The 56,416-nt window shown below is 48.4% G+C and carries 35 protein-coding genes and 2 pseudogenes (1 of these 37 running past the window's edge); 6 read left to right on the top strand and 31 right to left on the bottom strand.

Annotation, left to right across the window (positions count from 1 at the left end; translation table 11 throughout):
* Positions 1-194, top strand: a pseudogene (locus tag ACE6ED_RS20725) (carboxylesterase family protein); the annotation flags it as partial.
* 35 nt (positions 195-229) lie between these two features.
* Here the strand turns inward: ACE6ED_RS20725 and ACE6ED_RS20720 are convergent.
* From ACE6ED_RS20720 to ACE6ED_RS20695, 6 genes are all read right to left on the bottom strand, one after another.
* Complete coding sequence (locus tag ACE6ED_RS20720) at positions 230-1,156, bottom strand: serine hydrolase domain-containing protein (RefSeq protein ID WP_410829308.1); 927 nt, start codon at positions 1,154-1,156, stop codon at positions 230-232.
* A gap of 566 nt (positions 1,157-1,722) precedes the next feature.
* Positions 1,723-2,442 carry a type 1 glutamine amidotransferase gene (locus ACE6ED_RS20715; protein WP_410829307.1) on the bottom strand — a complete coding sequence of 240 codons (720 nt, stop codon included), beginning with the start codon at positions 2,440-2,442 and terminating at the stop codon, positions 1,723-1,725.
* A 1-nt stretch (position 2,443) separates the two neighbouring features.
* On the bottom strand, positions 2,444-3,667 hold the full coding sequence (locus tag ACE6ED_RS20710) for a cysteine desulfurase (protein ID WP_410829317.1): 1,224 nt from the start codon (positions 3,665-3,667) through the stop codon (positions 2,444-2,446).
* A gap of 5 nt (positions 3,668-3,672) precedes the next feature.
* Entirely contained in the window at positions 3,673-4,986 is a 1,314-nt protein-coding gene (gene hemL / locus ACE6ED_RS20705; RefSeq protein WP_410829306.1) for a glutamate-1-semialdehyde 2,1-aminomutase, read from the bottom strand.
* Positions 4,987-5,173: 187 nt separating this feature from the next.
* Entirely contained in the window at positions 5,174-6,259 is a 1,086-nt protein-coding gene (gene serC, locus ACE6ED_RS20700) for a 3-phosphoserine/phosphohydroxythreonine transaminase (protein ID WP_410829305.1), read from the bottom strand.
* Positions 6,260-6,262: 3 nt separating this feature from the next.
* On the bottom strand, positions 6,263-7,513 hold the full coding sequence (locus tag ACE6ED_RS20695; protein ID WP_410829304.1) for a serine hydroxymethyltransferase: 1,251 nt from the start codon (positions 7,511-7,513) through the stop codon (positions 6,263-6,265).
* Positions 7,514-7,654: 141 nt separating this feature from the next.
* On the opposite strand from ACE6ED_RS20695, the gene pdxR (ACE6ED_RS20690) reads away from it, so the two are divergent.
* Positions 7,655-9,091, top strand: a complete 1,437-nt coding sequence (gene pdxR / locus ACE6ED_RS20690; RefSeq protein WP_410829303.1) for a MocR-like pyridoxine biosynthesis transcription factor PdxR — start codon at positions 7,655-7,657, stop codon at positions 9,089-9,091.
* 12 nt (positions 9,092-9,103) lie between these two features.
* On the opposite strand, the gene pdxS is transcribed toward pdxR (ACE6ED_RS20690), so the two are convergent.
* The 3 genes from pdxS to ACE6ED_RS20675 form a co-directional block, all read right to left on the bottom strand.
* Positions 9,104-9,985, bottom strand: a complete 882-nt coding sequence (gene pdxS / locus ACE6ED_RS20685) for a pyridoxal 5'-phosphate synthase lyase subunit PdxS (RefSeq protein ID WP_410829316.1) — start codon at positions 9,983-9,985, stop codon at positions 9,104-9,106.
* Between the two features lie 538 nt (positions 9,986-10,523).
* On the bottom strand, positions 10,524-11,228 hold the full coding sequence (locus ACE6ED_RS20680; protein WP_410829302.1) for a YggS family pyridoxal phosphate-dependent enzyme: 705 nt from the start codon (positions 11,226-11,228) through the stop codon (positions 10,524-10,526).
* A 291-nt stretch (positions 11,229-11,519) separates the two neighbouring features.
* Complete coding sequence (locus ACE6ED_RS20675) at positions 11,520-12,203, bottom strand: MOSC domain-containing protein (RefSeq protein ID WP_410829301.1); 684 nt, start codon at positions 12,201-12,203, stop codon at positions 11,520-11,522.
* 246 nt (positions 12,204-12,449) lie between these two features.
* On the opposite strand from ACE6ED_RS20675, the gene pdxR (ACE6ED_RS20670) reads away from it, so the two are divergent.
* Complete coding sequence (gene pdxR, locus ACE6ED_RS20670) at positions 12,450-13,868, top strand: MocR-like pyridoxine biosynthesis transcription factor PdxR (protein WP_410829300.1); 1,419 nt, start codon at positions 12,450-12,452, stop codon at positions 13,866-13,868.
* 410 nt (positions 13,869-14,278) lie between these two features.
* On the opposite strand, the gene ACE6ED_RS20665 is transcribed toward pdxR (ACE6ED_RS20670), so the two are convergent.
* The 4 genes from ACE6ED_RS20665 to ACE6ED_RS20650 form a co-directional block, all read right to left on the bottom strand.
* Positions 14,279-14,446 (bottom strand): hypothetical protein, encoded by a 168-nt coding sequence (locus ACE6ED_RS20665; protein ID WP_410829299.1) that lies wholly within the window; start codon positions 14,444-14,446, stop codon positions 14,279-14,281.
* A 30-nt stretch (positions 14,447-14,476) separates the two neighbouring features.
* Positions 14,477-14,884 (bottom strand): hypothetical protein, encoded by a 408-nt coding sequence (locus tag ACE6ED_RS20660; protein ID WP_410829298.1) that lies wholly within the window; start codon positions 14,882-14,884, stop codon positions 14,477-14,479.
* Between the two features lie 727 nt (positions 14,885-15,611).
* Positions 15,612-16,832: a leucine-rich repeat domain-containing protein gene (locus ACE6ED_RS20655; RefSeq protein WP_410829297.1), complete on the bottom strand. Its 1,221-nt coding sequence runs from the start codon at positions 16,830-16,832 to the stop codon at positions 15,612-15,614.
* A 340-nt stretch (positions 16,833-17,172) separates the two neighbouring features.
* Positions 17,173-17,616 carry an ASCH domain-containing protein gene (locus tag ACE6ED_RS20650; RefSeq protein ID WP_410829296.1) on the bottom strand — a complete coding sequence of 148 codons (444 nt, stop codon included), beginning with the start codon at positions 17,614-17,616 and terminating at the stop codon, positions 17,173-17,175.
* A gap of 392 nt (positions 17,617-18,008) precedes the next feature.
* On the opposite strand from ACE6ED_RS20650, the gene ACE6ED_RS20645 reads away from it, so the two are divergent.
* Complete coding sequence (locus tag ACE6ED_RS20645; RefSeq protein ID WP_410829295.1) at positions 18,009-18,146, top strand: antibiotic biosynthesis monooxygenase family protein; 138 nt, start codon at positions 18,009-18,011, stop codon at positions 18,144-18,146.
* A 298-nt stretch (positions 18,147-18,444) separates the two neighbouring features.
* Here ACE6ED_RS20645 and ACE6ED_RS20640 read toward each other — a convergent pair whose 3' ends face one another.
* The 11 genes and pseudogenes from ACE6ED_RS20640 to ACE6ED_RS20590 all read right to left on the bottom strand — a co-directional run bounded on the left by ACE6ED_RS20640 (position 18,445) and on the right by ACE6ED_RS20590 (position 36,467).
* Entirely contained in the window at positions 18,445-19,215 is a 771-nt protein-coding gene (locus tag ACE6ED_RS20640) for a nucleotidyltransferase domain-containing protein (RefSeq protein ID WP_410829294.1), read from the bottom strand.
* Between the two features lie 536 nt (positions 19,216-19,751).
* Positions 19,752-19,911: pseudogene (locus ACE6ED_RS20635) on the bottom strand (cyclic nucleotide-binding domain-containing protein); the annotation flags it as partial.
* A 321-nt stretch (positions 19,912-20,232) separates the two neighbouring features.
* Positions 20,233-21,873, bottom strand: coding sequence for a glycoside hydrolase family protein (locus ACE6ED_RS20630; RefSeq protein ID WP_410829293.1), 1,641 nt, complete (start codon positions 21,871-21,873; stop codon positions 20,233-20,235).
* A gap of 179 nt (positions 21,874-22,052) precedes the next feature.
* The gene (locus tag ACE6ED_RS20625) at positions 22,053-26,678 is read right to left on the bottom strand and encodes a family 43 glycosylhydrolase (RefSeq protein ID WP_410829292.1); all 4,626 of its coding nucleotides are present in this window, start codon (positions 26,676-26,678) and stop codon (positions 22,053-22,055) included.
* 314 nt (positions 26,679-26,992) lie between these two features.
* Positions 26,993-28,756, bottom strand: a complete 1,764-nt coding sequence (locus tag ACE6ED_RS20620) for a glycoside hydrolase family 2 protein (protein ID WP_410829291.1) — start codon at positions 28,754-28,756, stop codon at positions 26,993-26,995.
* A 34-nt stretch (positions 28,757-28,790) separates the two neighbouring features.
* Positions 28,791-30,644 (bottom strand): sensor histidine kinase, encoded by a 1,854-nt coding sequence (locus ACE6ED_RS20615; protein WP_410829290.1) that lies wholly within the window; start codon positions 30,642-30,644, stop codon positions 28,791-28,793.
* 19 nt (positions 30,645-30,663) lie between these two features.
* Positions 30,664-32,109, bottom strand: coding sequence for a response regulator (locus ACE6ED_RS20610; protein ID WP_410829289.1), 1,446 nt, complete (start codon positions 32,107-32,109; stop codon positions 30,664-30,666).
* Positions 32,110-32,226: 117 nt separating this feature from the next.
* Positions 32,227-33,819, bottom strand: a complete 1,593-nt coding sequence (locus ACE6ED_RS20605) for an extracellular solute-binding protein (RefSeq protein WP_410829288.1) — start codon at positions 33,817-33,819, stop codon at positions 32,227-32,229.
* Between the two features lie 125 nt (positions 33,820-33,944).
* On the bottom strand, positions 33,945-34,841 hold the full coding sequence (locus ACE6ED_RS20600) for a carbohydrate ABC transporter permease (protein WP_410829287.1): 897 nt from the start codon (positions 34,839-34,841) through the stop codon (positions 33,945-33,947).
* Complete coding sequence (locus tag ACE6ED_RS20595; RefSeq protein ID WP_410829286.1) at positions 34,835-35,785, bottom strand: ABC transporter permease; 951 nt, start codon at positions 35,783-35,785, stop codon at positions 34,835-34,837. The genes ACE6ED_RS20600 and ACE6ED_RS20595 overlap by 7 nt, the downstream gene beginning before the upstream one ends.
* A gap of 151 nt (positions 35,786-35,936) precedes the next feature.
* A complete protein-coding gene (locus ACE6ED_RS20590) occupies positions 35,937-36,467 on the bottom strand; it encodes a PadR family transcriptional regulator (RefSeq protein WP_410829285.1) in 531 nt (176 codons plus the stop codon).
* A gap of 144 nt (positions 36,468-36,611) precedes the next feature.
* Here ACE6ED_RS20590 and ACE6ED_RS20585 point away from each other — a divergent pair, with 144 nt between their 5' ends.
* Positions 36,612-37,832: a cytochrome P450 gene (locus ACE6ED_RS20585; RefSeq protein WP_410829284.1), complete on the top strand. Its 1,221-nt coding sequence runs from the start codon at positions 36,612-36,614 to the stop codon at positions 37,830-37,832.
* Between the two features lie 73 nt (positions 37,833-37,905).
* Here the strand turns inward: ACE6ED_RS20585 and ACE6ED_RS20580 are convergent, their stop codons facing one another.
* Positions 37,906-38,757, bottom strand: coding sequence for a helix-turn-helix domain-containing protein (locus tag ACE6ED_RS20580; RefSeq protein ID WP_410829283.1), 852 nt, complete (start codon positions 38,755-38,757; stop codon positions 37,906-37,908).
* Between the two features lie 118 nt (positions 38,758-38,875).
* On the opposite strand from ACE6ED_RS20580, the gene ACE6ED_RS20575 reads away from it, so the two are divergent.
* Positions 38,876-40,045 (top strand): epoxide hydrolase family protein, encoded by a 1,170-nt coding sequence (locus tag ACE6ED_RS20575; protein ID WP_410829282.1) that lies wholly within the window; start codon positions 38,876-38,878, stop codon positions 40,043-40,045.
* Between the two features lie 408 nt (positions 40,046-40,453).
* Here ACE6ED_RS20575 and ACE6ED_RS20570 read toward each other — a convergent pair whose 3' ends face one another.
* The 6 genes from ACE6ED_RS20570 to ACE6ED_RS20545 all read right to left on the bottom strand — a co-directional run.
* Positions 40,454-45,271, bottom strand: a complete 4,818-nt coding sequence (locus tag ACE6ED_RS20570) for a hypothetical protein (protein WP_410829281.1) — start codon at positions 45,269-45,271, stop codon at positions 40,454-40,456.
* Positions 45,252-49,937, bottom strand: coding sequence for a hypothetical protein (locus tag ACE6ED_RS20565; protein WP_410829280.1), 4,686 nt, complete (start codon positions 49,935-49,937; stop codon positions 45,252-45,254). Before ACE6ED_RS20565 ends, ACE6ED_RS20570 begins: the two co-directional genes overlap by 20 nt.
* A gap of 21 nt (positions 49,938-49,958) precedes the next feature.
* Positions 49,959-53,321 carry a hypothetical protein gene (locus tag ACE6ED_RS20560; RefSeq protein WP_410829279.1) on the bottom strand — a complete coding sequence of 1,121 codons (3,363 nt, stop codon included), beginning with the start codon at positions 53,319-53,321 and terminating at the stop codon, positions 49,959-49,961.
* Positions 53,305-54,309: a hypothetical protein gene (locus tag ACE6ED_RS20555; RefSeq protein WP_410829278.1), complete on the bottom strand. Its 1,005-nt coding sequence runs from the start codon at positions 54,307-54,309 to the stop codon at positions 53,305-53,307. Before ACE6ED_RS20555 ends, ACE6ED_RS20560 begins: the two co-directional genes overlap by 17 nt.
* A gap of 30 nt (positions 54,310-54,339) precedes the next feature.
* Positions 54,340-55,320 (bottom strand): patatin-like phospholipase family protein, encoded by a 981-nt coding sequence (locus tag ACE6ED_RS20550; protein WP_410829315.1) that lies wholly within the window; start codon positions 55,318-55,320, stop codon positions 54,340-54,342.
* 448 nt (positions 55,321-55,768) lie between these two features.
* Positions 55,769-56,416: the 3' portion of a hypothetical protein gene (locus ACE6ED_RS20545; RefSeq protein ID WP_410829277.1), read on the bottom strand. Its footprint extends 93 nt past the window's final position; the window shows 648 of its 741 coding nt (coding positions 94-741); its start codon lies beyond the right edge, outside the window — the gene reads right to left on this strand; it ends in the stop codon at positions 55,769-55,771.

Below are 56,416 nucleotides of genomic sequence, written 5' to 3'. Positions count from 1 at the left end.
CTCAGACCGGTAGCGTTCTCGCCGACACGCCGCTGCGAGTACTCGAATCCGGGCGTCACCGCAACGTCGATATTCTCTTTAGCACGGCGACGAAAGAGGTAGACTGGTGGGTTATCAACGCGACCGAGCAGTTCGACCCGGGCAGCATCGACAACCTTGTTGACGAGCTGGTAACGATGAGCTGTTTTGCTTGAATCTGTATCATGGGTAAACCTAGTTCTCAATAATATTATAGTTTCTCTATTAAAACATCCCATGTAAGTTCAAGAACCCCTGTCATATTTTGTGGTTCATCTGAAATATATGTTATAACTGCATTCTTCTCTGGTAGCAATACAACATATTGACCATATAAACCATCCATACGATATGAATTAGAATATGAGTTCATCCATATTTGATAACCGTAACCTTGATGATGGTCTGCCGTAGCAAAATACGGGGTAAAATCATTGGTTTTTATTTGGACAGATGTTGCTTGTTCAATATAACTTGAAGGAATAAGTTGCTTACCCTTCCAAATTCCTTTATCAAGAATCAATTGACCAAATCTTGATAATTGCTCCGCTGTTAAATATAGCCCTGAAAATCCTTGAGAAATTCCTTTTGGACATGTATCCCATTTAGGTTTCGGTATATCTAAATGTCTGAATATTTTTTCATTCAAATATTCATTTAGGTTGCTCCCCGTAGTACTGCTTATGATTTTTGAAAGCATATATGTTGAAGCATTGTTATATGTAAAGTGAGTACCTGGTTTGAATATAATCGGTTCAGAAAAGAACAATTGAGAAATATCCCATTCTTTACCGTTACTCCAATCGGCCTTCATAACTGGGCATTCTGCATGTCCAGTTCCCATACAGAGCAAATCATGAATAGTCATCTCTTTTAGATATTCATTTATTGGTACATGTTGAATATCTGGGAAAAAGTCTATAACGAGGTCACTAATTTTAAAATAACCTTCACTAATAGCAATACCGACTGCCATTGATGTAAACGTCTTACTTACTGAATACAAGAGAGTAGGCTTTTCTTCTTTAAAATCATGTTTAGCAATTATATTACCATCTTGTCTAACAATTACATTCAGCACATGAAGATTCTGACTTTTTACGGACAACACTAAATCATTCAATAATTCATTATTCATATTGTAACCTCTCCATCATTTATATCTTTTTCTCTTCCCAGTCCTCAGGTTGTACTGCACGCAATCTAGTTACTCCATCTTGCCAGAAATAATTGCTACAGTTAATATCTTTCATAGAGATCCCTCCAGTAATATGTTTGTTTTGTTTAAATGATTTTCGTTGGTTTCGCATAACGTCTTATTTACGAACTTCGCAAATAATTCTTTTCATAGAGTATTCGCAAAATTATTGAAATATCCTATCAGTCAGAGATCTCCAAATTAGGTTAGTGACAAGAACTTGATCCCATTCCCTACATTTGAAATAAAACCAAAACAAAAAGTCCGCTTACGCGGACAATATTTTCAGCACTGGTCGACATATTGCCGAAGTCGTTTATTTTCTTCGGTCTTGTTAGAATAATATATCATCGCAGCACGTAAAGGGCTGTACGATTTCATCGAGTTTAATCTAGTACGATCAGATACCTTTTCGTATGGGCATTGACCGTACGATCGTTTAGCCTATACTCTCAATATCACGTCTGTAATAAAACTCCACAGGTTGATTACTAGTCATGTCAGGATCAAATATGTAAGCAATTTCTGGCCCGATAGTTCTTATCCAATGTATCGAGTAAATGTACCAAAATGGTATTCGAATGTGCCAGGAAAGACGACTGATCTATCATTTGATCCGGAAGTTGGACATAAGTGCCTGGTTCAATTTCATCACCGCAGTGTTCAATCAGCTTTTTGATGCTGTCATTGCTGCTCTCCAGGTGAAATTGCAGCCCAATCACGTGGCCGTTGTATTCGAACGCCTGATTAGCGCAGCCAAGACTGATTGCAGCTGTCTTAACTTCATCAGGTAATTCAAACGTATCTCCATGCCAGTGAAAAGGAACATACTCCTGCGGAAACTGCTTAAAAACTGCAGAGTTCTGAGACTCTTCCGTCATTTTTACAGGATGCCAGCCAATTTCCTTGTACCGATTGCTATATACTTTCCCGCCAAGCGCTTCTGCAATCAATTGTGCGCCCAAGCATATGCCAAGTACCATCTTCCGCTGCCGGATCGTTTCTTTAATAAACGCCTTCTCGCTGACAAGCCATGGAAACTTCTCCTCATCGTACACCCCCATCGGACCGCCCAAAATGACGAGCATATCGAACTCCGGCTGAAGCGGGAAATTAGTGCTTTCGTATAATAAAGTGCCCGTTAACTCATAGCCTTTGTCCTTAACCCAATCCGATATTCGTTCAGGCGTTTCGAATGGAACATGCTGCAAGTAATGAATTCTCATCTTATTCCACTTCCCTAAAGTATTTTTTCGTTTTGTTCAGTGCAAAAAGAAGTTGCTCTACATCCTCTTCCGTATTATATAAATAAAAGCTGGCACGGGCCGTAGCACTGGCTCCAAAATGTTTCATCAACGGATGGCAGCAATGATGCCCGGCACGAATCGCTACGCCATACGTGTCCAGCACCGTAGCCAGATCATGCGGATGGATCGTGTCCAAATTAAACGTCACCAAGCCAAACCGACCTTCCTCCGGACCATACATCGTTAAATGATCGATTTGTTTCATTCGTTCTACCGCATAGCTGGTCAATTGCTTGTCATGCGCTTCGATGACATCCAAGCCGATTTGCTCAAGAAAATCGATGGCCGCACCCAAGCCAACTGCGCCTGCGATCATTGGCGTTCCCCCTTCGAATTTCCACGGCAGCTCCTTCCAGGATGAGTCGTATAGACCCACATAATCGATCATTTCTCCGCCAAATTCGATCGGCTCCATTTGCTCGAGATAAGCTCTTTTTCCGTATAACACTCCGATGCCGGTTGGCCCGCACATTTTATGCCCCGAAAAGGCATAAAAATCGCAGTCCAGCTCTTGCACATCCACCTTGATATGGGGAATGCTCTGCGCTCCATCTACCATGACGACCGCCCCATGCTTATGGGCGATTGCCGCGATTTGCTTCACTGGATTGGCAACACCCAATACATTAGAAATATGTGAAACAGATACGACTTTCGTGTGGTCTGTGATCGTTTTTTCCGCCGCTTCGATTGAAAATGTCCCGTCGGCTTGCAGCGGTATATATTTCAAAACTGCGCCTGTCGCCTTTGCTGCTTGCTGCCAAGGAAGAAGATTGCTGTGGTGCTCCATAGCGGAGACAACAATCTCATCGCCTTCTGTGCATACCGTTCGTGCATAACTGCTTGCCACAAGGTTAATGGATGAAGTTGTTCCGCGCGTAAAAATAATTTCCTCCACCCGTTCCGCATGGATAAAACGAGCTGCCTTCGCCCGCGCTCCTTCATAAGCATCTGTTGCGCGTGAACCTAACGTGTGAACCCCTCGATGAACGTTCGCGTTAATTCGTTCATAATAGTGTTTCAATGCCTCAATGACCTGTATCGGTTTTTGCGCCGATGCTGCGCTATCCAGGTAAGCGAGCGGATGACCGTTAACTTTTTGGCCCAATATGGGGAACAGTTTTCTTATGCTAGAAGTATCCAGAATGATCACCCCTTATTGCTGATTCTAATCAATGCTTGATAATAAGCGCTGATCGACCTTTCGATATCCTCGTCTGAATGGGCTGTTGATACGAAATTCACCTCGTATGGTGTAGGAGCGGTTAAAATACCAAGCTCTAGCATAGCTGCATAATACGCCTTAAATAACTGCATATTCGAACGTTTGGCGGTATCGTAGTCAACAACCTCCTGCTCAGCAAAAAAAGCTGAAAACATAGAGCCCACCCTGTTTATTTTGAGCGGTATGCCTGCAAGTTTGGCCATTTGTAAGAAACCTTCTGTCAAATTGGCCGCTTTTCTCTCCAACTCCTCATACACTCCCGGCTCTTCCAGCAATCGTAAGGTTCGATATCCGGCAGCCATAGCGAGCGGATTGCCTGATAATGTGCCCGCCTGATAGATTGACCCGACAGGAGCAACCTGCTCCATAATCTCGCGTTTACCGCCGTAAGCGCCGACGGGCAACCCGCCTCCGATGATCTTACCAAGACAGGTGAGATCCGGATCGATTCCATACAGCCCTTGCGCCCCATGAAAACCTACGCGATATCCCGTCATCACTTCATCAAAAATAAGCAAGCTGCCGTACTGCTTCGTAATCTCGCGCAACCCGCGGAGAAATCCGGGAGCTGGCGGGATCACCCCCATGTTGCCCGCAACAGGCTCGACGATAACGGCAGCAATTTGTTCTCCATATTGTTCAAATAGGAAGCGGACGCTGTCCAAGCTATTATAGGGCGCTGTAAGTGTATGGGCAGCAACACTATCGGGTACTCCCGGACTATCCGGCAATCCCAGGGTAGCGGCGCCCGAGCCTGACTTGATTAATAGCGCATCGGCATGTCCGTGGTATCCGCCTTGAAACTTTACGATTTTTTGCCGCTTTGTATAACCTCTAGCCAAACGCAATGCGCTCATCGAAGCTTCCGTACCGGAGTTCACCATACGCACCATTTCAATAGACGGCATACTTCTGCATATCCATTCAGCCATTTTGATTTCAATTTCCGTAGACAAGCCAAAGCTGGTTCCGTAAAACGCTGCTTCCCTGATCGCCTCTACCACTTCAGGATGAGCATGACCAAGGATCAAAGGCCCCCACGATCCGATATAATCGATAAATTCGTTGCCGTCGATATCGAACACGCGCGCCCCTTGACCTCTCGCCGCAAAAACAGGCGGTAAGTCTACCGTTGAAAATGCACGAACAGGGCTATTTACCCCACCAGGTATCACTTTTTTGGCTTGCTCGAATGCCGCTATGGAACAGGAATCCTTTCTTTTTGCGCTGAGATTCATATAATAGATGCCCCCCCCATTAACTAAATCGCCTTGGCCTGCGCCCAGCAGATTGCCCAAAGGGAATGAGTCCGACCTCCCCATAAAGGCATCTCTTGGCGTCAAAGCAAGCAGCGGAATTTCTGGTAATTTGACATCAATGGCTCCAGCTTCCGCTTTCTTCCGCAGCCTATCCGGTAATGGTTATTCAGCCGTTCCTCTTTTGGAAATCAGACAAAAAATCCGCTAAAGCTTTGCAATGCTCATAAGGAACTGCATTATAAATAGAAGCACGCAAATGTCCTGCATCCCGATGGCCTTTTAATCCCATGAATCCTTCCTGCTCTAGTTCAACAAGTAACTTGTTTTCAATTTCTGGACTGGATGCACGAAAGGTAACGTTCATCATCGATCTGCTGTCCTTATAAGCCAATCCTTTATAAAATCCGCCGCTGTTGTCGAGCACATGATAAAGAAGCTCCGCTTTCTGCTGGTTGCGGACAGCCATCCCTTGTACGCCGCCTTGATTCATAATCCACCTGAGCACAAGGTTCACCATATATACAGAAAAAACTGGCGGTGTATTGTAGAGCGAATGATGGTTGACATGTGTGCGATAACTTAATACATCGGGAATCGCTTCCGGAATGCGCTCCAGCAAAGAGCGGCGGACAATGACAATCGTGACGCCTGCAGGTCCCAAATTTTTCTGAGCGCCTGCGTATATCAATGAAAATCGAGATGCTTCAATGGGACGGGAAAAAATATCGCTAGACATATCCGCCACTAAAGAGACATGTCCGGTATCAGGGAAGCTTCGGCATTGTATGCCGTCAATCGTTTCGTTGGATGTGAGATGGACATACGCCATCTCCTTCGGAATATTCATGTTGCTTAGATCGGGCATCTGTTTGAAATTTTGTTTCTCCCCGCTTGCCAACACGAGGGTCTGCCCTATTTTCTGCGCTTCCTGCCTTGCTTTTCCCGACCATGTCCCACAGTGTATATATCCCGCAACTTTTCCTTCTGTCAAAAAGTTGATCGGCACCATCGAAAATTGCAGGCTTGCCCCTCCGGGAAGAAATAAAACCTCATAATCTGAAGAGAGGCCCATCAACTCTTTAATTAACTGTTGTGCTTCATGATGAATAGCTTCGTATGCTTTGCTTCGATGGGAGATTTCCAGAATGGATGCGCCAATCCCTCGATAATTTCGCAATTCTTCTTGCGCTTCCTGTAATACTTCCGCCGGCAACGCCCCCGGACCGGCATTGAAATTATAGGTATAGACCATAGCTCATCCCTCCTGTAGACCTTCATATAAAGGGAATTGCGATGTGATTTCCTGTACACTTCTTCGTATTTGCTCCTTGGCAACTGAACTCTCAGATTTTTTAAGTGCAAGTCCAATAAGCCGAGCAATTTCTTTCATTTCTTGGGGTCCCAATCCTCTTGTTGTCATAGCTGGAGTCCCGAAGCGAATGCCGCTCGTTATGAGCGGGCTTGCCGTATCATGAGGAATCGCATTTTTATTCGCCGTAATCCCCACCTCATCAAGTATGCTTTCAGCTTCTTTCCCGGTTAATCCGATCGGGCGCAGGTCAAGCAAAATAATATGATTGTCGGTACCTCCCGACACAACGGTTAACCCTTCATTTAATAAGGCCTCCGCCAATACTTGGGCGTTAACCAGCACTTTTTCGATATAAGATTTGAATTCCGGTTGCAACGCTTCGCCGAACGCAACCGCTTTTGCCGCGATAGCATGCATAAGAGGACCACCTTGGACTCCAGGGAAAATCGCTTTATCCACCGCTTGCGCCCATGGCTTGCGGCACATGATGATACCGCCTCTTGGACCTCGCAGCGTTTTATGCGTTGTCGTCGTAACAAAGTGCGCGTGAGGAATGGGGCTAGGATGGAATCCTGCCGCGACAATTCCTGCAATATGCGCCATATCTACAAAGAATAGCGCTCCTACTTCGGCTGCGATTTGAGCAAACGGCTCAAAATCGATCGTCCGCGGATAAGCGCTGGCACCCGCAACGATCATACGCGGGCGGTGCTTAAGCGCAAGTTTTCGCACAAGTTCAATGTCAATACGGGCCGATTCTTCATCAACACCATAAGGCAGAAAATTGTAGAATCTTCCGGAAAAATTAACCGGGCTCCCATGTGTCAGATGGCCGCCATGAGATAGATTCATGCCTAAAATCGTATCCCCCGGTTCAACGGAAGCAAAATAAACCGCCATATTTGCCTGAGCACCGGAGTGAGGCTGCACATTGACATGTTCTGCACCAAAAAGGGTTTTCGCACGTTCTATAGCCAGTTCCTCGACCCGATCCACATATTCACAACCGCCATAGTACCTTCTTCCCGGGTATCCTTCGGCATACTTATTGGTCAGTACCGTACCCGTTGCTTCCATAACCGCTTGGCTCACAAAATTTTCCGAAGCAATCAGCTCTATTTTATTCCGCTGTCGTGCTGTTTCTTGCCAAATGGCGTTCACAATTGCTTTGTCCTGTTGTTCCAATAATTTCACAGTCATCTTCCTTTCCGCCAACGCGTTGCCACAGCAATGATTTTCATGATAGTATAGCAATCAATGGATTATAAATAACTATCCATAAACCATTCATCTGAACAATCCATAATTCCATAATAAATGTTGGAAGTGAATCCGATGCTCAAAGTGAACCGAGATGATGAACGTCCCATTTGGCAGCAGTTGCTTGACCAAGCGATCCATAATATTACGACCGGAAAATGGCCGCCTGGCGAATTGCTGCTCCCGTCCCGCGAGCTCGCGCAACGGATTGGGGTTTCCCGTTCAACCATCCAAAGTGTGTATGAGGAGCTATTCAGTCGCGGATACACCGTAACCTCTCGCCGCGGCGGAACAAGAGTTAGTGAATGGACGTATAAGCCCCACTCTGCAGACGAAGTTCCAGCCCTGGGGCCTGTTCCGCCTGAATTGCCGCTATTAAACACCGCCATCGGCCATTTGCATAGCTGGTTCGGAAACAAAGAAAAGGGTAGAGATGTGATCGATTTCAGTCCTCATGAACCGTATTTAGATGAGCACTTTCTAGCTAATTGGCGGCAATCTTTTTTGCAAGCTTCATCAGAAACAGACCTGGACAGTTGGGCCTACGGCGACGCCTATGGCTATCTGCCGCTGCGAGAACAGATTCAGCGTTATTTGTCGCTTGAACGAGGCGTTCATGTGGAGGTCGATCAAATTCTGCTGACCTCAGGCGCACAACATAGCCTCGATTTAATCGCCCAAGCCCTGTTGCATGAAGGAGCAACCGTATCGGTTGAAGATCCCGGCTTCCCTGCTGCCTGGATGGCGATGAAGTACCGGCGTATGCAAGTTGTACCCGTCCCGGTCGACGAGCACGGGCTATGCGTAGACGGTATTCACCCTGAATCCAGACTTGTGTATGTTACGCCATCGCATCAGTGCGCGGTTGGCGTTATTATGTCGGAGCCTCGCAGGCAACAATTGCTGCATTTGGCTGCGGATCAGCGATTTTGGATCGTTGAGGATGATTACGACAGTGAATTTCGCTATCGCGGCGACCCGCTTCCCACTTTGTTCAGTCAGAGGCCTCAGAACACGTTATATATGTTGAGTTTTTCCAAAATGATCGCTCCCGGTATCCGGATGTCGGCCCTCGTTGGCCCCAAAGAAGCCATTCGTCAGCTCGCTCGCGTCCATGAATTAACTTATCGTCATCTTCCAATTATGGAGCAATTAACGCTCACCCATTTTATTGAACGCGGTCACTTCATGCGCCATATGAGAAAAGTGCGGAATATATACCGGCGTAGACACGCAGCCATGACAAAAGCCATCGTCGCGACAGGTTTGAGCGAACGCTTCATGTTAAGCGGCGCAGAAACAGGGCTGCATATGCTGCTTGAAGCTGAGCCATCGTTTGACGAGGTAACCGCGACGAGCCTGGCGTTGGAAAAAGGAATTCGCATCTATCCGCTCAGCCAGTATGGTTTGGAAAGCAAGCGAAAAGGCTGGATACTCGGTTTCGCTAAAGTTGACGAAGCCGCCATTGAAGAAGGGATTGAGCGTCTGGCAGAGCTCCTTTTGCACAAGTAGCCCTGCCAGAGGTTACTGACCGCGTTCCTGCATCCGTTCATGCTCCCGCAAACTGGATATTTCAATTCCTTTCATCGGCGTCCCCAAATTTCTCGATACGCTTGCGATCATTGCATAATCTTCGTAGTGTGTCGTCGCTTCAACAATCGCACGCGCAAACTTTTCAGGGCTATCCGACTTGAAAATACCAGATCCTACAAAGACGCCGTCTGCGCCCAGATGCATCATTAGTGCTGCATCGGCAGGCGTAGCCACCCCGCCTGCGGCAAAGTTGACCACCGGCAGCTTGCCGGATTCGTGAACCTGCAACAGCAGATCATACGATACGCCGTGCAACTTCGCTTCGTGATACAATTCGTCCTTAGACAGCCCCGTCACTTTGCGAATCTGACCATTGATCAAGCGCAGATGACGTACCGCTTCCACAATGTTGCCCGTTCCCGGCTCTCCCTTCGTGCGAAGCATAGCAGCTCCTTCCTGAATACGGCGTAGCGCTTCGCCAAGGTCTTTAGCGCCGCAGACAAACGGAATGGTGAATTCGCTTTTGCTAATATGGAACACCTCGTCAGCAGGGGTCAACACTTCGCTCTCGTCGATATAATCTACGCCTAGCGATTCGAGCACTTTGGCTTCTACATAATGTCCGATGCGAGCTTTGGCCATCACCGGTATCGATACAACCTTCATGACCTCTTCCACAATGGTCGGATCAGCCATGCGGGCCACTCCACCAGCTGCGCGAATATCGGAAGGCACACGCTCCAGCGCCATAACGGCTGTTGCTCCGGCCGCTTCCGCAATTTTGGCCTGCTCGGCATTCATCACGTCCATAATGACGCCGCCTTTTTGCATTTCTGCCATCCCTCTTTTTACCCGCTCTGTACCTGTATTCATGTTCGTGTTCATATTCAAGCCTCCTGTTATTCTTGTATATGGGCAGCTAACCTTGCGACAAGTCTCCAAAAAGTGCCGCGACACCAAGCAAGGTCATATTAGCGGCTGATCTGACACCAGAACTTTAATCTGACCTTCCCTGCCTTTCAATGCGAAGACAGTACGATCGGAAATGCGGGCTTGTGTCTGTATACCCAAGTATATTAGTGAAACACAACGTCAGTTTATCAAAGTATGGTTTGTATCTATATATCCAAAAATAGTGTATTTGAGCAATCCATAAATCAAAGTCGATTCTCAAGTCCCATTATTCCGTAAATTCTAATGTTGATCATTGACCAAAATAAAACCGCCTTGGTGAAAAGGCGGTTTTGATGAGCTATCTCGTCAGCAATACCCTTTAGATCAATCGATTTAGATTGTTAGTCTATTTCAAATCCATAATCTCGATCCACTTTGCAAACTCTCGTTTTAAATATGTCGCGCAATATTCATCTCGTATCGGCCGTCCCGAAGGTTTAGCGATTGTTCACGACCGTCAAGCATCCTTCCCCTGAATCGATTCCTCTCCAACTAATACCGATCCAAGCCTCAACCAGGTAGCCCCTTCTTCGATTGCAACTTCGAAATCATTGGACATCCCCATAGAAAGATGTTGCACGGGATAGGAAAAAATATCTTTTGCATTAAGTTCATCGCGTAATCGTCTCAATTCTCTAAAAACCGGTCTAGTCGCTTCGGCATCGAGCTCGTAGGGGGCCATCGTCATCAGCCCCACGACTCGAATCTGTTTCATCCGCGAAACTTCCTGCGCAAATGAAAATAAAGCTTCCGGAGAAAGTCCTTGTTTGCTCTTCTCCCCCGAAACGTTAACCTGAATAAAACAATTTACGACGGTATTCAAATCAGCAGCCTTCTTCTCTATTTCTTTCATTAAAGATAAGCGGTCTAATGAATGTATATACTCAAATTTACCGATAATATCTTTTACTTTATTGGTTTGCAAATGACCGATAAAATGCCACGTTCCTCGTGGATGGAAGGTCTCATATTTAGACCGAGCTTCTTGCGTACGGCTTTCCCCGACATGGCCTATACCGGACAACAATACTTGCTCCACGGTTTTCATCGTCGTATATTTCGTCACTGCTATGATCTGGATCTCCTCTTCGCTTCTACCGCATCGCCCGCAAGCTTCGCGGATGCGATGTTTAACCGTGGACAGACGATTTTTCAGATTCATTAGATCCCTCCTCGCTACTTACGGGTTGCTTGTCAAGCATGCCGTCGATATCCTGTTCTGTATGGGCCGTCGTCAGAAACCAAGCTTAGTATTTCGAAGATGAACCTCCAGACAAGTTATGCCGGCTACGGTTGAAGCTGGGTAGCCGGCCATCGTACCGCTTGGACAGTCGGATTTACGCCACCAGCGATGTGCTGAAGTGCTTCCTGGTAAAGCTGTTCAGAACGAGAACGATTCATTATAGATTCAATTCCTTTCTGCATGGACAGACGGCATTCCAGATTCATTGCCCTACGTGTTGCCTGTCAGTCTTTCCCGAGAATCCGTCTCGGTCCCCGCCAATCGTTTTAGAAATGTATTTCTCCAATTCAAGGACAATTCTTCCACTTCGAGGATTTGTTTGATGCCCTCGATATTATCCTTCTCCCGGTGCATAATCCGATTGGCAAATGAAACCGTAATCTCCTTGGGATGACGATGAAGAAGCGATAGTCCGTCGTCTTTAGAGACAACCCCCTCTGCTAGAACGCGGAAGTAAAATCCCGTGTAGCCCGTTTGTTGTACCTTCAAGAGCATATCCGGTACACCGTGCCTGATCGTCAACTTGTAACAAGGCTGTCTCGGCTGACTAACTTGAACGATTGCTTTACCAAGCTCAAAAACGTCCCCAATGCAGACATCGGTTTCCAACAAACCTCTTATCGTCAAATTTTCCCCTAATGCCCCGTACTCTAACGGTCTTTTCAATTCATTCTCCCAAAATGGATAATGTTCGTAGGGATAGACGCATACAGCCTTCTCCTTGCCTCCATGATGAACAAGATCGCCCTGCCCATCCCCTTTAAAGTTTAGATAAGATAGATATAAAGCTTTGTCTGTAGCCGTTTTGAATATCCCTGTGGAAACGTCTTTCTGCTTAAACTGGACCTCCCTTGGCATGCCCACATTTAATGAAAGAATTTCGATAGATGCCATTTAAATCACCTCGCTCAAGATTTTGATCAACAAGTTATCCCAATCATCCTCCACTCCTGCGGGAGACGAATCAAGATATAAAACTGCATCGACCATTCACTATGCGAAAACTGTATAGCATTGCAAAGAAGAAAAACACTATGCTAGTATATCAATAAGTGGATTGGTTACAAACGTCCAATACATATGTATCTGAGCAATCCAAAAGAGACTTAATCTCACTTCATTCTAAACGGGGGAATCAAATTGCTGGAAGTAAACCGGGACGATAAAAGACCCCTATGGCAGCAATTGCTCGATCAGGCCATCGATCATATTACCAATGGTGTCTGGAAGCCAGGACAGCTATTAACGCCCACTCGAGAGCTCGCTCAGCAGTTGGGAGTGTCCCGCTCCACCATCCAAATTGTGTATGATGAACTGCTAACCCGTGGTTATACGGTAACATCGAGACGCGGGGGGACACGCGTTAATGATTGGTTTCAGATCATTGACAAATGCGCTCTCTCGCTTGATCCGCCACAGCTTCCTGAACTGCCGTTGCTAGTCGAACAGTCCCAACACTGGTTTAGAAGTAAGGATAAGCAGGAATCGGTCATTGATTTTAGTCCCTATCAACCTTTTGTTGATACGCAGTTGTTAAAAGCGTGGCGCAAATCGTATTTGAATGCCTCTTCCCAATCCAATGTTTCTTCCTGGTTTTACGGGGATGCTTATGGCTTTGAGCCGTTACGCCGACAAATCCAACGATATTTATCGCTAGAACGCGGGATTCATGTGCAAACGGATCAAATCTTGCTAACATCCGGAGCCCAGCACAGTATTGATCTCATTGCACAAACACTTTTGAACAAAGGAGATACCGTAACCGTCGAGGACCCAGGCTATCCCGTTGCTTGGATGACGATGAAATACCGGAAAATGAAGGTTACTCCAGTTCCGGTTGATGAGCACGGCCTTGTCATAGAGAAGGTGCCCGCTGACGCGAAGCTCATACTTGTGACCCCGGCTCATCAGTGTGCCGTTGGTGTAATGTTATCAGAACCACGCAGGCAACAGCTTTTACATAGAGCCGCTCAGCAACGTGCATGGATAGTCGAGGATGATTATGACAGTGAATTCCGGTACCGTGGAGATCCGATGCTCACTTTATTTAGCCAACTTCCACAAAATTGTCTCTTTTTAATGAGTTTCTCGAAATTGACCATGCCAGGCATTCGCATATCCGCTATTGTTGGCCCTGCCGAAGCCATTGCACAGCTGGCTCGCGTGCAAGCATTCACCTATCGCCACCTCCCGATCATGGAACAAGTGGCACTTGCACACTTCATCGAGCATGGGTATTTTATGCGCCATATGCGACGAGCCAGAAATATTTATAGACGTCGTCATGAAGTCATGCAAAAGGCGATTACAGCCAGTGGTCTCGGAGATAAGTTCACCTTGCGGGGGATTGAAACCGGCTTGCATGTACTATTGGAAGCAGATGAATCGTTTAACGAGGATACGATGACCCTTCGGGCACTTCAGGGCGGAGTTCGGGTACACCAGCTTCATTCCTATTGTTTGGAGAGTAGACGCAAAGGGTGGGTATTGGGCTTTGCCAAGGTAGACGAAAGGCTTATCGAGGAAGGCATGTATCGACTTGCTGAAACGGTCTTGTAGCATGCTCTAGATATAACACATCATCCTGTGATGTAAGGGTCTGTCAATAATTTTGTGTAAACCCACCAATGATAATCGGCCCTCACCCACCGGATAGGCGTAACGAAGGAATAAAAGGACATAGACCCGTCGAGAAATGGGAGTGAAAGCCTCCGGCGGTACGTGGAGCAGCATGCAGCAGAACAACAACAAAAAAGGAGCGAAACCTCGCCCCTTCTGTTCCCGCATGCCTTTCGGTTTCCCTACTAGACAGTACACAAGCCTTATCTGTCCTGAGAATGAATTATTCGTTGGTGAGTCTCTGTTGAGAGCAGCCTGAAAACTTGTGGCGGGAAAACTTGCCGTTACTTATGGTACGGTTCCCCGTGCTGTGCAACGGCAAGTTTTAAGGCTATGCTTTGGGGTATGCCCTATTCCTCAGCAGAATGAAGCAATCCGGTTTGTGCTTCTACCGTGCCTTTGGCGTCATATCCACCCAAATGACTTGTCATTTTCGGGAAACCGTATACCTCTTCAATGATAATTTTTACAAATCCACCTTCTTTACCTCCCACAACAAACTCATGCACCTTAATCATCTCACTTCTTATAGAGTGGTGAGGTATCATTTAGCTTAATTTCTCCGCGTTCGTATTCAAGCCAAGAATCTCAATCACCTCGACTTGTCCCAACCTTCTTGAACCCGCCATGAAATAGCCAATGACTCCAACGTTAATTCGATTTATGTGAACTTCTCGTCTCATCTCGGGGAAAAGTATCCACATTGTTGCAGTGCCTTGTTTGGGCACCGGGAGATTTCTGTCTAAAATAATGTTTCCGCATTCATCTTCAAATTCAGGATGAATTGCAAATATGCCCGTCTCTTTGATGTCATCTCCGTCATATGCAAAATCACAACGCAACCCCTGAAACACAGGAAGCTTCCGTCCGCCCTCGTCTTCGGAATAAATACGATATTTTATTTTAAAATCAGGAGGGTGATTTCGGACTTTCTCATACGGAACCCATACTTCCATGAAACAACACCCTCCTCATCTTCCAATTAGTTGCACAAGTAAAATGTACCATAAAATGCGGCGTCTTATAAACTGTCTGTCAGTTCATTGATTTGAAGTAACCTTGCATCATTGACCTGGAGCCTCTGCTGGACACTGTAAGTCAGCCCAGCCGCCATCCCCCTTGGAACGTTGCGCTAAGTGGCTGACAGCAGGACAGCATACAATGTCCGTTCCTCCACTTCAATGAACCGCCCCGCTTGCAAAACTCTATCTAATAAATTCATCGTAATTATTGACTTTCAAAAAATTTAAGTTATTTTGTCTTCGACGAAGGAGGTGAAAAGCCAATGTTTTATACCAATGATTTAGTGGTGCGAAAAATTCGTAGTCTTCAGTTAACGATTAACCTGAAGATGACAGTTGATTAGGATGATCAACTGCCTTCCTTAACTATATGGGTGATTATACATCAATTGGAGTGAGATAACTTACTCAATGTATTTTACGCCTCACCGGATACGGGCTCTGACCAATCGGTTTGACCTGGTGTCAGTGCCAAGTGCACCAACAGGCTGTCCCATTACATGAAGAAAGCAACCAATCTTGAAGATCGGTTGCCTTCTAGGTTTTAATAAGGTATCGTTTGTTCGTTAGTTTAATGACGGTCTGCCTATTTTGCTCTTGTTTCGAAGCCTGGTCACAGCGTCCTTATCTTCGAATATTATTCTGTAATTCATTATGCAACTTAATTTTTGAAAATCACGACCATATGCTTGCTTCCCATATATTCAACGGAAGTATTTAACTGCACCGCCACAAAACGAACAGGAACGAATGCACTACCGTTCTTCAGAAGTAAAGGAGCATCTTGCATTACCGTTTGCTGGTTTACTTTTACCTGCCTGTTCCCTACAGTCCAACGAATCGTTTTACCATCCTTCTGAATCGTTACTTCTTTGGTGCTCTGGTTCCAATTCACGGTTGCCCCAAGCTTCTCAGAGATGAAACGGATCGGCACATAGGTACGTCCCGACTGAATGAATGGCGCTGAGGTAATACGATAAGCACTTTCTCCCACATAAGCTGTCGTGCTGCCGATCACCAGGCGTTGTGTCTTACGCTGACCGCCAGGCAACTCATTTCCTGCCAGTTTCACGAATAATTTATATGTTTTCGATCCCTTGCTTAAATCTAAATAGTTATTTTGCAGCGCAAGTGGTTCAATGAATGCCCCCGTATCATAATACGGAAAAAAATTACGTTGCTGGATCGGCTCTAAATCCCACACTCGATTGTTTTTTAAATAGAGGTAACTCAAACTTTGAAGATTTCTCAACGGCTCCAAATCATAGATCTCGTTAGATGTTAAATTCAGAGTAACCAAGCCAGTTGATTTAGACAAAGGAGCAAGATCTTTGATGTTATTATTCGCAGCTTCGAGTCTTCTAAGCTTAACCAATCCTGCTAGCGGCTTTAGATCTGTGATCTTGTTGGAACTTATGAATAATGTACTCAGATTGACTAGTCCCGCTAGCGGTGAAAGATCATTGATTTGGTTGCTAGCCAGAGATAAATCGGTCATCTTCGTTAACTTTCTGAGGGGTTTAATATCCTCAATTTGATTGCCACTCAAATCCAAAGTCGTCAAATTTACAGCATCGGATAGAGGTGAAATGTCAGTAATTTGATTTCTACTTAAAGAGAGCTTCGTCACATTGACTGCATACTCCAAACCCTGCAAGCTTTTAATTCCTTTACCCGATAAAGGAACGTCGGTCAGTGATTCTAAATCCTCTTTTGTTATAGATTCTTCGTCGTTTTTATTCAATAATGACTTAATCGCTTGTTCTAGGTTGATATCCTCAAAAGCCAAAGGCTGTTGGTTAAATGCCTCCATGTAAGCCTGGCCTGGTAAGCTCAAACATAGGACTAAAATAACTAATAATCCAGCAAGGTATTTCTTCATTCTGACCATTCCTCTCTAATCACTGTATAAACTAGTCAATAGTTGCTTAGATTAAGACGTAATTTACAAAGAAAAGTTGTATGAATGAAGAGTGTTGTAATTTATTGTAAATTTTTGCCCATTAGATGAATAAAAACAGCCAATCCAATGATTAGCTGCTTTCTTGTTGTTATTGAGCTAACGTTTCCCGTTAGCCAATATCCAGATATGGTGATAGACGGTTTATCCCCCATATACCACGTACCTTGACCGATTCTGGACAAAGAAGTCCCAGCAGGAAGGGTTATCACGCGCCGGCCCCCTTATTTTTTATATTTGATTTTTCCCGCAGAGCCCCGTGTCATATCATCAACTCTTCCTCTATCGGATATTCCCATAGTCCCAGTTTACCCTTCGCTGGAATATAGGGCTTCAGCAGACGGAAACCCGCTATTTCCCACGCAAAATAACCTGGACTGTAATCGCCTAACAGGAAGTCCTCACCCGTCACAACCTTCCCGCAATCCAGAATGGCTGACGTATCATTAGCGCCAATGACCTGATAACAATTTGTAAGCTTGCAAGTTGCAAGGATCACCCCCGTAGGGACGCTTTGTTCCGTATAGCCATTCTTGGCGAGTAAAGAACGCATGGGTTCATATTTGCAGGCCTGCTTATCGACTTTCTGGCTGGCATGAATGGCCAGCGGTCCGCGATACTTGGTTTTCCAGGATCTGGTTTCATATAGAGTCTCGCCTTGGACAAGCAGAGTCGCCCAAGGTTGAATCATGGATAGTACTTTCATTCCTCTACGCTCCATTATTGTCATAATGAATTACTATTCCCCAAACATTCTCGAGACTTTCCATTCCCGGATAAAAGGATGCCATCCCTCCGTTCGCAATAGACCTTTGGGAACAACCTCTGTTTAGCACGCTCAATTAAACCTGAATTTCGTTTGCGATTTGACGTAGACCCTATTCGATTGACGTGGCCGGACGTCCGTCCAAGCAGCTTCTGAAGATCATTGCTTTCGATTTCCAATCGCCATCGCGGAATGCACTCTGAATTCCAACCAGTCGGAACGATCAGTTCAGGTATAACTACGCTGCGCATTATTCTGGCATAGATTTCGTCATCCGTTCCAATTGAAACAGTTATAAAGTCAAATCTATTCAGGAGTCTTGGGGGAGTAAGATGTATGAGCATATGGTGCTGTTGAAATTCAAGCCTGATGTTTCTATTGAAGAGCAAGAAGACGCTGTCAAGCGCGCACATAACTTTAAGGGGGAAATTCCAGGTATCGTCGTAGATTTTAGCGCGGGGATTACGTAACGGAGGAAATCGAGCGCTGCAGGGTTTTACACTGGGGATCCGAGTTACTTTTGAGAATCAGCAGGCTTGCCGGCAAAGTCGCCATGGAAAATTAGATATTGTGGTGAATAACGCGGGGATCTTCTTTACCAAAACTATTGATGATGTGATTTTTGTATTGACGACGTCCTGACCCCTTAGAGTCGCTGCTAATAATTGTGTGGCTTGCCGAACACCTAATGCAGTGACGTCCCGACGGGCTTAGGGAGCTGGATGAGGTCACTCGCTTCTCAGAGTGACCCGAAGCGTCGATATGGTGTTAGTCAAAGGAAGTTCTGGAAGCAGCCATTGCACTTAAGGCCTTCTCAAAATAGCTATATACTTCATCCGCAATTCGCAGAAAATCCTCAATAAGCACATTATTACTATCCAAGTAACAAGCATACAGATAATCAACTAAAGCGGAGTCAATCTCACAATAGTTTAATATGGCATTCTTCATCTCAATAATGTCATCTTGCCATACACCTGTATCTTCTAAAACCAAAGAGTATAAAGCACGAATTAATCTCTTAGAGTAACCTTTAATATATCTAGTTTTCATTGTGTTATCACTAGCATTAGAAAGTAAACTACGTCTACGATCTACTTCCTTCTTGGTCTCTGTATTTAAGTCTAAAATGAACTCTGGAGAAATAATTATCGGTGGTACTTTATCACCAACGTCATCACCATATATGCAAACACAAATTATTTTTACCCAAAAACCCCAATCATTTGGTTTACTTAATACATCGTCAATCGAGCAAACTGTCGTATCAATCGTAGTTAATACTGGATATTCTTTCAAAAGACTGTCATTAATATTTGACAATCTTTCGTAATTAATATCTTTAGGATTTACACATACAATAGTAAAGTCTGCATCTGACTTAAAAGGCTTAGCAGTTCCTTTTGGAATCGAGCCACACATATAAATGCTATGAATCTTACCTTTAAATTCGGTAAGTAGATTATCTATATACTTATCAACAAATTCCTTATATTCACTTTGTATTACCATTCTATTTATAACTTTTTCTAATATCATATAGACTCCTCCTAAACTAATAACTTCTCTAACCAAATCCTCATTTTCGACTTGATCATTTCCCCTCACACTTAAAACTAATTACAGAAAATACCGCCACTTACATAACACAGAAACCTGCGTTGGACACGGGTTCTTATTCTAGAAGATAGTCAAAAGGAAGTGCCTCTTAAATTTGTGCTGTATTCTAATGTAGATTCATACTGAATTAACTTAAAAAATGCCCTTGAGGATGCACGGAGCTGATCCTCCAGTTCTTGTGCTCGATCCGCTGAGAATCCAACCACATTATACCTTTGGTTAGTACGTGATCTAATATCATTCGTAGTGAGGATTGAAGTTCATCTTTATTACTATACGCATAGACCTGCTGATATCCATTCTGCTGCATCCAGACTTGTACATCCCAAATATAGTAAGGAGGATAATACAATAATCTTATCTTTTTGCTAATTATATCTTCATCCTTATCACCCCTGATCATATAACGGTAGGAATCTATAGTTTTGTAAAAGGTAATATCCTTATCCCGAGCTTTCTTCGATCGTTTCAATAAACAGTCCCCGCGTACCCAATGAAATCCCCCCCATCTCACCAAAGATGTTTCCCTCACTCAAGATATCCAAAGTGAACTGCTTTTCCCTCGTGATTTAGTTGATAGAGGTGCACTCTTCCTTCCTTCACAAAGTATAGCCCTGTTCGCGCAGAGACTAACATCTTGGTGACCATCGTCTAGATCCATATTACTACGAATATCTAAATCGGCATAAAGATGATTTATTACCGCCCTTTAAAAATTGAACGCATTTCAAGTGTTTGTTAGATTTTTATAGGATTATCCTGCCCGCAGCGCAATGAAGCTGCCGATCCGCATCAGCAGCTTCAAAATTAAATTAACTTTTAATCATTCTATTTGCGTTAAATTCCTGTGCACAATCGTTTACAATGAACTGGAGTTAAAAAGCCACAGCCTGCACCATTGTTTTTGCAGGCTGCGGCTTCTGCATGGGGCTGCCGTTACTTTTTCCCCTGCGCTTGCTGCGTAGGACCATAATTGGCGGCCCCGGTAAAATGAACATCTTCCGCGGACGGATAGTATTTCGGTATGCGTAAGTCTCGCTGGTACAGTCTCAGGTGATCTCCGCGCGGGAAAATATCAACGACATCACAGCCTCTCCATGACACTGAATATTCCTCGCCGCGCACTGTCTCTTTCACCATCGCCGTCTCCAAAGGATGCACCAATTCCACAACGTCCCCTGCTGCTGCGTTGCGGAAAATAGCCAGATCGCCTTCTCTTAAAGGTTCGCAGGCTTTACCGTTGAGCTTGCCGCCGAGTTCCTGGCCCATCCAGTCGTAAACCCGCACTGCAACATCACATTCCCGCTTGGCCGTAACGGAAATGCAGCCTTTTTCAGGATAACTCATGTTCACCATGGCTTCCTCAGTTTCCTTATCAACGGGAATATTGACGATAACTATTCCATCGCGGAATTCCACCGACCGGTTCCATACCATCTCCAGGGCCACCGGAGCCATACCAACACAGCAGCCAGCAATAGAACGGAACTTGGACAACGAAATAGAATTGACTAGGGAGCCTCCAGTGAAGCCGCCAATCATCCTCTTGTCAATTTCCCTGTAGGTAATCCCCTCTCCGTCAGGTCGGGTATGATCTGTAACTACATAGGATGACACCTTTAGCTGATTTTCCACCAGCTGGTTCCGCGCAAACAAGGTCATGTCCTTCCAATATTCCTCATACCCTGACAAAATCAGTTCATTGGCGCATTCGATCATGTCCTTAATGCAGCAGGTTTCACAGTGCTCCTCATGCAGTGGATGCCACTGGGCATATTCGGGCACCCATCCGAAGGAGGAGGACAAGGAACGGATATAATCATATATCCCTTTACCTGCGGCAACGTACCGATGACTACCGGTGATCCGGCCAAGCCGGACTAGCCCGGATGCAACCCAGCCTGCCGAGTGGACATGGCCGAAAAACTCCATTTTGTAATTAAAATAACGTGATGGTCCTAAGAGGTGGTTGGCAATGCCAACAGCCAAATCAAGCGCAACCTCATCCCCGGAAATTTCATATCTGCGTACCAGTGAGTGAAGCACAATGGCATTGCGGATTCCCTGTTCTCCCCGCCCGGTGTGCCTTGTCAGATCGAACCCGCCGTCTTTCAAATACACGTCATTGGGAAATTCGTAAACGGGCTCCTTTTCCTCAAAATCGCCAGACCAGAAGGTTCGGATCTTCCTTTCAATCACAAGGGAGCGGAGCCCTCTTACAAGCTCAGATGCCCGCTTCTCCGCCTCCTGATCTCCGGGATCGTTCTCCAGCATCCTGTTCAGTGCCGGAAGAATATAACCCATTTCGTGAAAGGAGCTGTGGTTCGTATGGCTCCAGGGATACGGCTCATGAAAACGCAGCCCGTGTTCTCCCCAAGATTTCATAAGATGGCGGTAGAAGGATTGCTGAACCGCGGCGCCTTCTTCCGTCTTTAGCATTTTCCGGGCGGCATCAATGGCTTCATACCAGGAGCCAACCAACTCCGCGTCGTCGACCCGGCAGTGAGCTGCTTCAGCAGGCTTTTTATGGGGCAGTACAAGCCAATACGGCAGGTTGTCTGCCTTTTCGTCCACCATGGATGTCAGATACCCCAGAACAAGCTTCGCATTTTCTAAAGGCTCAAATTTTTCGTATATTGAATTAGAAATTTCTATCCCTCCAAGATTCCCCGCAGGTTTTTCATACCGATCATAATGTGGACTGTCCTTGGAATGTAACTCTGCTTTTGGGGGAGGTTTATATGCTTTTTTTGTCTTTACTCATTCAGCGTATATAGACGGATAAAGCGCTCAAGTATGGCGGACACTTCAGCCCGGGTGACAACATGGTGAGGCTCCAAAAGGTTTCCTGGCCTGCCGTTCAGGATTCCCGCAGCTGCAGCCCAGCTTATGGCATCTCTTGCCCAGGCGGAGACCTCACCGCTGTCTGCAAAGTTCTTCCTGTTACTGGTCGCTGCAGGCTGTCCGGCGTACCGGTGCAGGAGCGTGATCAGCTGCTCCCGGGAAATGGCAGCCTCCGGGGCGGTCCCGTCGCTGATCCCCGCGGCCACTGCCCAGTCTTGCGCCTTGGGGCCGCCTTCGGTCTGGGCGCCGTCCAGCCGGGCAAGCACGGTGAAAAGCATGGCCCGGTTCATGGACGCCTCGGGGGCAAATTTCCTTTGCCCCGTTCCAAGGAACAGTTCGCGGCTGGTGGTAAAGGCAATCGCCTCGGCAGCCCAATAACTGTCCGGCACATCGCTAAAGGTGATCTTATTGTCGAACAGTTTTATCCTCATGTCGCCTTTGACCAGGATCCTCAATCCATCTTTCGTTAGAACGGAAAATCCAATAATTTTCCTGGACCCGTCTTCTCTAACCGAATAGGCTGCAGTCGAAGCGGAGGCATTTTTGACGGGAATGGTCACCCGCGCTTGCGCCACGCCTTCGGGCAGCTGGACGTCGGCCGTTACTTCCCCCAGAGAATTCATGGTGGTCTCCACCTTGACTCCCTGTGTATCGGTGACAATGGAACGGCTGCTTCCATCAGGCTTGTGCACGGTTTCGCGTTTGCTTCCGTTCTGCTTTGTGACAACCTCGCTGAGAGTACCATTGCTCTCTTCCGTTATGACTTTTGTATCGCCATTCGGCCAGATGGTGGTCTCCGTAACCGTTCCGGTTACCTGGTCGATGACTCTGGTAGTTGTGCTGCCGTCTCCATTCTTTATTGTTGTGGCAGCCGGCGCAGCCGGGACAGCAGGTCCGGTGCTGCCGCTGCCGCCGCTGGTCTCTTCGCCGCTTTCCATGCTGTCGGTATATACACTTACGGTCACTGTGCAGGTAGCGGTGTAACCGCCGTCCGCAGTGGTTGCCGTTATCACAGCTGTACCGGCGGCATGAACCGTCACAAGACCGCGTTCATCCACCGTAGCAACAGCCGGGTTAGACGTGCTCCACGCCACGCTCCGATCGGCTTCAGCGGGTTTTACATTTGCTTTGAGCTGGATCGTGGAGCTTCTGTGGTTGGTATACAGCTGGGCGCTTGTATGGTTTAGGCTTACGCCTGTGACACGAATCGGTTGTTGATAAGCCGTAATGGTTAACTCCACGTGAGGACTGGCTTTATGGGTTTCCGTCTCATGATATCGAACCCAATACGTCCCAGGTGCCAAGTTTGCGATGACGGTCTCATTCTCCCCTACGCGTGACCAGGTGGCCCCAGCGTCCAATGACCATTCCATGGAGGCATTTACACCCGTGATCCGCCCGTCCTTGGCTTTTATCGCTGTTTCGTCGGTTTTTTCAAGCCCTTCGGGCGCAGTCTTCGCTCCTCCTGTAATCACTGCTTTGAAATCATCGAAGTCGATGGATGCATTGGCGTAGCCGTCGATGCCGAACAGCTGTCCAATCAGCTTGTCGCCGCCTGTGTGGCGGAAGGTGTAATCATTGGCCACCGCGATATCGTTGATATAGACGGAATACGTCTTAGCCTCCCAGTTTGCCACCATCTTGATTTTGTACCAGGTATGGTTTACGACGTTTTGGACGGCTTTCTTGGTCCCCCCATCCTGCACGATAAATTTATCCCTATCAAAGGCCGTGACCATAGAATAGTTATTGGTACCGCTGTCATTTCTAATCATGGCCCCATTGGCGTACGGGAAATTGCTGTTTACTCTGGCGCGATATTCGATAACGATGCGCTGACCTGCTTCAGCCTTTACCTCGCCTACATAAGGCAGGAGCAGGTTGGCCTTACCCGAAGCTGCCGTTGTGGCCAGCCGCAGGAATTTATTCCCGTTTTCTTCTTGTATGGTTGCGGTTGCGCCATTGGTCAAACCTTCGGCGGTGAAACCGTAAGGGTACTTGCCTACCGTATCGCCAGAGAAATCCCGGTAAGCGTTATAAACTATCCCATCTTGTATATTGTGGAGCGAACCTAACAGAGCGGCTTCTGCTTCAGCAAGATTATCCAGCTCCTTCTCAAATTGTGTTTTGCTTAGCTCCGGATCTCCGGCCCTCTCCTCCGCTTTATCAACCGCGGCAACGAAGGCGTCATATTTGGATGGATTGTAGTTGCCCAACCCCTCGCCTAAAGGATAGGAGAAATTGGCCAGCTTATTGCGGAATTGGTTTACAATTTCGTCAAGGCCCCATCCAGGAACAACTTCTACGGGAACTGTGGAAGGAAACACCCGGTCACCCGCTTTTAGAAGGACAAGCACCTGAACTGTGCCAAGGGAACTGAAGTCAATCTCTTCCGGCTCCCAGGCTACAACCTCCGCCTGCATCGGCTCGCTATTGTAGACAACATCCACAACGCGGGGCGGCTTAGGGGCCACTCCGGAAGGCGTCTTCACTATTGAAACTACACGAACCGCATCAGCAGCAGCAGTTACCGTCACTTTAAATGCCGCTTTTTTGCTGTTATATTCGGCAGTAATCAAGGCTGTCCCCGGGTTAACCGCATATACCGTTTGGGTGACCGTATCAGACTGAATCCGGGCCACCTCGGGATCGCTGCTGGAATACTGAGCATCTGCTGTCACATTCTGCACTTCATAGTTGTTATAGCGTGCTGTCACCTGCAGGGGGCGGCTTTTCTGTCCGCTGGCCAGAATGTTGTCCACCCCCCCCAGGCTAACAGACTGTACGGATTTAGGTTCAGCAGCAACTGTAACGTTGGCCGTGGCTGTTTTCCCGTTATAGCTTGCAGTGATGGTGGTGCTGCCTGCACCGACAGCCTTAACTTGAACTCCTCCGTCAATAACAGCAACCTTTGTGTTGGAAGAACTGAAGACAGCGCCGTTATCAACTGGGGTATAGGTAGCGCCTGTTACCGTATAGAGGGGTAAACTGCGGGTTTCCCCCATCCCCAGCGTAAATCCTGGAGTCTCAAATAAAATTTCCGCAGTATCCAGCTTGAACAGATCCAGACTGTCGATCTCGGCAAAATGGTTACCCTTTGAGAACCGGATAACGTTGTCGCCTTCCTTAAGATAGATCTTTGCTGTGGAAGCTCCCCAACGATTCGCCCCGGAATAGACGATGTTCAAATTGGCGCCGGAGCTGCCGTTGACCGACAAGATGTGGGAGGCTTCCGCCGCATTGGATGAGCCGTTGGCATTGCGTACAGACATCAGATAAAATCCGGTCTCCGGCACGTTTACCGTAAACTGGGCATAGTCATTGGCATTGTTGAGGTTAGCGATCTTCATCCTGCCCGAAGCGGTGTTTTCCCGCCGGACCGCCGGAGAAGTTTCGCCGCCCGGGTCTTTTATTAGCAGTGCATCTTCTGCCTCATAACGCTGCCGCGCCGGCTCACCGGAAGGCACAGCAATCGGTGTGTTTGGATCGGCGGGTTCCCCAAGGTTCGGCGTGTTATCGCCGTTCCAGCTAAGTTTCTGTGTATGGACTTTGCGGGTCCAACCTGACCCCGGCCAGCGGGCGGCATGATAAATAATCCAGTCCTCGGTGCCGTCGGGCGAGGGGACGATGCTGTGGTGGCCCGGCCCGTAAACCCCATTGGCGCTGGAGAAAATCGGCTTATCCTGCTTGACCCAAGAACCGGGATTCAGCAAATCGCCGCCAATTTTTGCCGTGATCAACCCAAGGCAATAACTGTCCGTCCAGCTTCCGTTGGCGGAATAAACCAGATTGATGGTGCCGCCTTTTATCGTGACTTGGGGGCCTTCATTGATCCTGCCCGGTGATGTTTCCCAATCATGCTCAGGCGTCGAAATCAGTACCCGTTCCGAGCTGATGGTCCGTGGATCATTCATTTTTGCGATATATAAGTTTTGGAAGCTTCCGTCCGTTTCTTCCCAGCCTGACCAAATAAAATAGTGCTCCTCATTTACAGTCAGCACCGTGCCGTCAATCGCCCAGCGGTCGGTGGAATCAGTGATCTTCCCTTTGAACTCCCAGTTCCCTGTCAGCGGATTATCACTGGCGTTCTCCAGCACGTACATGCGATGGTTGGCGTTGGTTCCGTTGTCTGCTGCAAAATAAATGTACCATTTGAATTGGCCATCCGTATCTTTGAGATAATGCATTTCAGGCGCCCAGACATTGGAACTGTACATGGTGTCCTTAACCGGTGACCAGGCTAGTCTTCTTTCGCCCGCATCTATGCCGGTGATGGTCTTCGCTCTGCGGATATTGATACCGCTGCCATTGACAAAAACGTTGTAGTAATAGCCGTCCTTGTGTTTGTAAACCCATGGGTCGGCTCCTGTCTGCATGATGACATTGTAGAAATCCGGCACATTTCCCCCCCTCCGTACGGATGCCAAATCTTGCGTTTCCAGCGCCGATTCTGCAGCAACTGACCCTCCGCTCCATTGCGGAAGCAGCAGCAACACCGCGAGACAACATAGCAGATACCTGAACCTTTTTTTGACCATTCGCATTCCTCCCCGGGATCATAGATCGTCAAGCACGGTTCCTGAACTTGGCCTTATTGATTTATCCAGCCAATAGCCTCAGTCTACCTTCCGGACAATATCTTAAAAAATGTACTATCTTAAATTGTTTTTGTAACCGTTTTAGAAAAGACGTGCCGGCTGCTGGAGGAGCCTCGATATTCATCCTAGCCGCTTCGGAGTTTAGCCTCCATTCAGCTGCAAAAGCTTGCTGACAGCAAAAAAGGACACCATCCCTATTTAAGGTATGTGTCCTGTGACTGTCTCTAAAGCTGCAGATATGCTGCCTGCTTCCCCTATTTTGCCTTCCCGGCAACGATTTCTTTTATTTTTTCCAGCGGAACTTTGGGAACCCGGTCATAAGTCAGCAGACCGTTGATCTCCTGTTCCACATCGGTCAGCTGGGTATAACACATGCCTTGGACATGAGGCGATTGCAGCAGCGGCTCGATTACGTCGGCCAGCTTAACCAGGAAATCCTCGTCGTTGTCCGCACCGGAATAGCCCCAGCCCTCCCAATCACTTTTTTTATAGGCGATCCCCCCGAACTCTGTCACCAGGACAGGCTGACCCGCATATTCAGTTCCGCCTACAAACAGTTCCCGGCGGGACGGCTTGAACTCCAATGCGCGATCCAGGTTGCTGTAGCGTTCTGTCAGGTCCTGGCGCTTCCATTCATAGTCATGAATGGTGACCAGGTCCGTGGTCACCTGCTCCCAACCGTCATTGGAGATAACCGGCCTGCTGTCATCCAGGGATTGGGTCAGATAATACATCGCCATGGCATGGCGCTGCTGCCGCTGATCGATTAGGATGTTAGGGACCCCCCAGCTTTCGTTAAGGGGAACCCACACCACCAGAGACGGATGGTTGTAGTCCCGCTCCAGCGCTTCCTGCCATTCCGCCGTCACTTTGCGCACATATTCCTCCGAATACGCATAGGCATTGGCCATTTCTCCCCACACCAGATAACCCAGCTGGTCCGCCCAATAGAGGAAACGGGGATCCTCTATTTTCTGGTGCTTGCGTGCGCCGTTAAAGCCCATTTGTTTAGCCAGTTCAATGTCATGCTTTAAATCTTCGTCGCTGGGGGCCGTCAAAATCCCCTCCGGAAAATACCCTTGATCCAGCACCAGCCGCATAAAATAAGCCCGGTTGTTCAGCATTAGCCTGCCCGCTTCCACTGCGATCTTGCGCATGCCGAAGTAGCTCTCCACTTTGTCTGTCTCCATGCCGTCCACAAAAAGTGTAACGGTTACATCATACAGATTGGGACGTTCCGGAGACCACCAGCGGCCCAGGCCATGATCATTGAAATCATGGAGTCCGATGGAGCGAGACTCCTCCGCATGGTCAATGGATAAGGTTGTGACCGTCCGGTATTCGTCCTTGAAGCGGATTTCAATACGGACTTCCGCCCTGCAGCCTGCAGGAGCCTGATTCAAAAAGGTACGGATTTGGATTTCATTACGGTCAATATCCGGCTTGAACTTCAGCTTCTTGATGTAATGCTCCGACACAGGCTCCAGCCAGACCGGCTGCCAGATTCCAGTTGTCCGGGTGTAGAAGATGGAAGCCGATTCTTCCTTCCAATACTGCTTCCCCCGCGGCAAGGTCACGTCTTTGCTGAAGTCCTCCACGCGCACAACCACTGAATTCTCTCCAGCTTGCAGAGCCAGCGTAATATCCGTCTGAAACGGCGTATGTCCGCCTTCATGATAGGCCACCTGCCTCCCGTTAACCCAGACCGTAGCCTGGTAATCTACCGCGCCGAAATGCAGGATGATCCGCCGGCCTGCCCATTCCGCCGGGACGGTAAAGCTGCGCTTGTACCACACCAGATCGTGGAAGCCTGTTTCCCCAATACCGCTTAACTTGCTCTGATAAGTGAAGGGAACCTGAATCTGGCGGCTGAAGGCTTGATTCCCGCTGCTCCAATTCCCGGCGTCACCCCTCCGTTTATCGTCAAATTCAAACTCCCAGGTTCCATTCAGATGCTGCCAATCCGCTCTGACCAATTGAGGCCGTGGATAATCCGTCCGCAAGGTGGTTTGTGTCATCGTTGTCATCCCTTTCAATTGAGTATTTTAAAGTTTAATTTAAGCCAGCCTCTCTTCTGCTGTTCTTCTGGTGGTTTGCGTTAATGTTGACAGCTGGAATCTTTACAGTTACGGTTGTTCCTTCGCCAAAACGGCTTTCTATGGTTATTCCGTAACTTTCTCCGAACAGCAGCCGGAGCCTGTTATGGATATTGGATAATCCGATGCTTTTAGCCGGCTCTCCGTCTGTCGCATGCTCCGGATACGCCAGACTAAGCTTAGTCTGTAGGCCAGCCAGTATTTCCGGTTCCATCCCTCTCCCGGTATCCGCAATTTGGAAGCACACATCCCCATTCGCATCTAGGTTTCCGGTAACAAGGAGCTGTCCTCCTTGATCTATCCGCTCCAGCCCATGATAGACTGCATTTTCCACAATGGGCTGGAGAATCATCTTGGGAGTTTTTAGCTCCAATAGTCCCTCTTCCACATCAAGATCCATGAAAAATTTATTTTCGTACCGGATGGAGATAATGTTCATATAAGCCTGTATACAGTCCACTTCTTCCCTGATCCGCACAAACTCGTCTTGCTTTATGCTGTATCTGAATATTTTGGACATGCAGGACGTAATTTGCGCGATCTCCCTGCTTCCGTATTCCAATCCGATGCTGCTGATGCAGTTCAGCGTATTATAGAGAAAATGGGGGTTGATCTGGCTCTGCAGAGCAGCAAACTCCGCCTGTTTCTGGTTCAGCTCGGCTTCATATAACTTGGCCTGGGTATTAAACATGTCCCTTGCCATATCCTCCATATCATTCATCATCCGGTTGATGTCATCGGCCAGCAAGCCTACTTCATTGGTTGAACGGACTTTTATGCGGAAACCCCTGTCCCGCATCCCTACCCTTTTCATATCCATAACAAGTCCCATCACAGGGCGCATCAAATTGTTCATAAAAAAACTGCCCATTAAGATCATGCTTAAAATAATTCCAATCCCCGCGATGATGCTGACATTCCGCATGGAGTTCATATCCGAAGTCAGTTCATGCACCGGTATCATACTCACAACCCGCCAGCCATCCGCCTGCTCCAAGCCATTGACCTGGACAAGGACATCTTCTCCGCCAATGGTGGTTTTGACTCCGCTAAGTAAGATGTCCTTATCCATGGACAGAACATCCCTGAACAATACGCCTTGGGCTTTGGAATTGGTGGAAGCAATGATCTCATCCCGGTTATTTAGTATGTACAAGGTGGAGTTGGGCGTTAGTTCCGTATTAGCCACAAGTCCCTGCAGCTTTTTCATATTGATCATTACGGTGCAATAACCTGTAATTTGGGAGTAATAGACTCCCCCGATGGCCTCCACAATCGGTGCTATATAAAAGAACTGCTCCGTTCCTGTACTGTCGTCTCTTAAAATGGTGGTGAACATTCCCTTATCCCGCAGCGAAGGATCATCCTTATATTTCTGGATAAAGGCAGCATAACGATTATGAAAAAACACATCACCGCTTTCGGATGCCAGACTGTAAAGCGGCCTTCCCTCAATATCATTAATTACGATTCCGTCCACATATGAATTAAACGATCGCATATATTCCAAAAGGTCCAGCGCATAGGGCCCGATATCAAACGCTCTTTTGTAATCATCTTCGACTACGGTAAATTCCTGAATCCGTCTGCTGTCGACCGCAATGCCGGTGCTGACCCTGATATCACTGAACACCGAATCAATCTTGCGGCGGGTTTGCTCAATCATCTGGTTGCCGTATTTGGCTGCCCTCTTCTGGGTTAAGTCTGAGAAGCTGTAAAAAAAATAAAACTCCATGACGGTGAATATAACGATCGAGAAAAAAAAGATAAGCCATATTTGATGTTTCAATTTCAGCTTACTGATCTTCATGGCCCGCCGCTCCGTTCTCTTAGCTTTTCCTGAATTTGGTGGGCGTCACTCCGCAATGCTTTTTGAACACTTTATTGAAATAATAATAATCCACATACCCGGCCTTAATGGCGATTTCCTCAATGGACAAATCCGTTAGCTTCAGAAGCTCCCGGGCTTTTTTGATTCGGAGCTCCGATATATATTCTGAGAAGGTTTTGCCCAGATTTTTTTTGAATAATTGACAGCAATACACCTGATTGATAAAAAATTGAGCGGATAAGTCCTTCAAATACAATTTCTGCTCAAAGTGCCGATTGATATAGGCGATCATCCGGTTGAAACAGGACAAAACGTCCCCTTCCTGTAAAGGGCGGTTATTCCCTTCTTCAATGGATGCGAGGACCTCATGCAAAAAACTGCACAGCGATTCAAAACGCTCAAATCGTTCCTTGATTTCAGAATAATTGAGGAACTCCAGTTCCATATCCTTTAATTCCTCGGAATAGGTGTTTATAAGGATCCCGACTGCCTGATTCCAGAAGTAGACAACCTCAGACATGCCTAGCTGGTGATCCCGGAAATATTCCTGCAGCCCATTAATGTACACATTAATGTCTTCCACTTGTTTTCCCTGGATGATACGGTAGATCTCATCAATACATGGCTTCACCAGATTAGGTTTGGGCTCGTAGTAAACAACACTTCCGGTGGTTTCCTCCAGAAAAAACTGGGACGCGGACAAATCGGCTTCTTTAATCAGCTTCCCCATCTGCCTGATCTGGTTGGAGATGCTGCTGATACCCGCTGCATGGAAGCCCTTCTTGTTTAGGAACCCTCCATGCCACTGGCCTTCCAGACAAGCTCGATGCTCCGCTATCAGAATAACCAGCATTTTATTGGTTCCGGCCTCCACCTCTACAGCCTTAACCGACTCTTCATTCCAATGCACCAGCTTTCTGAATGCCTTGTGTTCGCCTTCAAAATAAATGGAAAGCACCCGGAAATAACATACAGCTGCGCTGCCTGAAAATGGCAGGATGCGTCGGATCACATCCTGATCCACAGAGGTCAACGCATCCAAAAGGAGTTGATTTCGTGCTGCGCTTCTCCGGGAGAAGTGGGCAGCCAACTTCGCAATGAACGGATCCGCCAAATCCACATCCAAAGGCTTCAGGAGATAATCGAGTGCGCCGTAACGCAGCGCCTCTTGGGCATATTCAAATTCCGCATATCCGCTTACGATGACAAATTCAGTATCCAGCCCTGCTGCTCGGGCTTTCTTCATCAAATCCAGTCCGGAAATTTCCGGCATACGGATATCGGTAAATACCAAATCCGGTGCATCGGCAAGGATGGCATCCCATGCGTCATAAGCGCTTGTATATTGTCCTATGATTTCAAAATCATGTTTATCCCAATCAAAGGCGTTGCGAACTCCTCTAAGTGCCCACGACTCATCATCCACAATCATGACCTTGTACATGGGTATCCTCCTGAATATTGAATTCCTCCGAATAGTAGCAGGGCTATTCGGAGTTGACGAATGAATAACGGATAAACCATAGTAAAGAACAATCTATGGCTTATCCGTACATAGGGATTACTTGCTCTGGGCTTTGATTTCTCTGTAGTTCTTCACATTCTCATCCTGAACAGCCTGACCGCCGGCGTCCATGTACTCTTTCACCAGTTTGTCATAAAGGGCGTCAAACTCTGCCGGCTTGGCAACGATCAGCCTGTCAATCATTTGCTTGTTCATATCGCCCAACGTTTTGCCGTACTTGATATTAGCTTCGTTCGGGACGCCGTAAAAGAAGGCACTATAGCCGTCTGTCGTATTAATCCTGTATGAATCGATCGCCAGTTTCTCATAACTCGGTTCTCCGGCTGCCAAAGCCGCCGCGTACGTTTTGACATTCTTTTCGGTGTCGCCCAGCTCTGCACCGTTAACAATCAGCGTATAATCCATATTCAAATTGCTCGTTTGCATATTTTCTCCGGATTGCTGTATCCCCTGGGGAATGTCGTTTACCAGGGTATGGTTGACGCCTTCTTTTCCAAACTGCAGGAAGAACAGCACTTCGGGGTCAGCCATCCAGTTCAGATACTTCATAGCCAGCTCTGCATTTTTGCTGGTTTTCGGAATGAAGGAGAACAGCCCGTTCTCATTGTATACCTCTTTCAGGTACTTGCCCTCATGGTTCTTGAAAGTATCCACAGGAACATAGTTGGCATCCGGGGCATTTTGTTTTAGGGGTTCACGAATTTTTTGTGACAAAGGATAATCCCAGTTCGCAGCGTAGAAACCTACCTTGCCATTGGTCACATCGGCATCCGCTTGTTTGGTTGTTTTGTCCAGTGCAAAGTCTGGGCTGATCAGTTTTTCATTGTACAGTTTATTAAGCCATCTATACGCATCTTTGTGCCCAGGCTTTAGCCAGTTGGTGGTGGTCACAAACTCCTCTTCCGACATCGGCCCCCAGAAAGATTGAACCAAGTTGCCGAAGGTGTAGTTCATCCCAGCAGCCGCTGTTGCCCACGGAATGACACCGTTTACATTGCCTGGGTTTTTGTCGCGGAAGGCAACCAATGTTTCATACAATTCATCCCGATTTGTCGGGAGGGGCATTCCTAACTTATCCAGCCAATCCTTGCGGATAAACATGCCGTTCCAGGCAAGCAGAGTCCGTTTGGCTGGAATGGAGACTTGTTTGCCTTTATATTTCCCGTAGGAAAGCACCTTCTCGCCCAGGTAAGATTTTAGCTGCTGGCCATGCTCCTCCAGCAATTCATCCAAGGTATACAGTCCACCGCTTTTTGCGAAGCGGGTTACTGTAGTCCCGTCGTAGGTGAAGGAAACATCGGGAGCTTCGCCGGCAGCCATTAACACATTCAGCTTGTCGATTTCCTGGGAACGGGGCACAGGGACAAATTTTACAATGGCGTTATTGGGCTTGCCGAATTTTTCATTAACATATTTGGTCCACGTGTTGTTGTTAAGGTCAGGCTGTCCCTGAATCCCTCTGTCGAACACTTCCACGGTCAATGTTACAGGAGGAGCGGAACCGTCTGACCCTGCTGATGATGCCGTCTCTGGGGTGTTTGTGTCACTGTTTCCACAGCCTGCCATAACCATAGTCAGCAGCGCTGTGCTCATTAACAATGCTATTTTCTTTTTTATGCCAGTTTTCACTCTAAACCACCCTTTCCTATTGAATGTATTGAAAATCATCCGTTCTGTAAATCCCTAGCCTCCTTGCATTCATTATCCGCGAGCCCGGGAAGCTTTCACCCCCTTTCTCTTGGTCTGATTTCCCGTTAGCCTTTGATCGCTCCGGTCATCACACCATCCACGAAATACTTCTGCAATTTGGGATAGATCAACAAAATGGGGATGGTTGTAAACATAACGCTTGCCGCTTTCAGAGACTCAGGTACGATGAAAGAGCCGATGCTTCCTTCCCCTCCTTGCTGGCTATCCAGCTGCTGATTAGCCGATATGATTTGGTACAGCTTCATCTGCATAGGATACAGTTCCTTTTTTGTAATGTAGAATAGCGCATCCTGGAATCCGTTCCATCTGTCCACCGCATAGAAAAGGCTTAATGTGGCAATCGAAGGCATTGAAAGAGGAAGCACAATCTTGACAAGTATCCCCAGATCCGAACATCCGTCAATGGCAGCTGATTCCTCCAGGCTCTCCGGAAGATTCGTGAAGAAGGTCTTCAGGATGATCATGTTAAACACGCTCATGGCACCCGGTAAGATTAAACTCCACACCGTATTCATCATTCCCAGGTTTTTCACCAGCAGATAGGAGGGAATCAAACCGCCGCTGAAATACATGGTGAAGACCAGTGCCGATAAAATAAAGTTTCTCCCCATCAGGCGTTTTTTCGTTAACGGATAAGCTGCGCAAATGGTCAGGAACATACATACCAGGGTGTAGAAGATCGTAAGGACAATACTGTATCCAAGCGTATACAGCATATCCACATCGCTCAGGATCGTTTTATACGTTTCCGTTGTGAAGCCGACCGGCCACAGCCCCACTTTTTGGGAGATAATCGCTTCATTGGAGCTGAGGGAAAGCGCTATCATATACAGGAACGGAACAATACATGTGAAGGACAACGCTACAATAAATACGATAATCGCAATATCCGCAACCGACATCTTTTTCTTTTTGCCCACACGGTCAGCCATCCTCACCATATCCCATCCTCACCTAATTTTTTCGCGATAAAGTTTGCGGATACCAGCAGGATCAGGCCAACCACGGATTGGAATAATCCTACCGCTGTTGCCTGGGAGAAATCTCCCGAGCTAATGCCAACTCTGTACACAAAGGTACTGATCACATCGGAGTAATCGCTAACCAGTGAATTCCCCATTATAAAAGGACGATCGAACCCAATGGACACCATTCTGCCTATCTGGAGAATCAGCAAAATGTTGATGGTTGACTTAATGCCGGGCAGGGTGATATGCCACATTTTGCGAAGCCTGCTGCAGCCGTCCATGTCGGAGGCCTCATACAACTCTTTATTGATCCCGGTAATGGCCGCCAGGTAGATGATCGTGCCCCAGCCGATATTTTGCCAGACGCCAACGGAAATGTAAGTAATCAACCAAGGCGTTTTCTGTGATAAAAACTCGATTTTCTCTAGTCCCAAGCTGGCCAATAAATTGTTGACCATACCGCTGTTGGAGAACATCAGATAGACCATCCCGCCAATAATAATCCAGGACAAAAAGTGGGGCAGGTACAGGACGGTCTGGGTCATTTTTTTAAATCTTGCCTGCCTCACTTCATTGAGCAAAATAGCCAGAAGAATAGGCGCCGGGAAACCCGCGATCAGGTCCAGAACGTTCAAAACCAGCGTATTCGTCAATGCGCGGTAGAAGCTGTCTTGCTCGAAAATAAACCGGAACACATCCAGTCCTACCCACTCGCTCCCCTTAATCCCTTCAAAAATGTTGTATTCCTGGAACGCCATAACCAGGCCATAAATGGGAGCGTACTTAAATATCAGGATATACGCCATAGGCAGCAGCAACAGAAAATATAACAGACTGTCTCGTTTGAGGTTGTGCAGGAATTTATTTTTCCTTTTTGTTGCGGCGTACTCTCGGGAGCTGTTTAAAACCGCTTTCATTTATCTCACCCCTCCAACCGATTTAAGGAGCTCTCATGTCTCTCATCGTACCTTCGAAAGCATGAGAAAAAAATGTACTCCCTTAAATCAATTTTGTAATAACTTAAAAAAAGTGGAAGGATACTTGGACCGTTTTCTGTTTTTGCAAGTTCTACCGATTTTCCGATCTAGAGGTTTGGGCTTGTTGCAATAACTGCTTCACCCATGTCCTTTCGTTCTCCGTTTGCGCTTTTTTGAAACGAATAACTTCTGCTGTGAACCAATTTTCCAGGTGGGCATTATCGATCCTGTGATAGTGTTCCAGTTCCTCCTCCAACACGCTCAACCGTTTATTCAATATGTCGATCTGCAGATCGAACTCAAGCCGGTCAAACAATGCAACGCGAACGAGAAATTCCAGCTGATTGACAGCCGCTCTCTGCGGAAAATCGCGGATGAGTTCCTTGAAAATTTCTTTTCCCGTCTCCGTTAGCAGATAGATGTGCCGGTCGGGCTTTCCCTCCGCTTTCTCAACCTCTTTTGTCATAGCCCCCATGTCTTGAAACCGCCTCAACGCGGGGTAAAGTAAATTGTTGTTGATTTCAAATGACTCTCCGAGAGCTTCCTGAACGTTTTTTTTGATTTCATACCCGTGCTTAGGACCGCTCAAAAGTTGGCCTAAAATCAATATATCTGCATACATAAAAATCACCCTTTCATGATTATTTCGTGAAAAATTTTCGGTGATATTTCCTATAATTGTATTTTGTGTGTTAAAATCTCTTATAGGTTAAATTAACATAGGTTATATTAACCTACAATTTGTTTCGCTATAGGAGGGAACAGGATGAAGACTTATCGCCAAGTGATCGTACTGGAGGAAATTTCCAAGCTTGCGACAAAACAAGCGCAATGGGAACCGTTTCCCTGGTACAAGGACATGAGAGACAACAATCCAGTCCACTACAATGCCGAGCAGGATGTTTGGAACGTGTTTTCCTATGACCATGTGAAGCGTGTGCTATTTGACCATGAACTGTTCTCCAACAAAAAAGAACGAAGTATGATCCCGGTACCCCACCAATTGGATAACCGGAGCAACGTCAACTTGGTTGATCCCCCGGATCACCGAAAACGTCGAGCCCTTCTCTCCCAAGCGTTTACTCCCCGAAGCCTCAAGGATTGGGAGCCTAGGATCCAGGAGATCGTTGACGAACTAATCACGGATATGGAAGGCGCTCCTGTCGTCGATATCGTGCAAAATCTAGCGATTCCGTTACCAGTTACCGTCATAGCGGATCTACTTGGGGTCCCTTCCCGGGATCGCCACCAGATTAAGAGATGGTCCGATATCCTTTTTCTCCCCTATAATTTGGAGGCTTATGCCGACATCGAACAGCAAAAGGGCAGCGCCATGAAGGAGTTCAGTGAATACTTGTATCCCCTCGTTTTAGAGAAACGGAAGCATCCGGTAGACGACATTCTCTCCGACCTGGTCAAGGCAGAATTGGAGGGTGAGCAGCTGACGGATGAAGAAGTGGTCATGTCCGCTATCGGGCTGCTTGGAGCGGGCAACGAAACGACGACTACGCTGATCTCCAATATTTTCTTCTGTATGATGTTCGATCAACCGGGCATTTATCAAGAGCTGAGGGCCGATTTCTCTTTGGTCCCTAAGCTGGTTGAAGAAGTATTGCGCTTCCGTTTTGGAGCGACAATCGATCGGAAGGTAGCGAAGGATACCGATGTTTTCGGCCCACAGATGAAGGCGGGGCAAGTTATCGTGGCATGGATCGGCTCCGCGAACCGGGATGAATCGCATTTCGCTCGTGCTGATCAATTCGATATTCATCGTCCCGGCAATCAGCAGCATTTGACTTTTGGAGCAGGTCCGCATTTCTGCCTGGGTGCCCCGCTCGCGCGGATGGAAGCGAATATGGCCCTTGCCTCATTTGTTAAGCGGTTCACCGATCTCCATTGGGTAGATGGATTCAACCTTGACGAGCATTTAACCGTTTCGGTCACGGGTCAGTCTTTGAAGAGTCTTCCTGTTCGAGTGAGCCTTTAGTTATAATAGCTTTTTTATCGCACAGAAAGCCCTGTAGAGGGCTTTTTGTATTTTGCCGCATATAGAGATTCGTCTATAAAGCCCCTGCCAGCTTGCGGGAGGTCACCCGATAGGTGGTTGGAGACATCCCCAGCTTGGCCGTAAACTGTTTGATGAAATAAGTATCATACTCAAACCCCGTGGCGCGGGCAATTTCTGTCAGGCTCATATCGGTATGGGTCAGAAGGTCGCGTGAAACCTTTAACCGATAGGCTATCAGGTAACCCATCGCCGTTTTTCCGCATTTTTCCTGAAAGCGTTTATTCAGCGATACACGGTTTAGATGAGCGCAATCCGTTAGTTCCTGCAAGGTAATCTTCCGCGAGTAATGCGTATGGATGTAATCCAGCACGGCATCGACGGGCGAGTGCTCCCTCTGCTGATTCAATTCCTCGAGCAGCCCTAAAATCTGGATCAGGTATCTTTTGATCCTGCATACCCATAGGGAGTCACTTTGCGCTTGAACCTCCATGCCCAGCACAAAAAACCATTCAAATAACAGCGGATAAGCTGTTTCAGTTATTCGGGGTACACCATAACAGCCCTGCTCTCTTTGAAATAAGGAAAGGCCTGTATGAATCCTTGGCACTGCCGGAAACGACTTTAATTCAGAAAGAACAGTCGAGTTCAAAAACTCCAGATGGAAGCTGAAGGATTGGGCAGCAATGCTGCATTTTTCCGTTACCTCCACCTTATCCCCGTCTGCCAGACAAAGAATTCCGGGGGCGCTTATCGATACAGGTCGCTCATTGAGAGTACCTTTAAGGCTTCCAGACGTAATAAAAATAAGCGAAAGCCGCTCAGGATAAGGCAGTGCCGCAAAATTCTCCATGGGAGCAAATTCTATTTTTACGGTCCGGTTTTTGTATCGGTCTATTTGAGGCATCTTCGTCGCCCGCCTATCAAATCGTATAGTTAAATGCTTCATTTATAACAGTGTAGCATGCCGGCCCGAAGGATATAATGGCGTTGTGGATCCCCAGAATAAAAGGAGGAGCAGCGCTATGGCTGTTGAACGTTTTCACATTCATGTCTCTGATAAAGTCCTTGATGACCTGCAAGACAGGCTGCACCGTGTCCGCTACCCCGACCAGTTGGAAAACGCTAATTCCAATTGGGAACGGGGGACGAATCTGCAGGCTCTACAATCGCTCATCTCGTATTGGAAGGACCATTATGACTGGCGCGCTCAGGAATCGGTCCTAAACCGGCTGCCTCAATACCGCTGTCAAATTGACGGAATCGATGTACATTTCGTCCATGAACGCGGGAAAGGTCCCGCACCTTTGCCTTTAATTCTCACCCACGGGTGGCCGGACAGCTATCTGCGTTATCAAAAAATCATCCCGCTGCTGACCGATCCGGCCAGCTATGGCGGAGACCCGGCGGATGCTTTTGATGTCATCGTCCCTTCGTTACCCGGCTTTGGTTTCTCCAGCCGTCCCGCACATGCCGGCGTAAATAATTTTCGCGTCGCCGAAATGTGGGCTAAACTCATGACAGAGGAATTAGGTTATGACCGGTTTGGTGCCGCCGGCGGCGATATCGGCTCCGGTGTAACCCGCTACCTAGCTTCCAGCCACCCCGAACTGTTAGTTGGCATACACCTGACGGATATTGGCATCATCCGGGATCTTATGGCTGCGCCGGAGCCGGACAAACTTTCCGAAGAAGAACGCCAATACAGGAAAAACGCTGCAGAATGGATCGGCAAAGAAGGCGGTTATATGTCGCTGCAGATGACACGTCCGCAGACGCTCGCTTACGGCCTTTCCGATTCTCCGGCTGGTTTAGCGGCCTGGCTAATGGAGAAATTCCGGGCCTGGAGCGGTTGCGGCGGCGACCTCCTGAACACGTTTAATTCGGATGAACTGATTACCCATATTATGATTTATTGGGTTACCAACACCGCAGGCTCATCAGCCCGGATGTATTATGAAAATGCAAACACACTGCCCCCGCTGGCTAATATAGAAGTCCCGACTGGTCTGGCTTTATTCCCGGCAGATATTCTGCTGCCTCCCAAGGCTTGGGCTTCCCGCAGCCTGAATATTACCCGCTGGACTCCGATGCCCCGCGGAGGCCATTTTACCGCCTTGGAAGAACCCGAGGCGTTGGCCGAGGATATCCGCGCTTTTTTCCGGCCGCTTAGGAACACGAAGCTTCATTCGTGACAAAATGTATCATTGTTAGCTACCGAAGCACGGGTAGGATACGCGTCCGCGCTGCCTGTATCGCAAGTTTAGGGCCATCCTTCGCGGATGGCCCTTTTTGGTCTTGATTTAAAAAAGTTCGGTGATTTTTGTTAATGCACAAGATTAATCATCATACATAAAAACCACTTTCCAAGTTATTAATAATTAAATTATGAATGTCCGTTAAAGGCCGGCGTTTGGAGGCGAAACAACCGCCGAACTATACACACAAAAGTAATTACCATGGAGAGTTAGGGGACTATGTTCTTGTCTTTCAACAACTCTTCCAATGGTTTATATTATACCAACACTTTGTCTACAGTTTAAGAGTCCTTGCTGAGCAAGGACTCTTATGGAACCTATTTTAGTTCAACATACAAATTGCATTTACTTACCGTTTAGCTTAACCTGGTCTAATTTCAGCACGACATCAGTTAACCTTAACAGCGTAAACGGCGCAGTCGTTCCGTTTTGATCGTTCAGCACGGAGAGGTCAAAATGAAATTGTCCACCGTTTGTTTCCGGCCTGCGCGTTGCTAAAAACGTCTCAATCTGCTTAGCGATGGCATCAACCATCTCCCTTATGTCTCCAAGGCTTCTGCGCGGCATGAGTGATACCGGCACGCTGATGGAAAATAATTGATTGGCCAAACGGTAGGAATATATGCATTCCACCTGCAGATAGAAGTTTCCGAAGGAATTAGAGATGGGGACATCGCCGAAAATTCGATCGATAAACCGTTTTAGTTGATCACCGAGCGGTTGCGGATTGGATTGATCTTTGTCGGTCATAGCGATCGGGTAGTTCCTTCTTAACGAAGGAAGATAGGCCTGTTCAAAACGATGCTTGTCCGTCCGGTAGATAAAAGGTGCTGCCGTACGCTTCCCTTCGACTAGTTCCTCGTTGCGTGTAATGGCAATGGAAGTCCATGCACTAGGCTCCCTGAGAATGTTTAAACCAGGCAGATTTACTTTGCGTTTCAATGCTGTCAAACCGGCTTCCGCCCGAAGCGGCGTGCCGCTGGCATCCTTATAAGTGAAATCGTAGCGGCAAAGCTTGCCTCCTTCCAAAAAAACAGGCTTGTCGGCGGGAATACATTGATAGCCGGCAATTTCGACCAAAGGCGCGTTGGCAGAAGGGTTTGGCGAGGTTTCGGTTAAGCGTATGCCCCAGAGGCCGTCTTCTCTCTCTGCCTCCTCAATGAAAAATTGGTAATCGTGACGGCCAGCGGACGCAGGTTTAGGCTGTAAATCGGATGATACAACTGGCAGGCCGCTTTTGAAATTCTCCCACCTTTGCCAATTGATCGTGATATACTCTACGATGTCAATCAGTGCTTGGGCTGCTTCCTTGATTGCAGTCTTCGCCTCTTGGCTTGCCATCGAACCGACATTTGTAGCGGTCTTTATTTTACCAATCAACGCAGGATAATAATCTTGGTAATCCCTGAGCGCTCCGCAAAGATGCTGTAGATCCTCACCTGACTCCAACTGCCCTCTCATGTTCTCTCTAAAGACAACTTCTACGTGAACCCGATCCTGCGGGAGATGACGCGTCCGGCTGTACGTAAACTCATAATCCCATTTGAGATGCTCTTCAAGAGGCTCCCCGTGCATCGACTGACCCGCCGCCGGATCATGCAGCGCCTGTCCGGACAGCGCCGGGATCTCCGGATAGCTCCTTAATGCTAACGGAACCTGGAATGACCCGAGCGGCCGATCCAAGAAGGTCGAGTCAAGCTCCCGCGAATCGGGCAGGATAAAATACAGCCAGGAAGAAGCTTTGAACTCTGGGATCTCTGGCAGTGGCTCGATTTGGTGCTCTATATGCGTCGGATTGTAATAACCGTCTACCTGTACATACGGCTTTGGCGTAATGGCTGCGGGGTCTTCCCGCGTTCCGACAAAGGAGATATTCAACAGGGAGTAGCTGTCCGCCACCCCTTTCGGAGTAATATCGATCTTGCAAGGAGGCAGTGTCAACCCGGCCAGCAGCGGTTCCGCTGTTTTGATTGTGCCATAAAGCTTAGGCTTATCTTCCTGGCCGTTGCCACTCTTGTTCGTTATCCCGCTCAAATAAACGCGCAATTGGGCGACTGCATCCAGCAAATACGTCTTTGAGAGCGAGTGAAGCAGCTTCTGCTTATAGGCTTCGCGAGCTGAATCCAGCAATTCTTCATCTGCTGAGGACGAGTCATCCTCCTTGATAGCTTCATAAACTTTGATAAGTTGAGCGGATATCGTTTTCGCGAGCTGATCTTTGTATCCCATTAATTGCTCACTATATCGCTTTCTGTCCGGTTCAGGCGGCAGCAGCTCGAAAGCTGCCATAGCCTCGGAGGCGAGAATCTGTTCGAAGGTATCCAGAAAAAACCTTGCCTGTCGCTCCATATCTAATGTAGAAACAGTAAGAATTGGTTGATCGCCATTAACTTTTCCAGAGGCATCATATTGCTGCTTGTACGGCAGCAGCGTGCCTGCATTAATTAACGGGCTTGGTGCGTAGATTACCGGCTCCTGTGATTTTCCCGCATGCTCCGGAATCGAGAATTGAATGCCGTCGCCGTCGATGCTGTCCGGTGCAGCAGCGCGAACGAGCCAGATAGGCACCTCCACGGCACGATCGATCCATTTTCCACGGTCAAGACCAATCGCTGTGCGGTAACGCGGGCCTCCCTTTTTGTTCAATGCCGCTTCAAGCTGGCTGGCAAAGTTGCGAAGTGAAAGTGCCGGATCGACTCCATCCTGTCCGTTCGTTGATGCATTCAAGGAGCGCGCCGGAAGTATGTTTACCGCTTGCCGCCAGAATGCGGGAGTGAAACGAAACTCCGGGTCCACCGCGTACCGCTTGCGTACGAATTCCAAAGAAACAGTCAGCTCGAATACATCTTGCTTTGTGATCTGCTCGGGATCAATGCGCAAGTCGAGTAAAAAAGGCTTGTCTTTAAGCAGGTTTACAGACAAACTATTTTCGCTTCCATTGGCCCACGCCGTCTGAAGCTCCGCCGTCTCTTTCAGGAATGTAATCAAGTCGTTCCTATCTGCAGCCGTCAGCAAATTCGGTTCCGAAAATGTTAATGGCATTAAAGATGTGCGAATCAAGCAATCGACCGTCTCGGTCCCTTTCAATTGATGTTCCAGCTGGCCGGCGGCACGATACAGCCTTTCCACCTGAACCTCTGTCTGCTTTTTTGTCTCGTCTGTAGGCGGCGACTTCAAGTACGAAATGTCCCGTGTGAATCGGATACGTATCATGGGCTGACCTTGTGCGGATACGATCTCATAATCGCTTGCAATCGTCGGCCACTGCTTGGGACCCAGCAGTTCATCCGTAAAGCCGATGCTTACAGGCGGCAGGAGGTTACGCATGCCTTTTTGCTTCTCGCTGTCCCGGGCAAGCCGATTACCGAACACATCCATCCAGTCAAATTTCATCTGCAGCACCGAGCCGATACCGTGATAAGCAGCGAACCCCTCCGGCTCCGTCAGCTTCTTTTGCTTTAAAAAGCGTGCGTAAGGGATCGCCTTCGTATAGTGCAAAGGCGCTTGAGTAGCCGAATCGTTGGCTCCGTCAGCTTGGCCGGGCAATGCTTTATGATTCGCGGTCTCCGTCGGGCCGATCGGAAGTGCCGGCACATGAGCTTCGAATCGATCATTGGGCAAAATCCGATAGCTCAGCAAATGGAACAGCTCTTCGAGATCTTCTTCGTCTTCCGACTGTGCATCGCTTGCAGAAGCGTCCCGTTCGGCGATCAGTTCGATGGCCCCCTCCGGCAAAGCCGGAAGCCTGTGAATAGGCCCGGTGCGCAGGCGAATTTCCTTGTTGTTGGCAAACATGGTCAACAGCTTCTCCTGATTGGACCAAATGAGCGAGGCGACAGAAACGTTGTAAAGCATTGCGATTTTTTTTAAATTTCGGTTCTCCTCCTCCATCTTTACCTCATGAGTCGTCCTTGGAATATAGAAATAGGTGCCGCTTGCTAGTCTCATCCAATCAGGGATATGTTTGTTCAGACTCTTTAATTCTTCAGCAGAAAAACTGTTGCCATACTTCCTTACGATTTTCTCCACCGTGTCCAGCACTTCCGGCCGAATCAGATCGATGCTGCCTTCAATCGTAAGCGTTTCGCCTACGTTCAAAGGCTGCTCGGCATGTGCTTCCGCGAATTCGTTCCAATCTCCAAGGTAGCGGTCCATCATATCTGCAAACGACGAATTTACGCCAAGCTGTTCGATCGGCAGATCTTCTCGCTCCCACTCGGCGTACATGGAATGACCCGGTTCTGCCGCCGGCAGCCCGCCTGTGATCAAGCAATTCAAATAGGAGTGCGCCTTGCTGTCCGAACTGACAATCAGCAGTTGAAGCTCCGCCTCTCCTTTATCGTCGAACAGCTCGTCGGGCAGCTTCCCCTGCGCATCCTCACCGTTGCCCGCAAACAATCGATATCCGCCCGCCCGGGTGATGCTGCCTTCCCACAGCTTGCTGATGAATAGATGCATATCGCCGACCAGCCCCGTATCCGTCTCTCCCGCCATCACTAACGCAGTTGCAGGGTTCGTGTCCGAGCTTAAATTTTCCTGCAAGACGAAGAGCAGGGGACTTCCGCTGACGGCCTGAAGCATATCATCCGTTCCTGACTGGTATAGCAGCCGCGCATGGAGACCGGCTCCGTTGAGCGTCTCACGGCCAAGCTTGAGCAGACGTTCAAGCAGGACTATATCGGATTCCCTGACGCCTAGAAAAGAATGAATTTTACCTTGCCACCACGGGGCGCTTCCTGCCTCCGCAAGAGGCTCCACATTCTGCTTAACACGCAGGCGTAGAAGCGTACCGCTCTTCCAACGTAACGGCAAGTTCGTCTCATTGTTAAATCCGTAAGCAATCGTCTCCTCTGTTACTCCTTGTTCATTTTTGGAAACGGATTTGACAATGAGCCCCGGCTTCATTACTCCACCGTTCATTCCCTCGGGAACAACCATGGATTGCGGCATCGACCAGATGCGAACCGGTTCAGGGAATGCTTGCCAAAGCACGTCGTTCTCTGCGGGACGCCACTTAATCGAACGACTGGGCGTATGCCGCACAGGAATGGCTTGTGATGGAATCCGCAGCCGGACTCGAGCATTGTCGATCGCTTTAAAGTCCGATCTTGTATGGAACTGCGGAATGTTGCGGCTATCCAGATTAATGCGCAGAGGGCTCAACAAAATTCACATCCTTTTCTATGATCTGAATATGCGGTTCAATCTCTGAGGTGAGGGACACGGACCACTCGTCAATGGCTTCAAGCTCCTTAAGCTCGATCTGTTGGCCGGTTAGCTCGAACAGCCCGTAGTCAGGGGCTTGACCAAGCCGGTTCTGGACGTGCAGACCTTTATCACTCGTGAGCCGCATACCATGCAGAAAAGATCTGGAGATCAGCCCCGACAGCTTGCGAAGTACGCCTTTGGCTCGCATTCGGCTGAACAATTCACTCGATCCCAGGCGTTTCAAAGGCCCGGTTTTTAATGAAGCAGCGTTAAATTTGATTTGCTCGCGTATGATAATATCACTGGCGAGCACATTCATATTCAGCTTGAATTGGTCGATGACGGATTGAAGCGTCGTCTCTTGTTCCATCCTGACCATATATTGAATGGGAGGAAGCTTAATTTCTGACGACGGAAGAAGCGGGACATTTGGAAATTCGGTCAGCAGTTGCGTCACTGTTAGGGCTAATCGATCAGCCAAAGTGCGCAGCGTATCTCCAGGTTCAATCTTGATCGTTTTAGCCGGGTCCGCCCCGGCTACCTCTCCCGCCTTTAATGGCCATTGCGAGGATTCCTTCTCCATATGTTCATCGAACACTTCGATTTTGAACGTTTCATTTTCTTTGAGGCTGATCCAAGTGTCACTCTCTTTTGTCAGGTAACTTACATTCCGCAACGTAATATCGGTCCCGCCGCGGAGCGGTACATCCCGATTGTACTCAAGTAAGCTGCGAACGACCGGCGTCAGCGCTTCGGCATTCGGTGCGGCGGATCCAGGGTCCTGGTCTGCATTCACTGCATCGAATACGGCAGCGGCTGCACTGCCGAGCGTGGAGTGTTCAACCAGCGGGTACACATATTCATCAAGTATGTCCAGCGCTTCGTGGACGAGTTCGCGCGCAATCGTAACGAAGTAATCATACATGACATATTCGGCAACAGACATTGCGTTGACCAGCTCGTCGGCTTGCGCTTCAACGCTGCTTTCATGCGCATCTTGAACCGTCGTCGAAGCGGAGTCCCATCTGAAGCGTTCGGACGATTTTTTTAAATAGGCAAGGGTCGCTGTAGCGGTCTCGGCAAATAAATAATCCTCGTCCTTTCCTACCGAGGTGGCGATGACGTCTCCGCTCCTTCTGCCGATTTTCACCCGAAGCGAAGGCGGTGCGGGGAAAAATGCCGTTTCCAGGCACACTTCGCCTGGCGGTTGACCGTCCGCTGACGGCTGGCATTGCATATCATCGGAGACGACCGTCATTGTCCAATGGTTTCGCAAAAAGGAGCTGAGCTGCGCGGGCGGAATGACCCTTCGTCCCGCATTTAAAAATTTTTTATACAGATTGAGTACATCTCGCGAAACGAATTCGCGGGTGAAAGATTCGATGCTTACGGGCTTTTCCTGCCCGCTTGCGGCTGCACAGAGCCACGCCCACGTTCGTTCGCATAGCCGCTCGAAGTCCGACAAAGCAGCCGGTTCTTCATTGTTGACGAGCTCCCCGACCGTTCCAATTGCGAACAGCAGAACAAGTGCATGTTCAGCTCGCGTTTGCGCCCCGTCCCGCTTCTCGACTGCGGTCAGTACGGGCGCAAGGTACAACGTAAGCGGCGGATGCTCGCCAGCATCGGGAGGAAGAAGATTGCCCCAATGGAGCTCTGGAATCGGAAGCGTCGCCGTATCTTGTTCTGATTCCCCATCTGCGAGTGCTATGCTGTCGCCTTGGGTTTGAATACGCCAGGGCGGATTCGGATGCTTTGGCTTTATTAAGAAGGTTTCCTTGATGCTCGCCGAGTAGGATACGCTGATTTTAATTTTGAAGCGTCCCTTACCGATTTTGATTTTGAGGCGAATGCTAACGTCCGCGATTAGCGATATTTCCAGGTCTCCGTATGCTTCGTAGTCGAGCAACGTCGCAATCGTGACGACTACATCAACGGATGCCTTTACCAAGGATAGGTTTACTTCCCCGAACAGCCGTCCCTGAATCCCCGCAATCCCCTGCAGCCTGTAGTAATAGTCGCCTTTTCCCTCACCATCCGGCTGCCAGCGCGCAAGTACGCCTTCCAGAATACCGATCGTCGTGACCGCGAAGCCCGCGGTCAGCGGACCTTTGTGAACTTCCTTGCCGATGCCGAGCCGCATGCCGAAGCCAAACTCCATCACGGTGCCAAAATGGCCGGTATGCGCGTGCGGCAAACGGTTCGATGTATATTGGGACAGCTTGTTGATATAAAAGCCTGCCGAGCCTATGGCTGGTATGCCGGGCGGAACAATCGTCTGGATCGTGCAGGAGCGCGAGAAGTCCATGTTCCGGGGAAAGCCTATATCGATGCGAAAATCGCCGTTAGTATAGATTCCGATTCCGAACGAAGGAAGCGTGACCGAATACGCTCCGAATTCCAGGTAGCGGAGCGAATCCGGCAGGGTGATCTCAGCCTGATACAGCCCGATGTCCTCGGATACCTTTTGATACAGAATTTCAAAATCAAGTCCTTTGAAAAACTCTCCCCGTCTGCCGCCTACGACCACTTTAAGTCCGTACAGCTTCGGATCGCTGAAGACAAACTTCAGGGAAATGGTTTTTAGCAGTAGCAGCTCAGCCGCGACAAACCATCCGGTTGCTGGATCGTGCCGGATCGCCTGCAGGTTATGCGCCAGGCTAATGGCCTTGTCCACGCTGTCGATCACGCCCGCATCAGCTCCCAGCGCCACTCGCTGGCCCATCGCAAGCAGCTTCAGATCGAGAAAGCCTTCAGGTAGGTCAGGGGTAGGGGCTGTGGATGGATCGGCGGGGAACCATTCAAGGGAGGATACGCCCGGGACCGAACCTTTAAGCTCGAACTTCAGCCTTTTGGCCGGCGCGAGCGTTTTATTAAAATCGTAGCGTAAAGCAAACCCTTCGATCTTCGCCAGCTTGATAAAATCGAGCGATTTATTCAGCGATGGAGAAGTCAGCGTGATCCCGGTATCGATATTAAAAAACAATTCGAGCTCCGGAAACGACCATCCGTTCAGCGCTGCCCATGGTCCCGTTAACCCGAATTTGCGATCGGAGCCCTTAACCCAGGTTACGGCTTCTTCAATTAGCTTGCCCAGCGAAATCTCGGTCAAACGGAATCTCATTTCATTAAGATTTCCGCCAGGATTGAAGACCGCGGTAAATCCATTCCAGGCTGCCGTCACTTCCCCGCTATTCATGTCTCGGCAAAAGTGAATCCGGAAACCGAAGAAATCGGCATCTCCACACAATTGTCCGACAAACTTTTTTAATTCAGAATTGTAATCAAGCGTCAAACGAGCCTGAACGTTGATTTTTTCGGATAAGGTCCAGGGTACCGCCGCGGATATTCGCCAGTTCCCTTCGTCCCGACAGATGGTCATCCGATCGATAGAAATACCGGCGCTTCCCGATAAACCGTCCAGGGAAGTAATTGAACCGCACAACGTCCATTCCCTGGCGGCATATGCGCAAGACACTTCCGCTTGTATGCCGCCGATCTCGACGGTTCCAAGCAGCTTTGCTAGTTGAATGCCGAACTGATTGCCTGACACCTGAGCTTCTCTAAATCGAAGCACACCGTCGCCGAAATTGACAGTTCCGTCTTCATTACTCGAGATTAGCTTAGCCTGGCCAGAAAAGTGAGTTGCCTTATCGACGACTTGCACGTCCATCTTTAGCTCTGAAACGCTGATTCCGTTAATGGGTTCGAGCATTTGATGCGACCCGGAAGGGATCCATACTGATGCGAATGATAGGATCGGACTTGGCTTGTCCCGATCTTGGATGATGGTCCAGCTCCAGCTGTTACTGTCTTTCACGAACGTCCCGGAGAATCCGAACACCGAATCCGCCGCTTCCAACGTGCCGTCAATTGACACTTTCACGTTGGTTTTGCCGTCTGCCAGTGCAGCTTCAAGGGTTAGGACACCGCTTTGCATAGTAGGCAGCCCCGGCAGTATCCAATCGCCGAACTGCAGTGATGCTTTCAGGTTGACCATTTGTCCTTCTGACTCTCGATAATCGAGTTCAAGTGTTAGGCCGCCATTTTTTCCAGCAAGGAAGGGGGTGTGACGAACGATTCGAATACTACCGGACAGCGGCTCTACATTTTTTATGGCAACATCGGTAATCGGCGCTGCCGTTCGGAATTTGCGAGCGAGCTCCGGAGTTTCTCCAGGAATCGGCGATTCGACGGCAATCCAGCTAGAGCCGACCAGCACTTCGACGGACAGCGTTCCCTTTAACGACGAGGGGTCGCCGTCGATGCCTTCAAGATGGAATCGCCCATTTCTGAACAACAGCCAATCAATCCCTTGCATGCGAAACGACAATTGCGGATCCACAGGCTCTGCATTCAAGACAAAAGACAATGGTGCATCTTGCGGTTCCGTCAGCGTTAGTGTTATATGCACCGGTGATTTGAACAGCTGAGCCTGACCTTTAATCGTATAACCTGCTGTCTCATCGACCATCAGCGACGCAACGATCCAGTCCGCGTACGCAGATAAGCGGTCCAACGGTTCGGCAATGCCTGTAGCGGAAAGCCATTTTCCAAAGTCCAAGGATCGAGATGCCGCTACCGCTTTTGCTGCCTGCTCGCGGAGAGCTTCGAGCTTGCCCATGCTGCCACTTCCCTTCTTTCCTTAATTCCCTTGATAGCTCGCATACCAACCGATCGGCTTAAGGTTGTCTTCTCCTCCAAACCATTTCAACGACAAGCTGCCTGTCGGGGGAAATCGCATGCCGAGAAATTCCAAATAAGCGTCGGAAAGCAACAATTCGAAGCGGTTTTCTCCGTTGTCCTGTTCATAACTGAGCACGAGATCGTCGAATTGCAGGGAGATTACGTTTTGGATGCGAAAAGCCTTCTGACCGCCCGGCAGTCCAAGATAAACGGATACTTCGTAGCGATCAGGCTCGTCGTCTCTGCCGGGACCCCAAGCGAGCAACAAATCAGCTTCCAGCAGCTTATTGTTACCCAGTACGCCGGATGTGCCGGCTTGAAGGCGGAAGCGCAAACCGTACCAACGTCTCGTTCCTTCTTGATCCTTCGGCATACCTACAGCATAGAAGTCAGATGCGGTCGCTACAGGAAAATAACCGGAGACAGGACTGTCTTGATCATAGAGCAGCTCCGCGAGCTCCATCGACAGACTATCGAACAGACTGCGCGGACCCTCCTTTGGCTGCGTGGCAGTCGGTCTCAACGACTTGAGGTTCGGCGCCACCTTCCATTGGCCATCCGCTCGCTTCTCGATCATCCATTGGGTGAAAGCCAGCCCGTCTTCCCCGAAGGACAATAGATCAAATGGCTTGCCGTCTCTCAGATTCAACCGCTGGAAGCGGATCTGGCCGGACAAGTTCAGCCTTTCACCCTGAGCAAGCGATTCGTATATCACTTGATCCAGCTTTATACTCGCAAACACCTTGCCGGGTCCTGAAAAGTCAATCTCCATACTTCCCTTGGACGCCATGACGTAGGCAGTTGTCTTGCCCCCGGTTTGCCGGCTCCCTTTCAGAAAGATCGCGCGCACCGGGAGGCCTTCCTTTCCGGCGACGGGCTGGTCAAACCACCTTGCAACGGTCAGTTGGCTTCTGCATTGAAAGTCCGCCACCTGATTTTCCCGAATGACCAACCGCAAAAAAAGGAATTTGAAGTCGATCTCGGGATAAATGAACGCCGGATCTCTCCATGAAATGTCAAAAGCGGGCTCGTCAGGCTTTGTCACGTCATAGTTGTCGTCCGTGTAGCTGACCAAGCCGAAGACACGGTTCGCCTTATTCGATCCGGATAGATCGAGGCCGTCCGTGCCTGTCATCTCCAGGCCGAGATGATGCCCATAGTTGAGGTCGTTTGGAAGACCGAGGGATGGAGTGCCGCTCAACGTAGGCTTCAACACAAGCACGCCGGTCCAATTGGGATCCTGGACAATCCGATTGAAGTGAGTCAATGTCGGGTCAGACAACGCCTGCTCTGCAGCTTCCTTGAGGTATTCGCCAATCCAGGCCGATAAGACCGGAATATCGCCAGAATCGGTCGAAGGAATGCCCTCGAACCGGGATTTTACAAAATCGCGGCTTTGTGTCCACGTTTCAGGCTTTGAAACCAGCTCGGTTAGGCTTTGCCCGGGACCGACGCGCGATTTGACGATTAGAACGTTCGTAAAATCTTCTTCTTCCTTGGGCGAGTTGACATTGACTGTAAATGACCATCCTTCGATGTCAATTCGATTGTTGAAAATCGCGCCTCCGCCAGGGGGGTTCGGAGCGTCTCCCAAAGGCGAAGGGTTCGTTGCGATTAGGAACAGCTCGCGGGTCTGGAATGCGCGCTGCAGCTCGTCTCCGATGCGTTCAAAGCTGAAATCCGGTTTTGCCTGACCTTCCTGTTCGGAAGCCGGACTTGGCATGGCCAACAGCACTTTATCGTATTTGCTCCCATTCAGACGAACCAGCATCCCGCTCGGCGTCGTGGCGTGATAGGCTGTAGCAACTGCCGGGTCCGTGTTGCCCGGCTTGCCTACCGTTTTCACCCAATATCGTCTGGCTGGAGACAGAATCTGTTGTTCGAACCGGATATATTCTGCCTCGCCGCTCTCTAAGCGTCCGTTCAATTTGACGCCTCCATAGGGAACGTATGGGAACGCAGCTTGCGGATCGGCGACGACGGGAGTCGGAGTAGACTTAAAGGGCAGTACGGCATCTTCTGCTGTAGTCCCGGCAGGCGAATCGGCATAACCGTAGAGATTAGAGCCTTCGGGTTGAGAGACGTACATCGCCTCTGCTGCTTCCAGCGGCGTTTCGGCGCCAGCAGGCAGTACAAGACTGAGCCAGGAGGTTGACAGATCTGATGTCAGCAGCGATTGCGGAGGGATTGTAATTCGATTCTCCACGTAGGACATCCCTTGCCCGAACCGCTCGGCATAAGCAGGCTTGCCGGGATGAAATCGAATCCGTCCGCCGGAAGGGATCACAAAATATTCAGCCCCGTTTAAGCCGCCGATCCATTCCATGGGAGCTGTTTCACCGGCCTCGCTGCCTAAGAGTGGTTCGAAGTCTCCAGCTGGCATCAGAACCGGCGCTTCTCCTTCTGACCCAGACTGCAAGACCAGTCTCGGCTGCTGCTCATGCCAGATCGTCTCTTCTTCCAGAACAGAAGGCCTAAAGTCAATCGAATGCCCCATCGTGGATACACAGTGTGTGCCAAAACGCTGCAAGGCTCCTTTTTCGTCGTACTTCGTAAAAGCCAGGAAGGTGGTTCTTCCTCCTTCGAAGGAGGGGGACATGCCCGCCAGTGGATTGATACAGACGCTCATCCGGACGGTATCCTCAACTTCTCCCTTGCGGTTTTGCAGTAGCGGATATCGGATGATTGTGTCCGCTCGCTCGGAAGCGTCGGACCGCCAGCCGTATTGGAAGCCGACGAACAGTCGGCCGGAGGTCAAGGAGCTGCGCCGGACAAGCAGTTTATCGATCGTGAGGCATCCGGCGCCGGATCCGGACAGTGGCAGCCGGACTTCCACGATGCCCTCATGCTCCGGAGCGGCAGCGCCCTCGAAGGAGATCATTCCTTCATTTGCTCCCCGGTGAAAAACAAGCTCCCCCGTTTCCGCAATTATTTCGATTTTTGCTCCGCCTGCGATCGTCAGCTTCCATTCAGAGGCAATCGGTATAGTCGCGGCTTGTTGTACGGTTCTCCCTTCTGCATCGGTCGGGAACCAAACGATTCTATCGCGTGACACCTCGCCCATCCCCATCCAGAGATATGCTCGCTCCGTACCGGCTAGCGAGTCCAGAAAAGCTCCAAGTTTGGCTGGCCGCTCGGCCGCTCGCTCCAACGAGATGCGGTCTGAAAATAACAGCTTTCCCGGCACCTTAAAGCATGCGTCGGAAAAGCTCAGCTTATCGGGGGCTTGGTCGCCGGCTTGCGCCCAAAAACCGATCGTGCGGTCGTCGGACAGATAAGCCGCGAACCCGTCCTCTTCTGCAACTCTAGTGAGCTCCGCCATCCCCGCCACCCCCAAACCCCGTGATTCTAAGCGATTGCATGACTTCGGCTATATTGTTGGCGATCGTGACAGATTCGTCATCCGTCCCTGCGAATAACAAACCGACCACTTGATTCTTCTCGTTGACTATGACGGCGCCGGAGTCTCCTTTCGCGGAAAACTTGGCATTGTGACGAGGATCCGGTACGATCCGAATCGATCTCGTGAATGTCACATCACCAATCCCGTCATAAAAGTCGACTGTAAACGTCTTGTTTAATCCTTCGATAATACCGTAAGTAAGCCCGGTGGCTGATCCTACCTTGCGAACGTGAGTGCCCGGTTTCGTATCGGCAGGTCCGGTTAATCGGCCGATTCCGGGAATCTCCCAGGAAACCTCTTTGCTCGTAATTTCAGCCAACGCACCATCCACGTCCTGTTCAATTAGTCCAAAGTTGCCGCGCAGGCAGGCATCTGCGAGCGTACCGACGAGCGCGCCCTCCGTACAAACGCCTTCCCGCGACAACTGGGTCAACTGATCTCCCCGCTTCCATTCGGAATCACAACAAAGCACGTGAAAACAGCTTAGTGCATACGTTTTCCCGTCTTCTTTCTGCACAAAAGCGCCAAGCGTTCCCCAGATTCGTCTGTCGCGAATGCTTCTGCATGGGCCAATTGCCATCCCGCCGGACAACGGGCTTTGAATTTCCCCGGCTGCCGCCGTTACCGACGTATCTTCTTCAGCCGTTGCTCTTTCCAATGTCTGAAGCACAAATTTCTCCTGTTTCTCGATCACATCCGTTGGGATTCCTTCTACAGATATAGGAATAGCGTCTTGCGGCGGTACATTCGCCTTTTGGTCTACATAGACACGGATAGCTATTTGATCCGTCATCTTCCCGGCCACGTATTTCAGGCCAACGTCAACCGCATTGACATTTCGCTTGCCCTTCCATTCTTCTTCCAACTTTTCCTTAAGACGAATGGCGCGCTGCAATTCGGCATCCACAACCGTCTCCCCTTTCTTTACTATTGATTCTTAATGATACAAATGCCGGTCTTCCTCCTGTGTTAAGGGTACGAAGCCTACATTCGTCTCCTGTGCTCTGAACTCGCGTTTGTATTCTTCAAAATTCCAGGTCGATAGAAAGCTTTGTGCCGCTCGCCGACCGGATTCCATTAGCCGCTCTTGATCGTGTTTGGTCAAATCGAACTTCGTTGTTACGATTTCTTGCGTTGGAATAAAGATCGTGCGGGATTCGGAATGCTTGTCGACATGACGCTGATCGTGGGCCTGCAGCATAGTTTTAAACATCGCCTCAAATAAAGCTATCGGGCCGCGAATTCGTCTCACAGGATCATACGTTCTTTTATCGGACAGCCGAAAACCGAACGTAGGCCATCGGGGGGCGGTAGTTACGTCGAACAGCCAAATCGGAAAATTGCTCAGCAAGCCGCCATCCAGCATCCAATAAGGTCTACGGCCGATCGGCGTCTGCCAGGGATAGGGTTGGAAAAAGAAGGGGAGCGTAGAGCTCATGCGCACAGCTGTGGCTATCGGAAATTCATCCGGAGACAAACCGTAATCCGGCAGATCATCCGGGAGTACGACCATTTTGCCGTTGCTGACGTTAGACGCTATGATGGTCAGCTTGCCGCGGGGCAGATCACCGAATGTACAAATGCCTTTTTGCGCCAGCCACTTTTCAAGCGTACGTTCAAGCGGTTCATTAACGTAAATGCCCGATCTCAGCAAAAGCGGCAGTGCTCTGCTGACCAGTGGGACCTCGTTCAGCCACGTACGTCCTAGTAACTTCCGATAATCAAGTGTCAGCATTAACGCTTTGATCTCTGAACCGCTGTACCCGCATGCCAGCAACGCCGCTACGATCGAACCGGCTGAGCATCCGGCGATTCGCTGCCAGACGCATCCTTGCGCTTCCATCGTCTCAATGGCGCCGACAAAGGCAGTTCCTCTCACACCACCGCCTTCAAATACGGCGTCCGCTTCCTTTGGCACCAGCAATGGTTCCCCCCCCCTAACCGTTTAAATCATTGAACCGTTCCCAAGCTCGAAATAGTCCCTATATTTTCTCAATTGTTGTTCCGTTTTATTCGATTTTTTATTAATTTAGATCATCATTAAATCGTCGGTAGTATCTTTTTTTATCCTTTTTCGGCAATGGGAGCAGGCTTTTTGTCCTGAACAAACGACATGAACTTGCCCCCATAAAACACAAAAACCGCGCTGGGCGCGGGCTCTTATGGGATTGTGTTCTAGTCCACGGACACTAGCAAACTGGCGACTGTAGCTTAAGGGCTTACCCGATCAAGCTGTTTTCTTGAAGCCCAATTGTCCAGTTGATTGCCTTGTAGCTAACTGTAAGATTATTTTAAGTATCTTTGGGAACAAAAAAAGAACGGCTACCTTCGGGAAGCCGTATAAACCGCGCTATGCAGTTATTCAGTTATTCCATAATCAATTCACCCTTAATTCTGTAATTCACCTTTTTATTAGCAGGATCTTCTTCCCTCTTCGCCATATGTATTTCAGGTTCAATCATAAACTCTTTTGTACATAATTTATTTCCATTCGTTTGATCTTTGTATACTAAAATGATATTTAAACTGAATAGATCTAAGCTTTCATTAAATGCCTTTATGTTCAATAGGTATATGTACCATTTAGGAAGATGTATTTTTATACCTTGTTTTGCTGCGTCATCAGGATAAATCGTTCCCAATTCCTCATGATGGACATTGATTTCATGTTTGATAGTTTCTTCTTTATAAAATGAAATAACGTTTTTTTCTTCCTCCTTTGAAAGATAAAATGAATGATTGTCGTTACCATTGAGAGTGGCATGATCTTTCATAAAATCATTGAATTCATCAAAATCAACGGTAATCTCAACTATCACATTTTCTGCCGGGATGTTTCCGTGATTATAAACTTCCAGATAAACATTAGATTTATCGTCTTGAAACGATTCCCCTTCCACACCATGACCCCAGTCCTGAAAAAGGGATTGATGGAGTTCGGCTTCAAATGTTTTAGACGGCATAGCTAAGTTTACTTCTCTACTATTCTTCTGATCGTCAGTCGCCGTTTGACT

The sequence above is a fragment of the Paenibacillus nanchangensis genome (assembly GCF_046543445.1).
Classification (GTDB): Bacteria; Bacillota; Bacilli; order Paenibacillales; family Paenibacillaceae; genus Paenibacillus_AQ; species Paenibacillus_AQ nanchangensis.
Note: the sequence above shows the minus strand (reverse complement) of the source record. Positions and strands in the feature narration are given on the sequence as shown.

Coding starts and splice junctions, on each gene's coding strand:
- ACE6ED_RS20575 (WP_410829282.1), top strand. CDS start 38,876: ATGGCTGTTGAACGTTTTCACATTCATGTCTCTGATAAAGTCCTTGAT.
- ACE6ED_RS20660 (WP_410829298.1), bottom strand. CDS start 14,884: ATGGAAGTATGGGTTCCGTATGAGAAAGTCCGAAATCACCCTCCTGAT.
- ACE6ED_RS20665 (WP_410829299.1), bottom strand. CDS start 14,446: ATGATTAAGGTGCATGAGTTTGTTGTGGGAGGTAAAGAAGGTGGATTT.
- pdxR (WP_410829303.1), top strand. CDS start 7,655: ATGCTCAAAGTGAACCGAGATGATGAACGTCCCATTTGGCAGCAGTTG.
- ACE6ED_RS20565 (WP_410829280.1), bottom strand. CDS start 49,937: ATGGGCAAGCTCGAAGCTCTCCGCGAGCAGGCAGCAAAAGCGGTAGCG.
- ACE6ED_RS20625 (WP_410829292.1), bottom strand. CDS start 26,678: ATGGTCAAAAAAAGGTTCAGGTATCTGCTATGTTGTCTCGCGGTGTTG.
- pdxS (WP_410829316.1), bottom strand. CDS start 9,985: ATGAATACAGGTACAGAGCGGGTAAAAAGAGGGATGGCAGAAATGCAA.
- ACE6ED_RS20580 (WP_410829283.1), bottom strand. CDS start 38,757: ATGCCTCAAATAGACCGATACAAAAACCGGACCGTAAAAATAGAATTT.
- hemL (WP_410829306.1), bottom strand. CDS start 4,986: ATGAATCTCAGCGCAAAAAGAAAGGATTCCTGTTCCATAGCGGCATTC.
- ACE6ED_RS20715 (WP_410829307.1), bottom strand. CDS start 2,442: ATGAGAATTCATTACTTGCAGCATGTTCCATTCGAAACGCCTGAACGA.
- ACE6ED_RS20600 (WP_410829287.1), bottom strand. CDS start 34,841: ATGGTGAGGATGGCTGACCGTGTGGGCAAAAAGAAAAAGATGTCGGTT.
- ACE6ED_RS20655 (WP_410829297.1), bottom strand. CDS start 16,832: ATGAAGAAATACCTTGCTGGATTATTAGTTATTTTAGTCCTATGTTTG.
- ACE6ED_RS20650 (WP_410829296.1), bottom strand. CDS start 17,616: ATGAAAGTACTATCCATGATTCAACCTTGGGCGACTCTGCTTGTCCAA.
- ACE6ED_RS20560 (WP_410829279.1), bottom strand. CDS start 53,321: ATGGCGGAGCTCACTAGAGTTGCAGAAGAGGACGGGTTCGCGGCTTAT.
- ACE6ED_RS20640 (WP_410829294.1), bottom strand. CDS start 19,215: ATGATATTAGAAAAAGTTATAAATAGAATGGTAATACAAAGTGAATAT.
- ACE6ED_RS20585 (WP_410829284.1), top strand. CDS start 36,612: ATGAAGACTTATCGCCAAGTGATCGTACTGGAGGAAATTTCCAAGCTT.
- ACE6ED_RS20620 (WP_410829291.1), bottom strand. CDS start 28,756: ATGACACAAACCACCTTGCGGACGGATTATCCACGGCCTCAATTGGTC.
- ACE6ED_RS20630 (WP_410829293.1), bottom strand. CDS start 21,873: ATGGTGGACGAAAAGGCAGACAACCTGCCGTATTGGCTTGTACTGCCC.
- ACE6ED_RS20595 (WP_410829286.1), bottom strand. CDS start 35,785: ATGAAAGCGGTTTTAAACAGCTCCCGAGAGTACGCCGCAACAAAAAGG.
- ACE6ED_RS20615 (WP_410829290.1), bottom strand. CDS start 30,644: ATGAAGATCAGTAAGCTGAAATTGAAACATCAAATATGGCTTATCTTT.
- ACE6ED_RS20610 (WP_410829289.1), bottom strand. CDS start 32,109: ATGTACAAGGTCATGATTGTGGATGATGAGTCGTGGGCACTTAGAGGA.
- ACE6ED_RS20645 (WP_410829295.1), top strand. CDS start 18,009: ATGTATGAGCATATGGTGCTGTTGAAATTCAAGCCTGATGTTTCTATT.
- serC (WP_410829305.1), bottom strand. CDS start 6,259: ATGGTCTATACCTATAATTTCAATGCCGGTCCGGGGGCGTTGCCGGCG.
- ACE6ED_RS20720 (WP_410829308.1), bottom strand. CDS start 1,156: ATGAATAATGAATTATTGAATGATTTAGTGTTGTCCGTAAAAAGTCAG.
- ACE6ED_RS20675 (WP_410829301.1), bottom strand. CDS start 12,203: ATGGCATCTATCGAAATTCTTTCATTAAATGTGGGCATGCCAAGGGAG.
- ACE6ED_RS20590 (WP_410829285.1), bottom strand. CDS start 36,467: ATGTATGCAGATATATTGATTTTAGGCCAACTTTTGAGCGGTCCTAAG.
- ACE6ED_RS20680 (WP_410829302.1), bottom strand. CDS start 11,228: ATGAATCTGAAAAATCGTCTGTCCACGGTTAAACATCGCATCCGCGAA.